The following is a 53,775-nucleotide window of genomic DNA, read 5'->3' on the forward strand; positions in this document are numbered from 1 at the left end:
CTGCGGTCAGCGTCGTCTTGCCGTGGTCAACGTGGCCAATCGTGCCAATGTTGACGTGCGGTTTTGTACGCTCAAACTTTTCCTTTGCCATTCCTCAGGCGCCCTTTTGCGATTTGGGGGACCCTTGGTCCCGTGGTTACATCTGCGCGCGCGAGATATTTGGTTCAAAGCGGAAAATCAAGCACATCCTGAGGGAAATCCTCAAAACTATGCCGGGTTTTGTACCGCCTGTCCGGATTCAATCGGTTGGATCAGGCCGGGGCGCAGGTCGAACCACCCGTTGTCCTTGTGCTCTTCAGCCAGCCATTCCTCGACGCGGTCCGCCACTTTCAGTGCCAAACCGCTCATCTGCTCTTCCTTGGTGCGTTCGTTGCCCGAGCCCTTCAGAGCGCTGCCACCGGTGGTATCTTCGAGGACCTGGAACTGCTTGCCTTTGGCCAGAAACTCTTTCTTGCCGACATCATAGACGTTGACCAGAACGATCGCTGTGCTTTTGGGGTTGTAGATCACCGGAATGCCAGGAGGCGCCAGCATATAGCCTTCGAGGCTGATCCCGATGTCATACTCCTGCGAGCCCTGATAGCGACCAAGGCGGATATCGACGGCCTTCTGGATCGCTTCGGTCCATTCCTGGGGCGTCGCATCCCGAGACACCGGCCCCTGGACGGCCTTGTCGGCAAACGCATAGTTCACACGCAGCTTGAATTCACCCAGATCTTCCGGCTCTTCATAGAGTTGCGTCTGCGTGCAGGCGCCCACCAGGGCAAGTCCGGTAATCAGGGTCAGAATGCGCAGCATTGTCTCGTCTCGATAGGCCTGTTTTTCTTTGATCTAGCGCACCGATGCAGCATGTGCCAAGCCGTATCGGCAGATTTCCACCGTGGTCGGCGCACGATCACGAGAACTTGTAATCGCGCGGGAACCCATAGGGCGGTTTTTTTCCGACGCTTGCGCGCTTTGCCAGCCATTGAGACATATCTGCCTCATGCCGCGTCTTGTCGCCGCCCATTGACCATTTCAAACCGTCCTCCCAGTTGAACGTCGTCAGGTCGGACAGGCCGCCATCCAGCTCCAGTGTGCCCTGGCGCCCGCGCGCCATGTTGTATTTCTGGAGACGCACGCCCTTGCCCCGCGTCATCTCGGGCAGTTCAGAGACCGGGAACACCAGAAACTTGCCGTTCTGTGATACCACAGCGACGTGATCGCCCTCGATCGGCTTGCAGATCACCGCGCGCTCGTCATCCTTGACGTTCAGCACCTGTTTGCCGTTGCGGGTCTGGGCCAGCACCTCGTCCTCGGGCACCATGAACCCGTTGCCCGCATCCGAAGCAACCAGCAGCTTGCGCCCCGGCTTGTGGATCAGGATATCGACGATCTGCGCCTCGTTGGGCAGATCGACCATCAGGCGCAGCGGCTCACCCATTCCCCGGCCACCGGGAAGGTTCGCGGCGCTGACCGTGTAGACCCGCCCGTTCGATGCGAAGACCAGCAGCCGGTCGGTGGTTTCCGCATGGAAGATGAACCGCGGCCCGTCGCCGTCCTTGAACTTCAGCTCGCGGTTCAGGTCGATATGGCCGGTCATGGCGCGGATCCAGCCCATCTGAGAGCAGACGACCGTGATCGGCTCTTTGTCGATCATCGCCTCTAGCGGTACGTCCTCGACCTCGCCTGCTTCGGCAAACCGGGTGCGACGCGCGCCGCCCTCATAATCCTTGCCGAAGGTCTTCTTGGTCTCTTTCAGCTGCTCGGCGATCTTGGCCCATTGCAGACCCTCATCCGCCAGCAGATCCTCGAGTTCTGCGCGCTCTTCCATCAGCGCGTCACGCTCACGGACCAGTTCCATCTCTTCGAGCCGACGCAGGCTGCGCAGGCGCATGTTCAGGATCGCGTCGACCTGAACTTCGGACAATTCGCCCTCGCCCGGCTTGGGCGAGACATAGTCGGCCTCGCTGGTGGCGCGGACATGGTCGATGCCCCAATTCTCGCGCATCAGCGCGGCCTTGGGATCGTCGTCATAGCGGATGATATCAATCACGCGGTCGAGATTCAGGAAGGCAACGATAAAGCCCTCCAACACCTCCAACCGGTGGTCGATCTTGGCCATGCGGTGACGAGAGCGGCGCAGCAGCACCTCTTGCCGGTGATCGAGGAAGGCGCGCAGCACCTCTTTCATCGAGCAGACCTTGGGCGTCACCCCGTCGATCAGCACGTTCATGTTCAGGCTGAACCGCACCTCGAGATCCGAGTTACGATACAGCATGTTCATCAACACCTCGGGGTCCACGTTCTTGGAGCGCGGTTCGAGGATGAGGCGGATGTCGTCGGCGGATTCGTCGCGCACATCGCCCAGGATCGGGATCTTTTTGGTCTGGATCAGCTCGGCGATCTTTTCGATCAGCTTGGATTTCTGAACCTGATACGGGATCTCGGTGACCACGATCTGCCACTGGCCGCGGCCCAGATCCTCGACCTCGTATTTGCAACGCAGCCGGAACGATCCGCGCCCGGTGCGATAGGCCTGCGCGATATTCTCGGCCGGTTCTACGATTACGCCGCCCGTTGGGAAATCGGGCCCCGGCACATAGTTCAGCAGCGTGTCGTCACGCGCGTCGGGCGTCTTGATCAGATGCAGACAGGCGTCGCACAGCTCGGCGATGTTGTGGGGCGGGATGTTCGTCGCCATGCCCACGGCAATGCCTGAGGCGCCATTGGCCAGAAGGTTCGGGAACTGTGCCGGCAAGACGACCGGTTCGGTCAGCGTGCCGTCATAGTTGTCGCGGAAATCGACGGCGTCCTCGTTCAGCCCCTCCAGCAACGCCTCGGCAACGATGGTCATCCGGGCCTCGGTGTAGCGCGAGGCCGCCGGGTTGTCGCCGTCGATATTGCCGAAATTCCCCTGCCCGTCGACCAGCGGGTAGCGGACGTTGAAATCCTGCGCCAGACGCGCCATCGCGTCATAGATCGCGGCGTCCCCGTGCGGGTGATAGTTACCCATCACGTCACCCGAGATCTTGGCCGACTTGCGGAACCCGCCCGAGGAGCTGAGTCGCAGCTCGCGCATAGCGTAGAGGATTCGCCGGTGAACCGGCTTCAGCCCGTCGCGCGCATCCGGCAGCGCGCGGTGCATGATGGTGGAGAGAGCATAGGTTAGATAACGCTCGCCAATTGCCCGGCGCAGCGGTTCGGCCACCTCACCCCCGGCGTCGGGGGCCTCCATGTTGGGGTCGTCAATCGTGTCGTTCATAGATGATGTGATACGACGCCCGGCGCGCGTGGTAAAGCAACCAAGGCATATTTTGCTGGGGACAAGTCGGGGTTTTTGCAACAGGGGGAGCCAACCCGGCGATTTCCCCCGATTTTCGACTCGGGACCCGAACTATGGTAGGATCCCAACAATTGAATGCTGCCTTTTTCTTGTTGTTATGATTACCGGGGGATGCGCCATGACGCGCCTTATGCTTGTTACTTTTGCCATGCTCGGCTGGTTCTTCTACGTCATGAGCGGTGGATCCGAATTCGAACCGCGCGGAACCCGCGCCGAGGCACCACCCGTCGTTGCGGCAGGTGAGAAACCCGAGCCCAGGCCACTGGTCCCCTCCCCGGCAACCGAGCTTGTGACGAAAGTGGCCCTGCGCCCCGCCAAGCCGTCCGAACCTAAGCCGGAACCGATCCCCGCCGCCGATGCCGTCGATACCGAGGCGTTGCTAGCGCAGATCGCGGCCGGTCTGAATTCTGATCTGTCCAGTTTCGACAATACCGGCGGCACCTTTTCGCTGGCGTCGCTGGATGAAAACGCGGCCGTCCAGGTTTTGGACACCGACGCCGAACCGGAAACGGCAGCCGCCCCTGCACCCGCAGAGCCGCCGAAAGACATCCGCATCGTGTCCGGCACCCGCGTGAACATGCGCGACGGCCCCGGCACGATCTATCCGATCATCGGCAAAGCGCGGATGGGTCAGCAGGTCGAAGTTCTGAGCGAGTCCGGAACCGGCTGGCTGCGCCTGCGCGTGTTGCCCGAGCAACAGGTTGGCTGGATTTCCTCCTCGTTGATCCGAAAAAGCACAAATTGACGTGATGCCGTCATTGCCGGAGGCCGATCCTCGCAATAGTTTTTGCCGAGGACGACTTTGGGGCAGACATGCAGAAATCCATCCTCATCACCGGATGCTCATCCGGCATTGGTCTGGACGCGGCACACGGGATGCGTGCACGCGGATGGCGCGTGTTTGCCGCCTGCAGACATCAGCGCGATTGCGACAGGCTGAGGGCTCAGGGCTTTGACAGCCCAAGAATCGACTATACCGATGCCGAAACGATCACTTCGGGATTGGCCAGTGTTCTCGAAGCAACGGGCGGCACATTGGACGCGCTGTTCAACAACGGCGCCCATGGCCTGCCCGGTGCGATCGAAGATGTGCCCACCGACGGGTTGCGCCATATCTTCGAGACCAATGTTTTTGGCTGGCACGAACTGACCCGCCAGGTGATACCCGTCATGCGTGCACAGGGCCATGGCCGCATCGTGCAGAACTCGTCGGTACTGGGTCTGGTCGCCTTTCCCTGGCGCGGTGCTTACGTCGCCACGAAATACGCAATCGAAGGCCTGACCGATACGATGAGGCTGGAGCTGCGCGGCACCGGCATCAAAGTGGTGCTGATTGAACCCGGTCCCATCACCTCTAAACTGCGCGAAAAAGCCATACCGATTTTTGAACGGTTCATAGACTGGGAAAACTCGGCCCTGCGCGACAAGTATGAGGGGTCGCTGCTCAAACGTCTGTACGAAGACTCGGGCCCCGACCGGTTCGAGTTGCCTGCGTCCGCGGTAACCGACAAACTTGCCCGCGCGCTCGAGGCAAAGTCGCCCAAAGCTCGGTACTACGTGACCACACCGACCTATATCGCTGGTTATTTGCGCCGCATTCTACCAACGGGCACGATAGACCGCATCCTTTCGGGTATCTGAGACGAAATTACCCGTTCGCTTTCGCGGGCCGCCCCGCTAGATGGTGCGGAAAGGATACAACAAATGCGGACGGTGAGTTCATGGACCTTCTAATGGGCGTACTTCTTTTGGCCATGGCGGCGGTCGTCGTTGTTCTGGCCATCGGCATATCCAATTTCGGCAAGGGCGGTATGGCGGCTGCCAAGAAAAGCAACAAGATGATGCGGCTGCGCATCCTGTTTCAATTCATTGCCGTGGTACTGATCGTGCTCTACGTCTATCTGCGTGGACAGGGAGTGCAGTAGATGGTCGTTCTGAACAAGATTTATACCCGCACCGGCGACGACGGCAAAACCGCGCTGGGCAATGGCGAACGGGTTGCGAAATACTCGGGCCGCGTGGCGGCCTATGGCACGGTGGACGAGTTGAACGCATTTGTCGGCGTGGCCCGCACCGAGGCCGAGGGCGAGGTCGATGCGGCGCTGGCCCGCATCCAGAACGATCTGTTCGACCTGGGCGCTGACCTGTGCCGCCCCGACATGGAAAAGGATGCCGAGGCCGACTACCCACCCCTGCGGATCGCCCCGGCCCAGATCGATCGTCTGGAATCGGAAATCGACGCGATGAATGCCGACCTCGAACCGTTGCGCAGCTTCATCCTGCCGGGCGGATCAAACCTGGCGGCGCATCTGCATGTCTGCCGCACGGTCTCGCGGCGCGCCGAGCGTCTGGCAGTCGAACTGACCAACATGGAACCGGTGAACGCGGCCGCGGTGAAATACCTCAACCGCCTCAGCGACTGGTTCTTCGTGGCAGCCCGCTGCGCCAACAACGGCGGCCGCGATGACGTCTTGTGGGTTCCGGGCGCGAACCGCTAAAAGCGGCGCAACGTCCAGCGGACGTTGTGGCGACCGGAAGGGCGAAGCCCCGGCCCGAAGGGCGGCCGCACACCGCCGAAACCCGAGCCCCTTGAATGCGATTTCGAACCATCCGGCGCGGCAAAACCGCCCATCGGCCGGGTAACAATATTTCGTTCCTTCACGTCAAAAAGCGTGAAACGCGACGTCCCCACGACATGACGTGACGATTTTGCCCTGTCCCGACGCCCCGCAAGGCGCTATCTAGGCCGACGAGAGCATTGGTGGAGTCGCATTGCGGCTTGCCGTTTTTGTAAGGAGCGTACGCAAAAATGAAGGTACTTGTGCCTGTCAAGCGCGTGATCGACTACAACGTGAAAGTTCGCGTCAAAGCGGACGGCAGCGGTGTTGATCTCGCCAATGTCAAAATGTCGATGAACCCGTTCGACGAGATTGCAGTCGAAGAGGCGATCCGCCTGAAAGAAGCCGGCAAGGCCGACGAGGTCGTGGCCGTTTCGATCGGCGTCAAGCAGGCGCAGGAAACGCTGCGCACCGCGCTGGCAATGGGTGCTGACCGCGCCATCCTGGTCGTCGCGGCGGATGACGTCCACCAGGACATCGAGCCGCTGGCCGTCGCCAAGATCCTGGCCAAGGTGGTCGAGGAAGAACAGCCCGGACTGGTTCTGTGCGGCAAGCAGGCGATCGACAACGACATGAACGCCACCGGCCAGATGCTGTCGGCGCTGCTGGGCTGGAGCCAGGGCACCTTCGCGTCCGAACTGGACATCGAAGGCGACACCGCCAAGGTCACCCGTGAAGTTGACGGCGGTTTGCAGACCATCAGCGTCAAGATGCCGGCCATCATCACCGTCGACCTGCGCCTGAACGAGCCGCGCTATGCGTCGCTGCCCAACATCATGAAGGCCAAGAAAAAGCCGCTGGACGAAAAAACCGCCGCCGATTACGGCGTCGACGTCACTCCGCGGCTCGAAGTCGTCAAGACCGAAGAGCCGCCGGCACGCGCCGCTGGCATCATCGTGGGCTCGGTCGACGAGCTGGTCGGGAAACTCAAAGAAGCGGGGGCTGTGTAATGGCTGTACTTCTGCTTGCCGAAGTCAACAATGGCGAACTGGCGATGGACGCGACCGCCAAGGCGGTCACCGCTGCCAAGCAGCTGGGTGACGTGACCGTTCTGGCCGCGGGCGGCTCGGCCGCCGTTGCCGGCGAAGCCGCCGCCAAGATCGACGGCGTCTCCAAGGTCCTGGTCGCCGAAGACCCGTCGCTGGGCCACCGCCTGGCCGAATCGACCGCCGCGCTGATCGTCAGCCTGGCCGACGGCTATGAGCATATCGTGGCACCCGCCACCACCGACGCCAAGAACGTGATGCCGCGCGTGGCCGCGCTGCTGGACGTGATGGTGATCTCGGACGCGTCGGGCGTGGTGGACGGCTCGACCTTCGAGCGCCCGATCTACGCGGGCAACGCGATCCAGACCGTCAAGTCGAACGACGCCAAGAAGGTCATCACCTTCCGTACGGCCAGCTTTGATGCGGCCGGCGAAGGTGGATCGGCCCCGGTCGAGACCGTATCGGTCGGTGAAAACCCCGGCCTGTCGGAATGGGTCGAGGACAAGGTCGCCGAAAGCGACCGTCCGGAACTGACCTCGGCCGGCGTCGTTGTCTCGGGCGGCCGTGGTGTTGGCTCGGAAGAAGACTTCAAACTGATCGAAGCCCTGGCCGACAAGCTGGGCGCGGCGGTTGGTGCCAGCCGTGCGGCAGTCGACTCGGGCTATGCCCCGAACGACTGGCAGGTGGGTCAGACCGGCAAGGTCGTTGCACCCGATCTGTACATCGCGGTTGGTATTTCGGGTGCGATCCAGCACCTGGCCGGCATGAAGGATTCGAAGATCATCGTCGCGATCAACAAAGACGAAGAAGCTCCGATCTTCCAGGTCGCGGACTACGGCCTGGTCGCGGACCTGTTCCAGGCCGTGCCGGAACTGACCGAAAAGCTGGGCTGATACGTCCAGACTTCGAAACGATCAAGGCCCGCCAATCGGCGGGCCTTTTTCATTCGAGGTCTCGGATCGCAGGCAGCAAACGTTCTGCAATAGCCCGGTGCGTGGCCGGTCCGATCATATATTCCGCCATCGGTTGCTGCATCGTGCCGAACAGCATGTCTTCAAGATCATCCGAAGCACCTGAAGGGCGCACCGTCATCTTCACGGTTGGCACCCCTCCATCCGACACCCCATCAATCATGGCCTGAGTAATTGGCACCGGATCAGATACCCCCCGCGCATCCAGCCCGACTGCCGGGCTGTGATCCCAGTCCAGCCACAGCAGCAGAACCCGGCTGGTGACGTTGTCCAACAGGGTGCGAAGCGCCTCTGCCCAAGCCCGCCGCAACTCGGCGGCCACCACTTCGAACCGTGCGTCCGAAAATGCCGACAACCTGGACATAAGGTGCCGCACAAAGTGCACTTCGGCAAAATCAACTTTGGGGTACAAGGTGGAAAGGTCCGAGGTCGCCTCGAGCACTCGATCATTGCGTCGGGGATGAACACGGTAGAACCGGTTGGACTGATTCAGCGCCGAGGGCAGTTGCAGAACGCAAACCTCGGCGCCATTCATCAGGCTCAGAATTTCCGGATCCCGCGCCAATCCCTCGGCACCCGTGAACAGACTGCCCAGATTCAGACACTGCATTTCCAGCCGCTGCTCCAACGCTGCGGGAAACGGAGAATCGACGAACCGACCGAATGTCTCGGTGCCGCCGACGCAGGCCACATATGGTACCTGCAACGCACGCTTTGGCCCGCGAAACCACAGTTTTGACGCCCCGTACCGGCAGACGGATTCCTCGACACCGGTCGCGCCCGACTCATGATAACTCATGTCAGCCACCCATTTTCTTCACCCAATTGCCATTCTGCGGCCTTAGGTGTTTAGAAAACTCTAATGTGCGCATTTGAAGCGAATTGGACCGGTCCCAACCCCTTGCCGCCCAACCCGGACTGCCGATAATGTCCCCCTGAACCTTGATGCGGAAGGCAGTTCAATATGGACGTGAAATCAGTCGGAGTAATCGGCGCGGGCCAGATGGGCAACGGAATCGCCCATGTGATGGCGTTGGCAGGGTATGACGTTCTGCTGAACGACATCAGCCAGGATGCGCTGGATGCTGCCATTGAAACGATCAAGGGCAACCTGGCTCGTCAGGTGTCACGCGGCAAGATCGGTGACGACGAGATGCAGACCGCATTGCAGCGGATCAAGACCACGCTGAACCTTCCCGAGATCGGCCAGACGGACCTCGTGATCGAAGCCGCGACCGAACGTGAGGCCATCAAGCAGGCGATTTTCGAGGATCTGCAGCCGCATTTGCAGGCCCACACGATCCTGACGTCGAACACTTCGTCCATTTCGATCACACGGCTTGCCAGCCGGACGGATCGGCCGGAGCGTTTCATGGGGTTCCACTTCATGAACCCGGTTCCTGTCATGCAATTGGTCGAGTTGATTCGCGGTATCGCCACCGACGAAGAGACCTTTGCCACCTGCAAGGCGGTGGTGGATCGGTTGGGCAAAACCGCCGCCAGCGCCGAGGATTTTCCGGCCTTCATCGTGAACCGTATCCTGATGCCGATGATCAACGAGGCCGTCTATACCCTGTATGAAGGTGTCGGCAGCGTTCAGTCGATCGACCAGTCGATGAAGCTGGGCGCCAATCACCCCATGGGTCCGCTGGAACTGGCCGATTTCATCGGGCTGGACACCTGTCTGGCCATCATGAACGTCCTCCATGATGGGTTGGCGGATACAAAGTACCGCCCCTGCCCGTTGCTGACGAAATACGTCGAGGCCGGCTGGCTGGGCCGCAAGACCGATCGCGGGTTTTATGACTACCGTGGCGAGGTTCCGGTCCCGACGCGCTAAACCGTCAAGGGACCGCCCCGCTCGCTTGCGATGTTTTCGCGCAAATGAACGGTGGATCAGGCTTCTGGTGACTGCCCCAAGCCCAGCGTGTGTTTTCTGAGCCAGGTCATGAATCCGCGCGGGTCGCGTTCGAGCAATTTCATGTCCTCGTCCGAAATCGGCTCTCCGATCACGGGGCCGACCGGTTTGTTGCAGGACCGGACGATCTCATGCAGCAGAAGTCCCTGACGCAAAATTGCCGATAGTTTGTTGGCAATCTGGTACCAGCGCGAATTGCTGCCAGGGAAGTAGATGGGCAGAACCTTGGCACCGGATCGCCGGATCATCTTGGCGGTGAACACGTTCCATTCGCGTTCCTGAGCCGGGCCGAACCACGTGTCCGAAGACATCACCACACCGGATGGGAACAGCGCGACGACACCACCGTTCTTGAGGTGCTCCATCGCCTTGCCCCGCATCTCAAGCATCTTGCTCTGGGCTTCGGGGTCATGTGGAAACGGGACCGGGATCATGAACGAGGTCGCGGCCTCGTCCAGCCCGGTCAGAACCGAGCGGGTCAGAATGCGATAGTCCTGGCGCACTCGTCCGATCAACTCGGCCAGGATCATGCCGTCCACCATCCCATGCGGGTGATTGGCCACTACCACAACGGGCCCCTCTTTCGGAATGCGCGCAATCTGGTGTTCGGGCGTGGTCAGGTCGATTCCCATGATACCAAGGGCACCACCCCAGAATTTCTGGCCGCGATACTTTTCATTCTGCTTTTCGAACTTGTTGACCATGCGCAGAATGGTCAGCTTGCCTGTGCACCATTCGATCGCCTTGATGGCCGTCGAGGTCCAGGCGTCGTCAAACGAATTTGCGTAGGTCAGCGTGCGGCGGTCGTAGATTTCGCCCGCTTCCGCGGTCTCGGCCACCACCGTGTTGGTCTTGGTATCGTGCGTGGTTTCCGCCAATTCCTGGTCTTCCCGTTCTTGTTTTGTGGCAGTGCCCTGCGTCAGAAACCTTCGCCGAACTTGTCGTTCACCAATGCTTCCAGCGCATCTGCCAGCGCCTCAGCATCCGGCCCGGACGTTTCGACGTCAATAGTCGTTCCACGCGAAGCCGCCAACATCAAAAGGCCCATAATGCTGTCACCCGACGCGGACATGCCGTCTTTGGACACTTCGGCGCGGGCGTCAAACCCTTCGACTACCTCGACCAATTTGGCTGAAGCGCGCGCGTGCAAGCCCTTTTCGTTGATGATTTTCAAGCTTTTGGTGGCCATATTCAATCGATCCGATGTCAGTCCAATGTCACATTTTGCGCATTGATGTACTTTCGTCCAGCCTCCATAGCCCTACGGACGGCGTCCCCGACCGGAAGTTGGCGGCTTTTGGCCAGTTTGATCAGCATCGGAAGGTTGGCGCCGTAAAGAATTCTACGGTCCTGCGGCGCACAGGCGCGCAGGCTGAGATTCGAGGGGCTGCCCCCGAACAGATCGGTCACGACAACAACACCGTCGCCGACATCCACAGCATCCGCGGCCCGACAGATTTCGGCCTGCTTTTCTTCGCGATCATGATCAGCGTCGATCGACACTGCCACAAGGCCGGGTTGCTTGCCCACGACGTGTTGCATGGCCGCCAGGTATTCCTGGGCCAATCCGCCATGCGCCACGATTACAATTCCGATCAATCCGGCCTCACATTCAACGATCGACGTTCCATCTCGCGGTGTCTAATTGCCACCGGCTGCCCCTGCTCTGCAAGGGCTTTTGCGACCGCTTCGGCCATCGCGACCGAGCGGTGCTGACCCCCGGTACAGCCGAAGGCGACCGACAGGTGCGTTTTGCCCTCGGCCTTGAAGGCGGGCAGCAGAGACAGCAACAGCTCCACCACTCGTTCAAAAAAGGCGGCATAGTTCGTGTCAGCCTGAACATAGGACGCAACGTCCGGATTTCGACCATCAGCCTCGCGCAGCTCCGGACGCCAATAGGGGTTGGCCAGAAATCGGCAGTCGAACACCATGTCGAGGCCCAGCGGCAGCCCCCGTTTGTAGGAGAAGGACTCGATAGAAACGGCCAGATGCCGGCCTCCTTCGGGGGCGAACCAGCGTTCGACCTCGGATCGCAGCTGGTGCACGTTGAGCACGCTGGTGTCGATCAGGGTGTCGGCGATCTCGCGGATCGGCTCCAACAATTCCTTTTCCTGGCGGATGCCGGTTTCGGGGCTGGCATCGGTTGCAACCGGATGACGGCGCCGGGTTTCCGAAAACCGGCGCAACAGCACGTCGTCGCTGCAATCCAGATAGAGCGTGGACAGGTCCACCTGGCTCATCCGGCCCAGTTTGGCGACCAATTCGATAAAGCCGATGGTCGAGAAATCACGATTGCGGGCATCGACTCCCAGCGCCATCGGCCGGGATGGATCCGCGCCCTCCATCAGGCGCAGCAACAGGCCCATCGGCAAGTTGTCGATGGCCTCATAGCCCAGATCCTCGAGCACATGAATCGCCGTCGACCGGCCCGCGCCCGACGGACCTGTCACCAGAACGATGCGCGTTTGTGCTGTCACGTGCTTGGCCATTGCGGATCGACGCGCCCCATTTTCATCAGTTGAACAAGTGCTGATGCCAAGTTGGGGACGCCGGCGGCATGAAGCAAGGGAACAGGATGTCCCAGCACAAGAACCTGTCGCGGTTCCGGCAGTCGTTGGGACTCCACCTGATCCAGATCCACGATCCAATCCAACGGAACGGGACCGCAGGCCGTGGCGCGCAGCAGCCCAACGCCGCGGGCTTCGACCAATCCACGGATCTGAGGAACCGCATCCGCCAGCACCCGGTCGCCCGACAGGGTCAAATTCACACGATCATCGGCGACGAGGTCCGCTCCGAAGCCCATCATCTGCAATGCAAGTGCCGATTTTCCGACCCCGGACGGCCCCGAAATCAGGGCGCCGCGGCCAGCAACGGCAACGCATGTGGCGTGCACGCAGACCGGATCATCGCTGGGCTTTTCCGGAAGGCGCAAAGCCCACATCGCTTAAAGGGGAAGACCCACGACAAACCGCGCACCTTGCGGGTCCGACGTGATGTCCGCCTCGGTCGGGCGGATGTTCTCGGCCCAGATGACGCCGCCGTGGGCCTCGACAATCTGTTTCGAGATCGCAAGTCCAAGACCCGAGTTGTTGCCGAAATGCTCGGCCGGGCGCTGCGAGTAGAAGCGCTTGAAAACCTTGGTCAGGGCCTGGTCCGGAATACCGGGGCCGGTGTCTTCGACAACAACGAGAACCCGATTTTCGCGTTGGCGCACCCAAACGCGGATCGCGTCGCTTTCCTCGCAGAAGGAAATGGCATTTGTAATCAGGTTCACGAAAACCTGCGCCAGACGGGCCTCGAGCCCGTTTATGACGATGGGCTTGGACGGCAAATCCGTGATGTAGTCGATCCCCTTCGACCGGGCATCTTCGCCCAGATACTGACTGATATTGCCGATCAGCTTCAGTAGATCGAAGGGCTGTTCCTGCTCTTTGACCAGTTCAGCGTCCAGGCGGGACGCATTCGAGATGTCGCTGACAAGGCGGTCCAATCGGCGGACATCGTGCTCAATAACGCCCAACAATTTCTCGCGCTGATCGTCACGCTTGACCATTCGCAGCGTACCGACGGCCGATTGCAGGCTGGCCAAGGGGTTCTTGATTTCATGCGCGACGTCAGCCGCGAACTGTTCGTTGGCGTCTATCCGGTTGTAGAGCGCCGTCACCATTCCCCGCAGCGCACGGCTAAGCCGACCAATCTCGTCCGGGCGGGCGCTCAGGTCGGGGATGCGGATACGGCCGGGATTGACCCCAGTGCCGCGGTCCTTGCCCATTTCCGCCGCAGCGGCCAGATCCGCCAGCGGGTTCGCGATGGTCGAGGCCAGCACAAGGCTGAGACCCACCGAGACCAGCAGGGCAACGACAAACATCTGTAGAATGCGCTCCTGCTCTTTTCGAGCCAGTGCATCGATTTCTCCGGCGGGGCCAGCCATTGCGACAGCCCCCACAGGGGCGCCATCCAGAACGATTGGCGACGCCGCCACAATCACGGTGTCTCCGGCCGCATCAGACACGGCGTGAACCTGCATGTGGCCGTCCAGCGCGTTTGGTATGATGTCCTGAACCCGCTGTGCCAGCGTCGGCGCCTCGGTTTCAGATCCGGTGGTGAAAACCGAATACAGACCATTCCAGACGGCGGTCAGGGCATCAGAGATCAATGTGCTGCCGGTCGGAACATCCGCCTCGGCCTGAATCAGGCCCGGCAATTCCGACACGGTCGAGGAACCCCGTGTCCAGCCGATCAACGTGCCGGTGCTGTCATAGACGAAGACTTCGCCGCCTTCGGGGATGCTCAGCCCGGCAAGTGTCGCCTTGACGTTCAGGTCAGAAGCGTCCCGCGATCCGGCAACCTGGCGCAGCTGGGCCTCGAAGACGTTGCTGACCAGTTGCGCATCGCCGATCAGGTTCCGCGCCGTTTGCTGGACCCTCTCTTTTCGGGTGTCATCCAGATAAAGCAGCCCTGCGACCAGGATCACCAAAGCAATCAGGTTGAACGTGATGATCTTGCGCGCCAGCGGCGAGTTGCGCAGCGTGAACAGAGTACGCCGCGATCGCCGCGCGCGCAGCTCGGCCGACTCGGGGTCTTGCGGGATGACCCAATCATCGCCCAGAACGACGTCACCGTCGCGCAACTCGCTGGATTGCTCGGTGTCACGCACGAAACAAATTCACCTTTGCAGAAAGCCGGCCCGGCTTATTCCTCGTTGTAACGGTACCCGATACCGTACAGCGTTTCGATAGCCGAAAACTCGGGATCAGCCGCACGCATCTTCTTGCGCAGACGCTTGATGTGGCTGTCGATGGTCCGGTCGTCGACATAGACCTGATCGTCATATGCGACATCCATCAGCTGATCGCGGCTTTTGACGAAGCCGGGGCGTTGCGCCAAGGCCTGCAGCAGCAGGAATTCCGTGACCGTCAGCGAAACATCGGTCCCCTTCCAGCTGACCGCGTGACGCAGGGGGTCCATGCGCAGATCGCCGCGCTCCATCACCTTTGCGTCCCCGGTGGTTGCAGCCGACGCATCCCCGTCGGTCGCTTCCTGACGGCGCAGCAGTGCACGGATGCGCTCGACCAGAAGGCGTTGAGAGAATGGCTTTTTCACGTAGTCATCCGCGCCCATCCGCAGGCCCAGAACCTCGTCGATCTCATCGTCTTTGGACGTGAGGAAAATCACCGGCATCTGGGTTTTCTGCCGCAGCCGCTGCAGCAAATCCATGCCGTCCATGCGGGGCATCTTGATGTCCAGAACCGCCATATCCGGCAGTTTCTTGTTGAACGCGTCAAGGGCTGCCTGCCCGTCATTGTAGGTTTCGACCTCGAACCCTTCGGCCTCGAGCGTCATGGATACGGACGTCAGAATGTTCCGATCGTCATCCACCAGTGCAATCTTAGACATAGGGCTGCCCCTTTACCTGCTCACTCACGATATATTTTTGCTTTTTGTAGGGCATTCTTGGCTTTTTTAAGGCCGCGAATCAATCCGGATGTACGAATCGCGCCACATTGTTCACGATCCTGCGACAAAAAGGTCGTCCTGCGCTTCCGAAAGTGCCCGGGTTTTCCGACCGGAAAAACTTGGTTGCGCTAAACCCGGCCTTGGTTGCGCTAACTGTGCCAAACCGTCCTGTTCATGCCCTAAACGGCCGTGATATGAGGCCCTTATCCGCCGGACTAACCGGCACTACGCCTCATGAGCGCAGACGGCCCCAACCGCCGCAGCGCCGCCACAGGAGAAGACACGAATGACATTTGGACGGGTAAACCCGCAGTTCCGCCTCGAAGATCAAGGCATCGAGGGGCTGGGCAATGTCTATTACAACTTGATGGAGCCGGCGCTGATTCAGAAGGCGCTCAAGCGGAATGAAGGCACGCTGGGCAATGGCGGAGCGTTTCTGGTGTCCACCGGCAAGTTCACGGGCCGGTCCCCCAAGGACAAGCACGTCGTCCGGACCGAAAGCGTGGCGGACAGCATCTGGTGGGAAAACAACGCGGAAATGAGCCCCGATGGCTTTGACGCGCTGTACGCCGACATGCTGGCCCATATGAAAGGCAAGGACTACTTCGTTCAGGATCTGGTTGGCGGCGCGGATCCTGCCTATGCGATCAATGTGCGCATGGTTACGGAACTGGCCTGGCACAACCTGTTCATCCGGCACCTGCTGCGTCGCCCGGACCGCGAGGACCTGGACGAATTCATCGCAGATTACACCATTATCAATTGCCCCAGTTTCCAGGCGGACCCGAAAAAGCACGATTGCCGCAGCGAAACTGTGATCGCGCTGAACTTTGACCGCAAACTGATTCTCATCGGTGGCACCGAATACGCGGGCGAGAACAAGAAGTCCGTGTTTACGCTTCTGAACTACCTGCTGCCGGAAAAAGGCGTGATGCCGATGCATTGCTCGGCCAACCATGCGGTGGGCAACCCCGTCGACACCGCCGTGTTCTTCGGCCTGTCCGGCACCGGCAAGACCACGCTTTCGGCTGATCCGGCACGTGTTCTGATCGGCGACGACGAGCACGGCTGGTCGGATCGCGGGACCTTCAACTTCGAAGGCGGATGCTATGCCAAGACCATCAATCTGAGCGCCGAAGCGGAACCCGAGATCTACGCGACCACGTCGAAATTCGGCACGGTGATCGAGAACATGGTCTTCGATCCCGAAACCCTGAAACTGGATTTCAACGATGACAGCCTGACCGCGAACATGCGGTGCGCCTACCCGCTGGAATACATTTCGAACGCCTCCAAGACGGCGCTGGGCGGGCACCCGAAAAACATCATCATGCTGACCTGTGATGCCTTCGGCGTCCTGCCGCCGATCGCACGGCTGACCCCGGCGCAGGCGATGTACCACTTCCTGTCGGGTTTCACCTCGAAGGTGGCCGGAACCGAACGCGGCGTGACTGAGCCGCAGCCCACCTTCTCGACCTGCTTTGGCGCCCCGTTCATGCCGCGCCGCCCCGAGGAATACGGCAAGCTGCTGCGCGACAAGATCGCCCAGCACGGCGCAACCTGCTGGCTGGTCAATACCGGCTGGACCGGCGGCGCATACGGTGTGGGCAGCCGGATGCCGATCAAGGCCACGCGTGCCCTGCTGACTGCGGCTCTGGACGGCTCGTTGGCCGATGCCGAGTATCGCAAGGACGCCAATTTCGGCTTCGACGTTCCGGTGACGGTCCCCGGCGTGCCCGAAGTTCTGTTGGATCCGCGCCGTACCTGGGACGATCAGGCCGCTTTCGACAAACAGGCGGAAAAGCTGGTGCACATGTTTGCCGAGAACTTTGAACAGTATTTGCCGTTCATCGACGAAGACATCAAAGCCGTCGCAATCGGCTGAACCGACATGCAGGGGCGCGGTTGCGTGCCCCTGCGCGCACAATAACGGGTCCTTGCAGTTATTTGTTCTTCCTGCAGTTGTAATGTGACATTGGCATGAACAAATTCGTTGCCCGCCTAAAAATCATGCAGTAAATCCAGGACCCATTACAAGGAAATAGCCCGGCGCAAAATGCACCGGGCCGAGACTGAAAAAACCTTTGGGCAGCTCGCGCGCGGACACTCACACTCGCAAGATGAGCAGCCTAATCAAGGCGGTAGTGTATTATCAAGGGGATGAGTGTCAACATGAGATATGCCGTGTGATAGGCGACTATCATGGGTCATTTGACCAAGCGGATATCAACTGGTGGCACTGGTAAAATCAGGAATGGAAATGACCGAGATCTCGAAACTGGCGGAACTGCGCAAGTTGATGCAGAGCATGGAACGCACGTTGGGGCTCGAAGAGCTTTCTCCGGTAGAGCGTGACATTTATTACGCGGCCGAAGAATTGTCGAAAGACTCGCGCGAAGTCCGGACCTATGGCCTGATCGAGCACACACTGGTGCAAAGCGTTTCGCGCCCGACCTTTTTCCGCGCCCTCAAGTCGCTGGTACAGAAGGGCTACTTGTCCCAAAGCGGAAACGCCAACCGGGGACGGTATGTCGTCAACGCCCCGCGTTGACCGCTGAGCAATCCTGAAAGAAGCATGACGTGATGCGATCGTGGGCCTCTGACACGTTTTACGCTTCTTTGGCCTATATCGGCGCATCGTTTCTGACATTTTGGGTTTTGATGCCCATGCAGAACGTGTTCTTTCCAGAGTACCCCAGCCGCGCCAGCCTGTTGTTTCTTCCGCACGGCGTGCGGGTCCTTGCGGCGTGGCTCTTGGGGTGGCGTGCGATACTGGCCATGCTGCCCGGTGTCTTTCTGGTTTTCGCGACACTCGGTGGCTCGGACGTTTTTCTGACAAGCCGCCTGTTGGCCATCTTGATTGCGGTCACGACGGCGCCGGCCGTATTCTATTTGTTGAAATGGCTGGGGTGGGATCTGTTTCCCGCCGCTGATCGCGCGCCCTGCTGGGCCTGCATCATGGGGGTCGGGGTCATCACGTCAATCCTGGTGTCCGGCCTGACCAACCTGGCTTTTGGCAGCGCGACGGCCGAGTATTTTGCCTTTTTGATCGGCGATCTGTCGGGACTGCTGTTCCTGATGTTCGGACTGTTTTTTGCCTTCCGCTACTTTGAGCGTAAAGGTTGAGCGTTCAACCGAACACCCCCCTGCGCAGCAAGTTCGCACCTGCGATCATCAGAACCAACAAAGTCGCCTTGCGGAACGTGGCCTGATCAATCCGATCATGCATCCGCAATCCCAGCCACATGCCGGCCAAAGCCGGAAGGGTCAGCGCGGCCGAGAACGGAACGGTTTCAGCCCGCAACACGCCTGATCCAATATGCGCCACGACCAGAGCCAAGGCTCCCAAGCCATAGATGACGCCCTGAATGCGCAATTGTTCGGATTTGGGGGTATTCAGCGCAGTCAGATAGGCAACGGTCGGAGGTCCCCAAACGCCTGATATGCCGCCAATGAACCCGGTAACCGCACCGACTGCGGCCTCGATCTTCGGCGATTGTTCAGACAGGCTCAGTTTCACGCCCAGCAGTTGGATCGTGGCAAAGAACGTGACGGGAATTCCGATCATCAGAAGGAAAGCCTGCGATGGAACCAAGCTGATCAGCTGAGCGCTCCCCAACAGAAAAACCAGCCCGACGGAAAGAAAGACCCGGAACTGCCGGATCGAAGACATCGCTGCCGCGCGTCCTTCTCTCAAGGCCTGGATCCCGTTCGTCACAACCGTTGGCAGGATCAGCCCGGCCAGCGCAAGCTGGGGCGGCAGCATCATGCTGAGCCCCGAAATCAGGACCATCGGCATTGCGAAACCGACCATGCCTTTCACCGCTCCGGCCAGAAAGGCGACCGCGAACGCAAGGTAGAGTTCGGGCAGGGACATCAAAGAAAACAGATCCATTGACCCTACATAACACCGCAGATTTTCTCTGCACCGCAAAATTCGTTACGTAATTTTTGGACCTTTTCGACGCATTCTGTGAATTTTTGTTGCGCTGCAGTTGCAGCATGATATGACCAGATAACCCAGCAAAGGACGTGATTCATGGCCCATGACGGACAAGATATGACGAACATGACTTCTCAGCCGGTTCTGCCTGATCTTCTGACCCTGACGGGGGCCGCGCTGCCCGCGGTTCAGTCCGTCTTTGACCGTGCGCGCGATGCGGTGCGCGAGATGGTCACGGCCGAGGGTCGCGTCTCCGGCGCTTTGGTCGAGGCGAACCAGACCGCCGCGCATGGGCTGGCCTGGCTGGCCACCTACAACCAGTCGCTCCAACAGATGCAGAAATGGGCCGAGGCGCTGGACGCCCAGGGCAAGTTCGGCGAGATGGAACAGTTGCTGCACCAGATCGCCTTTGGCGAATATCTGCACCAGGTCGCCGGCGGCATCCCGATGAACCAGGGCGAGGTCGTGCGCCTGCAGGATCTGGGGCTGGGCTGGGACGCGCTGTCGGGCTTCCAATGCGCCGAAGTGCAAACTCTGATGGCACAGGCCAACAGCCAGGCCGCGCGCAGCCGTTTGGTTCAGCTGATGCAAGACCAATCCGGGGCCACCATGTTCGGCGCCTCGGGGCTGGATGAAGAGCTTGAGATGATCCGCGAGCAGTTCCGCCGCTATGCGCTGGATCGGGTCGAGCCAAACGCCCATGAATGGCACCTCAAGGACGAGCTGATCCCGATGGAAATCATCGAGGAACTGGCCGAGATGGGCGTCTTTGGCCTGACCATCCCCGAGGAATATGGCGGGTTCGGCCTGTCCAAGGCGTCGATGTGCGTCGTCTCCGAAGAACTGTCGCGCGGGTATATCGGCGTCGGCAGTCTTGGCACCCGGTCCGAGATCGCGGCCGAGTTGATCATCGCGGGCGGCACCGACGACCAAAAGGCCCAATGGCTGCCCAAGATCGCCAGCGCCGAGATCCTGCCCACCGCCGTGTTCACCGAGCCCAATACCGGGTCGGACCTTGGCAGCCTGCGCACCCGCGCGGTCAAGGACGAAAACGGTGACTACAAAGTCACCGGCAACAAGACCTGGATCACCCATGCCGCGCGCACCCATGTGATGACGTTGCTGGCGCGTACCGATCCCGAAACCACCGACCATCGCGGCTTGTCGATGTTCCTGGCCGAAAAGACGTCCGGCACCGACGACAACCCCTTCCCGACCCCCGGCATGACCGGCGGCGAGATCGAGGTGCTGGGCTATCGCGGCATGAAGGAATACGAGCTGGCCTTCGACGGCTTCCACGTCAAGGGCGAGAACCTGCTGGGCGGCGAGGAAGGTAAGGGCTTCAAGCAGCTCATGGAAACCTTCGAATCCGCGCGTATCCAGACCGCCGCCCGCGCCATCGGCGTGGCCCAAAGCGCGCTGGACATCGCCATGCAATACGCGCAGGAGCGCAAGCAATTCGGCAAGGCCCTGATCAACTTCCCGCGCGTGTCCGGCAAGATGGCGATGATGGCGGTTGAGATCATGATCGCGCGCCAACTGACCTATTTCAGCGCCTGGGAAAAGGACAACGGCCACCGCTGCGACCTCGAGGCCGGGATGGCCAAGCTGCTGGGCGCGCGCGTCGCCTGGGCCGCAGCCGACAACGGGTTGCAGATTCACGGCGGCAACGGTTTCGCGCTGGAATACAAGATCAGCCGCGTTCTTTGTGATGCCCGCATCCTGAACATCTTTGAAGGTGCCGCCGAGATTCAGGCGCAAGTCATCGCGCGGCGTCTGCTGGCCTGAGCGCCCGCCCGTCGCGGTTTCCCCAACTTGACCCGGCCCAGCGCCGGGTCTTTTCTTTTCTGGCAAGCCAAAAGCGCCGAGTGACCAGATCTGCCCTGTTCATTTCACCCAACCGGACCCACCGGACACATTGGCCGGGAAAATTCCCCCTTGGGTCCCGGCACAGGTTTCGGCTAAGTAGCGGTCGAACCGCATCATGCTGCGCCGCGGCTACGCAGATGCCGAACCGATCTTTGCGGAGTGACCATGGTGCGCCTACTGATCCTTGTTCTTGGCCTCCTGTTTGCAGGATGTAGCACGCCCTCCGGCTCGACCTCGGGCGATGTTGCCGGTCTGACCCGCGCCATTCAGAACCTCAGCCCCGATGTCGATCCGCAGGAAGCCGCCCGCGCGGCGCAGATCGCCCATGACTATGCGCTGCAGCTGAGGGCCGAATACCGGGTCACCGATCCGGCGATCATCCACAACGCCAAGGTCATCAACGGTTTTCGCGAGCGCGGGCTGTGCAATGACTGGGCCGAGGACATGCTCAAGCGGCTGCGGCAACAGAACTTCCGCACGCTGGACCTGCACTGGATCACTTCGCCGCCGACCCCGTTCCGGATCATCCACCACTCGGCCGCGATCAGCGCCAAGGGCGAGGGGCCTTATGACGCGATCGTTCTGGACGGCTGGCGCAACGGGGGTGACCTGTTCTGGGCCCCGGTGCGCGAGGACACACGCTACAACTGGCGCCCCCGGATGGAGGTGCGCGCCGAACTGCTGGCGCAATGACGCCAAGTCGGGATAGAAAGCCCTCATGCTGCGCCTGAGCCTGATCCTGCCCGCCCTTGCCCTGCTGCAATGTGACCGCGACGAAAGCGTCGCCGCCTATGGCGCAGCCGACCGCACCTGGGTGCTGCAGGAGGTGAACGGCCAGCCCTATGACGCCAGCGCCCTGCTGCGCTTTCCCGAAGACGGCAAGATTGCCGGAAACGCGCCCTGCAACAGCTACTCGGGCACATTGAACGCGCCCTATCCGTGGTTCGAAATCACCGACCTCACCGCCACACGCGCCGCCTGCGCCGGGCTTGAGGCCGAAGGATTCTATTTCGCCGCGCTGCTGGCGATGACGCAGTCCGAGGTGTCGGGCGACGTGTTGATCCTGCGCAACGAGGACGGGCACGAGATGGTGTTCAAAGCCGCCGAGTGAATTGATCGACAAAGCGGGCGCGGGCTTCGGGCAGCGGCGTGTGACCCAGCGATGGCGCCACGCGATGCGCCAGAAAATAGCCGGTCGTGCGCAGCCCGGCGGCGATCTCGTCATCCGGGGCAGCCCCCTGCCCGCGCAGCACCGGCGGCAGAGGCAACAGCCGGTCGGCCCAATCCCCGGCGCCTTCGGCGCTGACCGCCCGGCCGGTCTTGGGCGAGACATAGGCCAGCCCCTCGGTCGTGCCGGTCACGGCGCATCGGGTCAGGTCCAGCCCAAAACCCAGTTCTTCAAGCAGGGCCAGTTCCCAGCGCAGGTAAGCCAGCGGCCAGATCTCGTCCTGGCCCAGCAGATCCATCAGCTGTTCCGTCTGTAGATAGATGCCGGGGTGCGGTTCGCGTTCGGGCAAGCAGAAGGACAGCAGCGCCACGACCGCGTTCAGCCCCGACAAGGCCAGCCGCCCCGAAAACGCCGCCGCCGCGCGCGAGCGCAACGGCTCGACCTGGAAGGTGCCGATATGTTCCTGCAGCCGCGCCCGCCACAGCACGTCCAACTGCGCGCCGGGTTGCAGGATGGGCGCGATCTTGCGGCTGGCACCCCCGCGCACCACGCCCGCATGTCGGCCATGGGTTTCGGTGAAAACCTCGATGATGGCCGCGGTTTCGCCGTGGCGGCGGGCGGTCAGAAGAATGCCATGGTCGCGCCAGTCCATGCGGGGCCCTTGGGTTGCCTTGAGATCGCGTCGGACCGCGACGGTACGGCGCGGCGCGGAAAGAAGCAAATTCAATCGGAAGACGCCGGCTGACGTGCCGGAATTGTGGACTTGGACCCGGGGCGATATTACCCAGAACGGGCAGCCACGAGACCAAACATGACCGACGCAACCTTTCCCAGCATTTCTCCAGCCTTCCGTCGCGCGGACATGACGGTGCATGCAGTGGGCCTGGCGTTGATATTGATAGCGGGCGGCTTGCTGGTGGCTAAGGCGGCAACCCATCTGCAAGCCGCGTTGGTGGCCGCCGTCGTGGTTTACGTCTTGTGTGCGCTGGCGTCGAACCTGGCGTCCTGGGCCTATCACTTTCTGCCGCTGCACGAGCGGCGCACACTGCTGCGGCGCATCGACCACGCGGCGATCTATCCCAGCATTACGGGCACCTTCACACCGTTCTTCGTACTGGCTGGCACGACCTGGACCCTGGGCCTGCTGGTGGTGTGCTGGGCGCTGACGGCGGTGGCGGTTTGGAACAAGATCACCAACGAGACAGTGAAATCGCGCTGGTCGACGGCATCCTACCTGGGGTTGGGCGCGCTGGGGCTGCTGGCCCTGCCCGATCTGCGGGGCGTACCGGTGGCGACGCTGTGGTGCATCCTGGCCGGGTCGGGTTGCTATGTGATCGGAACCGCGTTCTACGCCCGCAAGACGCTGCCCTACCGCTATGCGATCTGGCACATCTGGGTGAACCTGGGCGGGATCGCCATGTTCGCGGGCGTCTGGCTGGCGCTGTCGCCTTTGTGGTAAGGCAGGCCTAGTCCAGCCCTTCCTCGTTCAAGAGATGCCGGCCTTGCCGGTCTTCGACCTCGATCACCCAGAGGTCGGGGTCAAAGCTGCGCTGACGGGCAATGGCCTCGTCCACCTCGGCCTCGGGACCTTTGGCGAGTTCGATCCATTTGCGTGCGCCGCTGAGCAGGTCGAAGCTGCGCTGAAAGGCGGTGGCACTGCCGTCGAGCGTGTTGAGCTTGACCAGAACCGCGCCGGCAGTGTCGTCGCCATGGGCTACGACAAAGGCGGGGATCTCGTGCAGGCGCAGCCGGGCCAGATAGGCGTGGACCCAGAACTCGGCCGTCAGGCGGGTCATGCGTTGCCGTCTTTGAAGTCCAGCCCCATTTCCGAGTAGCGCTCGGCCTCTTCCAGCCAGTTGGGCCGGACCTTCACCTGCAGGAACAGGTGGACCTTGCGATCAAGGAATTCCTCCAACTCGGCCCGGGCGGCCTGGCTGACGGCCTTGATCGTCTCGCCGCGCTTGCCCAGCACGATGCCCTTGTGACCGTCGCGCATGACATAGATGATCTGGTCAATCTTGGCCGAACCATCCTTGCGCTCCTCCCAGTTCTCGGTCTCGACCGTCAGCTGATAGGGCAGCTCCTGGTGCAGGCGCAGGGTCAGCTTTTCGCGCGTGATCTCGGCCGCGATCATGCGCAGCGGCAGATCGGCGATCTGGTCTTCGGGATAAAGCCAGGGGCCTTCGGGCAGATGCTGTGCCAGCCAGGCACGCAAGTCCTCGACGCCGTGGCCCTTTTCGGCCGAGATCATGAAGGTTTCAGCAAAGGGGAAGCGGTCATTCAGGTCGCGGGTCAGTGACAGCAGCGCGGGGGCTTCGACCCGGTCGATCTTGTTGATCGCCAGCGCCACCTTGCGGCCCTGCGCGATCTCGGACAGGCCATCCAGGATGCGCTCGACACCTTCGGTGATACCGCGATGCGCTTCGACCATCAGCACGATGATGTCGGCATCGGCCGCGCCGCCCCAGGCCGCCGCGACCATCGCGCGGTCAAGCCGGCGGCGAGGTTTGAACAGGCCGGGCGTGTCGACGAAGACCAGTTGCGCATCACCCTCCATGGCGACGCCGCGGATACGGGCACGCGTTGTCTGCACCTTGTGCGTCACGATCGAGACCTTGGCCCCGACCATGCGGTTCAGAAGGGTGGATTTGCCTGCGTTGGGCTCTCCGATCAGGGCGATGAATCCGGCGCGTGTCGTCATTGTGTGGTGATCCTGTTTTCAAGTGCGCATCCCTATCGCAGAAAGGCACAGCGGGCCAGAGGCATTTGTCGCATTGCCGGGCCGGTACAGGAATGGCAGGACAGGCGCACAGGCCAAGCCGATCCCAGCCAGGCCGCGACCCGCATCTTGAGGATCAGGCATGAAACGACGGGAGTTTCTTTTATCGGGCGGCGCCGCAATGGGGGCCGCGGGCTTGGGTGGACTTGCATTCGCGTCCAATAGCTCCGATCAGGAGATGGTGGTTCAAAGCGCCAGCTACCTGTTTCGGGACCAGCCTACGCACGGAATGGTAAGCCTGAGCCCCGACGCTCCTCCGCCCGTCCTTTTTGGACGTCAGGGTGAAGCGATGAGACTGACGGTCAAAAATACTCTGTCCGAATATACTTCGATGCACTGGCACGGGATGCGCATCCGCAATGATATGGATGGCGTGCCTTATCTGACCCAGATGCCGCTGGGACAGAACGAAAGCTTCACCTACGAGTTCACACCCCCAGACGCCGGAACCTACTGGTATCACCCGCATTGCATGACGATGGAGCAGATGGCGCACGGTCTGACCGGAGTGATGGTCATCGCCGAGCCTGAAGACGTCGGGTTCGACAGCGAGCAAGTGATCAACCTGCGGGACTTTCGCCTGGACGAGACGGGGGCATTTCTGCCAGCCTACACCCAGCGGGGCGCGGCCAGAGCCGGAACTTTCGGCAATGTGCAGACCGCGAACTGGCACCAGCATCCAGTCTATGACCACTCCGCCGGCAGCCTCGTGCGACTGCGACTGCTCAATTCGGACACGACCCGGATCTACAAATTGCACCTGACGGGCGGAAACGCGCAGATCATCGCGTGGGACGGACACCCGGTCACCGCCGAACTGCCGATGCCGAGTGTAGATGATCCCTTGCAGGTGGGCCCCGGTCAGCGTGTGGATTTTGCCGTTGCGATGCCGGACGGCGAAGGGGCACAGGTCGATCTTGTGGCCAAACTGCCCGGTCAGCCCTTGAGGACGATGGCCAGCCTGCGCTCGGTCGGACAATCCGCGCACCGGGACCTGAGAGAACTGAAGCCTTTGCCGAAGAACCCGGTCGCCCTGCCCGATCTCGGCAACGCGCAGGTGCACGAATTCGTCTTCGGATGGACGCCAGAAGGTGGACTGCCGGACAATGGGTTCTGCGGGTCTCTTGGATACAATTTCTGGTCCATCAACCGGGTTCCCTGGTCCGGAGATGCTTCCTCGGATGTCGGGCCATTGGCGACGCTGGAACTGGGCAAAAGCTACGTCTTGAGGCTGCGCAATGAATCTCCGAACCTGCATCCGATCCATCTGCACGGGCTGGTCTTTGTGCCGTTGCGATCAAACCTGCGAGAGTTGCCGCCGCTGGTGACGGACACCATGCTGTTGTTGAAGGACGAGGTCGTTGAAATCGGGCTGGTCGCAGACAATCCGGGCGACTGGGCCTTGCACTGCCATGTGATCGAACACCAGAAGACCGGGCTGACCGGGTTCTTGCGAGTCGTTTGAGCCGCAAGGTCTAGCCGTTGCAGACGCCGTTCGTGACAGGTGGACAGCCCTCGCGGACATTCCCGGACAGATGAAGAGCAGGCAACGCCGCGCTCGAAGTGATCAGCTTGTCACACGATCCAGCAGAGCCTGCGCAGCCGCCTGCTCAGCCTGACGTTTGGAGCCGGCCGTTGCCTGGGCCTCGGATCCGTCCTGCAGTCGGGCCGCGATGGTGAAAACGGGGGCGTGATCCGGACCGCTTCGTGAAATCTCGACATAGGCGGGCGGTTTCTGCCCGCGCGCCTGCGCCCATTCCTGAAGCGATGTCTTGGCATCGCGCGCATCCGCTTCGACCGTGTGAATCCGGTCACCCCACAGCGACAGGATCACTTTCTGCGCCGCCTCAAAACCGGCATCGCGATAGACCGCGGCGATAACTGCCTCCATGGCGTCGCCCAAAAGCGCCTGCTTGCGGCGCCCGCCCGACAGCATCTCTGACCGGCCCAGCTTCAGAACCGCCCCGATGTCGATCTGGCGGGCAACGTCGGCACAGGTTTCCTTGCGCACCAGCGCGTTGAAACGGGGGGCCAGTTGGCCTTCGGTGGCCTTCTGATCCGCCTCGAGCAAAGCGGTGGCCATCACAAGCCCCAGCACACGGTCGCCCAGAAACTCGAGCCGCTGGTTGTCCGGACGCGTCGAAGACGAGACCGACCCGTGGGTCAGTGCCCGGACCAGTAGTTCAGGGTTGGAGAACCTGTGTCCAAGGCGTTTTTCAAACGCCTTCATGTCGGTCGACAGCTTCAATTGACCGCCTTGAAGAACCGGTCACCGCGCCAGGTCCAGAAAAACAGCATCGAACGCCCGGCGGACGAGAACATGATGCGGTCGGCTCGACCGATCAGGTTTTCATAAGGAACGTAGCCGACGCCGCCTGCGACCTGCGGCACGCGGCTGTCACTGGAATTGTCACGGTTGTCGCCCATGAAGAAGTAGTGCCCTTCCGGCACGGTGTAGACACCCGTGTTGTCAGTGCTCTGATTGCCGATATTCAGGATTTCATGCGACACGCCGCCCGGCAGAGTTTCGATCATCCGGGTCTTTTCACAGGTGCCGCCCACGCCGACCGGGCCATTTTCACAGCGGGGCCGAAGACGTTGAGGCCCTTGCGGCTCGGCGATTTCGGTAAAAGTGCCATCCGGGGTCTGCTTGGCTTCGGTACCGTTGATGTAGACCACGCCATCCTTGATCTGGATCTTGTCTCCGGGCAGGCCGATCAGTCGCTTGATGTAGTCGCGCCCCGAAACCGGATGGCGGAACACGATGACGTCGCCACGCTCGGGCTCGCCGCCCAGCAGGCGGGTATTGTCGCCCCCCATCCAGCCGCAGATGTCTTCGGCATCGACATCGAGGCCGACGCTGGGGATGATCAGACTGGGGCAGGACGCGTAGGAATAGCCATAGGCCATCTTGTTGACGAACAGGAAATCACCGATCAGCAGCGTGGGTTTCATCGACCCCGACGGAATCCAGAACGGCTGAAAGAACAGAGTGCGGAAAACGCCCGCGATCAGCAGGGCATAGACGATGGTCTTGATCGTCTCCCAGATGGCGTTTCCGGATTTGGCTTGCTCGGCCATACTGCTCTCCAGTCCTTGCTCGGCTCGGGGGGTTACATGCGGCGCGGTCGCGGGGGTGTCAAGGCCGCTGCGTCGGGATCACCAAGCGGGCGCGCTTCAATCACCACGAAGGCCTGCGCCCATGGATGATCGTCGGTCAAGGTGACGTGGATGATCGCCTCGTGCCCTTCGGGCGTCATTTCCTTCAGCCGTTCCGCGGCCCAGCCGGTCACATGCATGACGGGCTGACCGGTGCGCAGATTGGTAACTGCCATGTCCTTCCAGGCGATGCCCATACGCAGCCCCGTGCCCAGCGCCTTGGAGCACGCCTCTTTTGCGGCCCAGCGCTTGGCGTAGGTTCCGGCCGTATCCCGCCGGCGCTCGGCTTTGCGCTGCTCGGTCTCGGTGAAGACACGGTTGCGGAACCGGTCACCGAACCGATCGAGCGTGCCCTGAATGCGCTCGATATTCGCAAGATCCGTACCGATGCCGAGTATCATCAGTTCAACTCTTTCTTTGCTCTTTCAAGAGCCTTGAACGCAGACCGGGCGCCCACCCACAGGAATAGCCGCGAAATGAGAAACGCCACGACAAAGGGGATCGTGAAACCGATCACCAAAAAGTTCACCGGGATACCGGCCAATCCCTCGGACATGCCCGGAACGACAAGAAAGAACAGCCCAGCCATGACCAGATTAGCCAACATGCCGACGATGCCCATCCATAGTGCGGCGCTCCACATGTCGCCGCTGCCCGGCATGGTCTGGTGCGTCTGAACCTGTCGGTGTCCTTCGAAAGTCGCAGCGGCCAAAAAGGGGATGAACGGCAGGAAACTGCTGGACAAGTCAATTCCGAACACCGCCGAAACGCCAAACAAAACGGCCGGGACCGCGATCGAGGTGATCACGAAGACGACAAGAAACCTGGGAATGTTCAAGCGCATCGGAAGATCCAGAAGAAAGAGGCTTCAAGGCAGTGGCTCATTGGCGCGCCTCATCCATCAGGCGGCGCATTTCCTGAATGGCTGGGGTGAGGCCCCGGAAGATGGACTCGCCGATCAGGAAATGACCAATGTTCAACTCGCGCACTTCGGGAAAGGCGGCAACGGGTTGGACCGTGTCATAGGACAGGCCATGGCCGGCATGCACTTCGAGGCCCAGCGAATGGGCAAAGGAGGACATCTTGCGCAGCGCCTCCAGTTCGCGTTCCGCGTCGTCCACCCGACCCTCGGCATGGGCGTCGCAATAGGCGCCAGTGTGCAGCTCGATCACTTCGGCGCCGATGCGGTGGGCGGCCTCGATCTGCTTGGGGTCTGCGGCGATGAAGATCGACACCCGGCAACCGACGTCACGAAGCGGCGCGATGAAATGCGCCAGACGGTTTTCGTCGCGCGCGACTTCCAGGCCACCTTCGGTGGTACGTTCCTCGCGCTTCTCGGGGACGATGCAGACGGCGTGCGGCTTGTGGCGCAGGGCGATCTTCTGCATCTCATCCGTAGCCGCCATTTCAAAGTTCAGCGGAACCGACAGAACCTCCATCAGCCCGTCGATATCGGCATCCGAGATATGCCGCCGGTCTTCGCGCAGGTGCGCGGTGATGCCGTCGGCCCCGGCCTCTTCGGCAAGCTTTGCGGCGCGAAGCGGGTCGGGATAGGCGCCGCCACGGGCGTTGCGCACGGTGGCAACATGGTCGATATTCACGCCCAGGCGCAGAGGGGTGTCAGACATCCTTCGAATCCTTTTTGTTCGCGTCGCCCGAGCCTATCGGGTTTGGTCGGGGAACGGCAGAGCTTGCTTCGGCCAAGCGTTTGATTTCTTCGAACTTCGCCTTGATCTTTGCGCGGCGGCGCATCTGATAGGTTCGGATCACCGGCAGGCTGATATAGGTGCAGATCACGCCGGCCACGATGCCGGGAATGATGCCGCCAATCATGTAGGGAAAGAACACTTCGTCATAAAATTGCGACAGCCCGTGCCAGTCAGCGACCCGATCGGAGAACATCGCGAGGAAGTTATCCTTGAGGTCCCCCATCGCGCTGGCAAATTTGCCCATCAGCCCCTTGGTGTCGCCCTCTTCGTATTCGGTGCCCAGCAGGAAATGCCCAGTTTGCAGGCAGACCACGCCGATCGGAACGTAGGTCAGCGGGTTGCCGAAAAACGTGCCGCTCAACGCGGCAAGGATGTTGCCGTTCAGCATCCGGGCCAAGACCGCGGCAACCAGAAAATGAAGGCCGTAGAATGGGGTGAAGGACGCGAACACCCCGGCCCCTACCCCACGGGCAATGCGTTCGGGCGAGTCCGGAAGACGACGGACGCGGTGTTTGACATAGTGGAAGGCGCGGGTCCAACCGCCGCGAGGATAGACCAACTCGGACAGGACCTGGAGTACCGAGCGGCGATCACGGCGCTTGAAAACCACTCCTGATCACCCCTTCTCAGCCAGCTGCGACCGCAGCGCTTGTCATGTCCCGATACCGTTCGACCGCAGCCACGTCACTTTCCGCCTCGAGCATCAGCATCAGCGAATGCAGCTGTTCAAGATCCCGCACCTCGATACTGATAAGCAGACGATAGAAATCTGGCTTCCGGTCCACGAATTCCAGGTTCGAGATATTGGCCTTTTTCTCGCCGATCAATGTGCAAATACGTCCCAGCACGCCGGCGTCGTTGCCGATGGTCAGCTCCAACGTGGCGCCATAAGCGGCCGGGTGCGTGCCGGTATGCCAGTGAAGGTTCACCCACCGTTGCGGCTGATCCTCGAATTCGGCAAGGCGATCGCAATCGATGGAATGCACCACCACGCCCTTGCCCCGAGACGTGATGCCCACGATGCGTTCGCCCGGCAAAGGCTGGCAGCACGGCGCGCGTTCAAACCCCTGCCCCGGCTCAAGCCCGATCACGGCGCGACGCAAGGGGATTGCTTCGCCCTCGTCGCGGGTCAGGTCGGGATAGACCGCGGCCACTACATCATGGGCGGTCAGTTCGGCACTGCCGACGCGGGCCAGCAACTCATCGCTGTTCTTGATGCGCAGGTGTTTGGCGGCGGTTTCCAATGCCTTGTCGGTCGCCTTGCGGCCAATATGTTCGAACCCCGCGCGGACCAGTTCGCGTCCCAGTTTGATGAACCGTTCACGGTCAACCTCGCGCAGGGCGCGGCGGATGGCGGTGCGGGCCTTGCCGGTCACTGCAATCTCAAGCCAGGTCACCTGCGGGGTCTGGCCGTCGGCGGTGATGATGTCGACCGATTGGCCATTCTTGAGCCGCGTCCACAGCGGCACACGGATACCGTCCACCTTGGCTCCGACACAGGCATGGCCGATACGCGTATGGATCGCGTAGGCGAAATCGATCGGGGTCGCCCCGCGCGGCAGTTTCACCACGTCGCCCTTGGGGGTGAAGCAGAAGACCTGGTCCGAATACATCTCGAGCTTCACCGCCTCGAGGAAATCTTCGTGGTCTTCCTCGGTATCGAACTGCTCGGTCAGGTTGGCGATCCACTTGGCCGGATCGACCGCAAAGGGGTTTTCCGTCCGCACACCGTCACGATAGGACCAGTGCGCGGCCACACCTGTCTCGGCGACATCATGCATCTGACGGGTACGGATCTGCACCTCGACCCGCTTGCCGTCACGGCCCGAGACCGTCGTATGGATCGAGCGGTAACCGTTCGATTTCGGCTGGCTGATATAGTCCTTGAACCGCCCCGGCACCGCGCGCCAGCGCTGGTGTATGGCCCCAAGGGTGCGATAGCAGTCTTCTTCGGTCTGGGTAATGATGCGGAAGCCATAGATGTCGGACAGGCGCGAAAAGCCCTGATCCTTTTCCTGCATCTTGCGCCAGATCGAGTAGGGTTTCTTGGCGCGACCAAAGACTTCGGCCTCGATCCCCGCTTTCTCAAGCTCGTGCCGCATGTCGCCGGTGATCCGGTGAATCACGTCGCCGGTTTCGCGCTGCAGCGTGATGAAGCGGCGGATGATCGACTGGCGGCCTTCGGGATTGAGGACGCGGAACGCGAGGTCCTCAAGCTCTTCGCGCATCCACTGCATGCCCATCCGGCCGGCCAGCGGCGCGTAGATGTCCATCGTTTCGCGCGCTTTCTGCACCTGCTTTTCAGGGCGCATTGCCTTGATCGTGCGCATATTGTGCAGGCGGTCGGCCAGCTTGACCAGGATCACCCGCAGGTCCTTGGACATGGCCATGAACAGTTTGCGGAAGTTCTCGGCCTGCTTGGTTTCGCGACTGGAAAGCTGCAGGTTGGTCAGCTTGGTGACGCCGTCGACCAGCATCGCCACCTCGTCACCGAACAGTTCGGCGATCTTGGAATAGCTTGCCTTGGTGTCCTCGATCGTGTCGTGCAGCAGCGCGGTGATGATCGTAGCATCGTCCAGGCGCTGCTCGGTCAGAATGGCGGCAACTGCGACGGGATGCGAAAAATAGGGCTCGCCCGAGTGCCGGAACTGCCCTTCATGCATCTGCATTCCGAACTCATAGGCCCGGGCGATGCGATCGGCATTTGTCTTGGGGTTGTAGTTGCGGACCAGCGCAATCAGGTCTTCAACAGAAATCATCCGGTCCGCACCTTCGCTTGCAGGGCTTACCCCTGCCCCTGGGCCTCCATCAGGGCACGCAGGAGTTTCTCTTCGGACATGTCGTCATCTGCCGGCTTGTCCGACTCTGCACCCATCAACAGCGCCATCTGATCTTCTTCGGGCTCGTCGACCTCGATCTGTGTCTGGTTGGCCTCGATCAGACGTTCACGCAGCTCGTCCGCCGTCTGGGTTTCTTCGGCAATCTCGCGCAGAGCCACGACGGGGTTCTTGTCGTTGTCGCGGTCAACGGTGATCGATCCGCCAGTGGAAATCTCGCGCGCACGATGGGCGGCAAGCATCACCAGTTCGAACCGGTTCGGTACCTTGTCTACGCAGTCTTCGACCGTCACGCGGGCCATGAGGCGCTCTCCACAAATGAATCCGTGTCAGGAAGGGGTTTATCTAAGCGCGATTCTCTGCCTTGACAAGCGGGAAATGCCCAGCATTGGCGGCTCAGAGGGGGGTTACGGCGGCAACCTCGTCCGCAGGCAGCTGTCCGATCATTTCCCGGACGGTCAAATCCAGCACCGGATGGCGCCAATCGGGCGCGACGTCAGCCATTGGAACCAGCACGAATGCCCGGTCCTGCAGGCGCGGGTGCGGCACTATCAGTTGTTCGGGCGCGGATCGCACCTGCTGGTCCATTGGCAAATCCAACCAGCGGCGGTATCCGTCCAGGTCCGGCAGAACGCGGTCGTCCCAGCAGACAAGATCAAGATCAAGTGTGCGCATACCCCAACGCTGAACCCTGGCGCGGCCGAACTCGGCCTCGACCTCGTGCAGCAGGTCCAGAACACCGCGCGGATCCAGTTCCGTCTCGATCACAGCGGCTGCGTTCACGTAGTCCGGGCCGGCGCCCGCAGGGAAGCAGGGGGTCGAAAACAGCCGGCTTTTGGCCCGAATCACCAGCCCCTTGGCCTCCATGACCTCGAGAGCCTGCGCGAGTGTCACCTTGGGCCCGTTTCCTCTCAAGGTGAGATTTGCCCCCAACGCCACGACCACTTTTGACATGGATTTGACCACTTTTATCCCCGTATTCCGTTCAGAGAATACTTGCGATACAGGTCAAATAGCCTATTTTAAAGGCATCAATGCGCGAATTTATTTTTTTCACTCACAGACACCTCCGCGCGTTGAGCGATACCGGAAGGACAAATTAATGTTTTACAAGGACGAACGGCTTGCGCTGTTCATCGACGGCTCGAATCTGTACGCCGCCGCAAAAGCACTGGGGTTTGACATCGATTACAAGTTGCTTCGCCAGGAATTCATGCGTCGAGGCAAGCTTCTCAGAGCCTTCTACTACACAGCGCTGCTAGAAAACGACGAATACTCACCGATCCGTCCGCTTGTCGATTGGTTGCACTACAACGGCTTCACCATGGTGACCAAGCCGGCCAAGGAATACACTGACAGCATGGGGCGCCGTAAGGTCAAGGGGAACATGGACATCGAACTGACTGTCGATGCCATGGAGCTTGCGCCGCGCGTGGATCATATCGTGCTGTTTTCGGGTGATGGGGATTTCCGCCCGCTGATTGCCAGCCTGCAACGTCAGGGCGTGCGCGTTTCGGTCGTCTCGACCATCCGCAGCCAGCCGCCGATGATTTCGGACGAGCTGCGTCGTCAGGCCGACAATTTCATCGAGCTTGACGACCTGCGCGACGTGATCGGACGCCCTCCGCGGGACGTGTCCGATGAACCGCGTACGGTAGCCGTCGCAGGAAAATAAGAACTCCGCCATCCACCACTCACACATGTGGAGCAATCGCGCGGTCAGGACTTTTTGTCCTGGCCGCGCTTCTTTAATCAAGAACCCGTGCTCAAACGGGTATTGGCTAACAGGACTTCATGTCAGCATGGTGACAAGGCTGTCCTGACTGGACCAACAGGTGGAAAAGCCTTACCTGTCCCTTTCAAGGAGACAGACGCATGACCAAGCCCCCCCTGACCCTGTATCTGGCCGCCCCGCGCGGGTTCTGCGCTGGCGTGGACCGCGCGATCAAGATCGTGGAAATGGCCCTGCAGAAATGGGGCGCCCCGGTCTATGTCCGGCATGAGATCGTGCACAACAAGTTCGTCGTGGACGGGCTGCGCGCCAAGGGTGCCGTCTTTGTAGAAGAACTGGACGAATGCCCCGACGACCGGCCAGTGATCTTTTCCGCCCATGGCGTGCCCAAGTCGGTGCCCGCAGCCGCAGCCGCGCGCGAGATGATCTATGTCGACGCCACCTGCCCGCTGGTGTCCAAGGTCCATATCGAGGCCCAGCGCCACGCCGAGGCCGGGTTGCAGATGATCATGATCGGGCACAAGGGCCACCCTGAAACCGTCGGGACCATGGGCCAGCTGCCCGAGGGCGAAGTTCTGCTGGTGGAGACGGTTGACGATGTGGCCGGGGTGCAGGTCCGCGACCCCGAAAAACTGGCCTTTGTCACCCAGACCACCTTGTCGGTGGACGATACGCGCGACATCGTGGCCGCGCTGCAGGACCGGTTCCCGGCCATCGTCGGCCCACACAAGGAAGACATCTGCTATGCCACCACCAACCGCCAGGAGGCGGTGAAGACCGTCGCACCCAAGTCGGATGCGCTGCTGGTGGTGGGTGCGCCCAACTCCTCGAATTCGCGCCGCCTGGTCGAGGTGGCGTCCAAGGCGGGCTGCACCTATGCCCAGCTGGTGCAGCGCGCCACCGACATCGACTGGCGCGCGCTCGAGGGGATTTCCAGCATCGCCCTCACCGCCGGGGCTTCGGCGCCCGAGGTCCTGGTGAACGAGGTGATCGACGCCTTCCGCGAACGCTATGACGTGACCGTCGAAACCGTCGAAACCGCCACCGAGAATGTCGAGTTCAAGGTGCCCCGCATTCTGCGCGTGCCCGCATGAGCGGCATCCCCCGCGCACCATTGGTTCTGGGCCTGGCCGGTCTGATCCCGTTTGTCTGGGGCGCGCTGACCTACCTGAGCGGAGACCTGAACGACTGGGGCAGCCGCGCGCTGGGTCCCCGGTTCGTGGGGCCCTATGTGCAGCTGTTTTATGGCGCGGTAATCCTCAGCTTCATGTCCGGCGTTCTGTGGGGTTTTGCCACCAAGACCGGGGGCAGTCGGGCGGCGCTGTGTTATGGGCTGTCGGTCCTGCCGGCGCTGTGGGCGTTCTTCACCACCGGCGGCGGGCCGGTCGACGCGGGTACCAACCTGATGATCGGCTTTGCCGGGCTGCTGGTGCTGGACGCGCTGTTCTGGTCTTGGGGCCTGACCCCGCGCTGGTGGATGAAACTGCGGCTGCTGCTGAGCGCCGTCGTACTGGCCTGCCTGGCCGTTGGAGTATTCCTGTGAGCGACAAACGAACAATCGACGCCTACACAACCCGTGTGGACGACTATCTGAAAGTGCCGCTGCCGCCCGAACAGATCGAGGCGCGCGCAGCATTCGCGCAGGCGGTCGGCGACGGGCTGGTGCTGGATCTGGGGTCGGGTCCGGGTTCGGACAGCGGTTTCTTTCTGCGCCAGGGGCTGCGGGTTCGGGCGCTGGACGCCACACCGGCCTTTGTCGAACACGCCCGCGCAAATGGCGTGGACGCGCATCTGGGCACGTTCGACGACGTGACCGAAACGGCCGAATACGATGGGGTCTATGCCAGCTTTTCCCTGCTGCACGCCCCGCGCGCCGATTTCCCGCGACACCTGGCCGCCATCCACCGGGCCCTGAAGCCGGGCGGCGTGTTCTTTCTGGGCCTCAAACTGGGCACAGGAGAGCATCGCGACGAACTGGACCGCTATTACACCTATTTCACGCGCCCCGAGATCGAGACTGCAATGATCGAGGCCGGGTTCGTCATTGACCGTGTCACCACCGGTATGGGAAAGGGGCTGGCCGGTTCTTATGACGGTTTCATTCTGGTGCTGGCCCATGCCTGATCTGTTTGCCTATACCGATGGTGCCTGTTCCGGCAATCCCGGCCCGGGGGGCTGGGGCGTGCTGCTGCGGGCGATGGATGGAGAAACCGTCCTGAAAGAGCGCGAGTTGAATGGCGGCGAGGCCGAGACCACCAACAACCGGATGGAGCTTCTGGCCGCGATCAGCGCGCTCGAAACATTGGAGCGGCCCTCGAAGATCACAATCGTGACCGACAGCGCCTATGTGAAAAACGGGGTGACGGGCTGGATCCACGGGTGGAAGCGCAACGGCTGGAAGACCGCAAGCAAGAAGCCCGTCAAGAACGTGGACCTGTGGCAGCGGTTGGACCAAGCCCAACAGCGCCATGACGTGACCTGGGAATGGGTCAAGGGCCATGCCGGCCACCCCGAAAACGAACGCGCAGATGAGCTGGCCCGCGCAGGCATGGCCCCGTTCAAGCCGAAAAAGGCCCGCACATGAGCGGTCTGGCCCTGCTGGACTATGCCTCGGTTCTGGTCTTTGCGCTGACCGGGGCGCTGGTGGCCAGCCGGGCGCAGCTGGACCTTGTGGGATTTGCCTTCATCGCCTGTCTGACGGCGGTGGGCGGTGGTACGGTGCGTGATCTGCTGCTGGATCGGCACCCCGTATTCTGGGTGGGCCAACCTGACTATATCCTGATCGCGGTGGCGGCGGCGGTGGTCGTGTTTTTCACCGCGCATCTGGTCGAAAGCCGCTACAACTGGTTGGTCTGGCTGGACAGTTTCGCGCTGTCGATCGCCGCGGCCGCGGGAACTGGCGCGGCGCTGGCGCTGGGTCAGTCGGGCGTGATCGTGGTGTTGATGGGTGTGACCACCGGTTGCCTGGGCGGGCTGATGCGCGACGTGGTCTGCAACGAGGTGCCGCTGGTGCTGAAACAGGGCGAGCTCTATGTCTCATGCGCCTTCACCGGGGCGCTTGTGGCCGTGTTGGCCACCCGTCTGGGGCTGGAGACGCTGCTGGCGCTGGGCCTGTGCGCACTCTCCTGCTGGGCATTGCGGGCCGGATCGCTGCTGTTCGGCTGGCAGTTGCCGGTCTACAAGGCACGCCCGCCGCGGAGCTAGAGGCCGCGCCAGACCTCTTCCTCGGTCAGGTTCAGAGATGTGAAATCTTCGGCCCGCAACGATCTGTCAGCCTCCCACTCCATGAAGAACTCATCCAATTGCGGCGGAGCGGTCATCGTGTCCGAAAGCATCGAATGCACTTGTCCCCGATGGTGAATCTGGTGCTGCAGCAAGTGCAGGATCGTGCGGTCGTACCGCTCGACTTGCACCAATTCCCCACGTGGAATCCTGACGCGTGCAGTTTCATCCAAAACCTTCTCATCGCGGCAAACATCCACGAAACGTCGGTCGATGGCGCGTTGGTGCGCCGAAAGCTCGGGCAAGTCGGGATAGGGAGTTTCCGGGTCGAAGGCGTCCAATCCCATTGGCCGGCCTTCCAGAGCGGTGACGTAGAAAAGATCAACCGTATAAATGTGATTGAGAGTCTCGATGATGGACGGGAAGAAACCAGTACGGTGCTTCGCCAGTTCTTCGGGGGGCAATTGCGCGCAAGCCTCCAGAATTCGGTGGTTGGCCCATGCGTTGTTATAAGCTTGTGGGAAAAAATAGTTTTTCATTGCCGATGCCTAGTTGATTGCCAAAGCACTGTCTAGCGTGGCCTGCGGCCTGCCGCATCAACGCCGGAAATAGGTCTTCCAGATCCAGATCAGCAGCAGCGCGCCCAGCACCGCGCCGACGAATCCGGGCATCCAGCCCATGACCGTCAGCAAGGCGCGCATGATCAGCCCGCCCACCACGGCCCCGGCGATACCGATCAGCAGGGTGGTGGGGATGTCCGCCTCGATCCGCATCAGGCGGGTGGCCAGAAATCCGGCCGCGGCGCCGATGACGATCAAGGCAAGGACGGGCATCTCATTTCCTCCAGTGCGTGGGCACGATGATCAAGGCCCCCACCGACGAGATCACCGCATCCAGCCCAGGCGGTCCAAAGCTGATGCCGAACATGATGCGGATGAAATAGAACAGGAACGCCCCACCCACGCAGATAATGATGGATTGCAGATAACCGTTGTGGGTAAAGCCCGTCACCTCGGACAGATAGCCGACGATGCCGGCAATCACGACGGTGCCCATCATCACCATGAACATCAGAACGTCTCCGAGTCGAGGCGGGTCCCGGCCGGGATCGGCCAGCCCCGCAGGAAGGTTTCCCTATCCTGCGCCGCCTTGCCCGCCCGTTGCAAGCGCAGCAGTTCGACCGCGCCGGTGCCGCAGGCCACGCGCAGCGCGTCGTCCAGCACCTCGCCCGGCACACCCTGCCCGTCCGACAGGCGCGAGGCGAGCAGCTTGACGCGCTCGCCCTCGATCTGAGTCCAGGCACCGGGAAAGGGCGACAGGCCGCGGATCTGGCGATCGACCTCGACGGCGGGGCGCGACCAGTCCACGCGGGCCTCGGCCTTGTCGATCTTGGCGGCATAGGTCACGCCGACCTCGGGCTGCGGCTCGGGGGTCAGCTCAGGCAGGCGGTCCAGAGCCTGCACGATCAGATCGGCGCCCATCGCCGACAGACGGTCATGCAGCTGGGCGGTGGTTTCCTCGGCTCCGATCGGGGTGGCCTGACGCAGCAGGACGGGGCCGGTGTCCAGACCGGCCTCCATCTGCATGATACAGATCCCGGTCTCGGCATCGCCCGCCATGACCGCCCGGTGGATCGGCGCGGCCCCGCGCCAGCGCGGCAGCAAGCTGGCGTGGATGTTTAGGCAGCCATGCCGGGGCGCGTCCAGAATCGGCTGAGGCAGGATCAGCCCATAGGCCACGACCACGGCCACATCGGCCTTCAGCGCAGCAAAGGCAGCCCGTTCCTCGGGCGATTTCAGCGAGGTGGGATGGCGCACCGGCAGGCCCAGCGCCTCGGCACGGGCATGCACCGGCGTGGGCCGGTCTTTCTTGCCGCGACCGGCCGGGCGCGGGGGCTGGCAATAGACGGCGGCGATCTCGTGCCCGGCCTGCACCAGCGCATCCAGCACCGGCACCGAAAACTCGGGCGTTCCCATAAAGATGACGCGCATGCCGCCCTACCCCGCCTTTTTCGCCTTGCGCAGCAGCATGTCGCGTTTGACCTTGCTGAGACGGTCAAAATACATCCTGCCGTTCAGATGGTCGATCTGGTGCTGCACGCTGGTGGCTTCGATGCCGACGAAATCGCGTCGGTCAATCTCGCCTTTTTCATTGAGAAACCGGACCGTCACCGCACGCGGACGTTTGATCTTGGCCGACACGCCCGGCAGGTTCGGGCTGGCCTCGTCATGCTCGCGCAGTTCGATCGAGCTGTGCAGGATTTCGGGGTTGGCCAGGCGCACCGCGCGGCCACGCTCGGCCGAGCCGTCCACGACCGCCAGCCGCAGCATCACGCCGATCTGGGGCGCCGCCAGGCCGACACCGGGCATCGCCTCCATCGTGTCGATCATGTCGTCCCAGATGGCGCGGATCTCGTCGGTAATTTCAGTCACTGGTTCGGCCTTGGTGCGCAGGCGCTTGTCGGGCCACGGCAGGCAGGGACGGACGGTCATGCGCGGGCCAGCTCACGCTTGAGCTTGACCATCTTGCGCGTGATCATCTGCCGTTTCAGCGGCTTGAGATAGTCGATGAACAGCTTGCCGTTCAGGTGGTCGATCTCGTGCTGCACGCAGGTGGCCCAGAGCCCGTCGAAGGTTTCGCGCTGCGCCTTGCCGTTCTTGTCCATCCAGGCAACCTCGACCTCGGCCGGGCGGGTGACCTCGGCGAACTGATCGGGGATCGACAGGCAGCCTTCCTCGTAGACGCTGGTTTCGTCCGAGGCCGAGATGATCTCGGGGTTGAACATCACCAGCGGGCGGGGGGTGGCGCCTTCCTCTTTGACGCAATCCAGAACGATCAGCCGTTCCAGCACGCCGATCTGGGGCGCGGCCAGCCCGATGCCCGGCGCATCATACATGGTTTCCAGCATGTCGTCGGCCAGCGCGCGCAGCTCGTCCGACAGGTCGTCCACGGGCGCACAGACCTTTTTCAGGCGGGGATCGGGATGGATCAGGATGTTGCGTTTCATGGGGCTGATTTAGGTCATCGCGCGCGTGGCCGCAACGCCCCCCTTGCGCCGGGCGAATTTCCCGATAGCTTTCGGGCCAACGAATGGAGCAGACATGACTTTCAACGACCTGATCGACCGCCGGGGCACCTTCAGCTCGAAATGGGACAAGATGGAGAAACTCTATGGCGTCTCGCCCGAGGACGGGCTCGCCATGTGGACCGCCGATTCCGACTATGCCACCGCGCCCTGCGTGATCAAGGCGGTGCGCCGCGCGGCGGATCACGGGGTGTTCGGCTATTCCTGGCAGCACCCGGCCTATCTGCAGGCGGTGCAGTGGTGGATGCAGAACCGTCACGACTGGGCGATCGACACCGATTGGATCCTGACCTCGCAAGGTCTGGGCAACGCCATCGCGCTGAGCCTCGATGTGTGGACCGAGCCGGGGGACGGGGTTGTGATCTTCGCGCCGGTCTACCACGAGTTTGCGCACAAAGTGAACAAGACCGGCCGCCGGGTGGTAGAATGCCCGCTGGTGCGGGCCGGCGATACCTATGAGATCGACCTGGACGACGCTCAGTCGCGGCTGGACGGGTCGGAACGGATGTTGATCTGGTGTTCGCCGCAAAACCCGTCGGGGCGGGTCTGGACATCGGACGAGCTGCGTGCGGTGGCGACCTTTGCCGAACGCAACGGGCTGATCCTGATCTCGGACGAGATCCATCACGATCTGGTCTATCCGGGGCACAAATTCGTGCCAATGGACGTGGCCGCGCCGGATGCACGGCCCTGGACGGTGACGCTGACAGCGGCGTCCAAAACCTTCAATATCGCAGGTCAGCGCACCGGCAACATGATCATTCCCGAGGACACGCTGAGGGCGCAGATGCGCCACCGGCTGAACACGTTGGACTATGACCCCGGCGCACTTGGCGTGGCGATGATCACCGCGGCCTACACGCCCGAAGGTGCGCAATGGGTGGATGCCCAGATCGACCACCTGAGGGGCAACCGCGCGATATTCGATGCAGCGATCTCCGAAATCCCCGGTCTGTGGTCGATGCCCTTGCAGGCAACCTACCTGGCCTGGGTCGATTTCTCGGGCACCGGCATGGATCACGCCGAATTCGTGCGCCGTCTGCGCGATGATGCGCGGATCGCAACGTCATCCGGCCCAGGTTTTGGAACGGGAGGCGAGACCTTCGAACGGTTCAATCTGGCCACTCAGCGGGCGCGGGTCGAGGACGCGTGCGCCCGTTTGAAACTAGCTTTTTCTGACCTTCAATAAGGCCGCGCGGACGGTCTGCCCTAGTCGTTTTTGCCGAGAAGGGCGATTGGGGCATCCGGCGCGCGATAGAAATCCAGTGGCGCCTTGTCCGCCGCGACGGTGCTGCGCTTGAACTCGTATCGCATCTGGCCGCCGTCTTCCTCGTCAGCGACGATCAGGCATTGATACAGGTGGTTGGCGCCATCAAAAATATCGACCAGTCCACGCAGACGCGGTGTTGTCTCGGCCTCTACGGCGAAACCATCCTTCCACAATTTGAGGATTCTATAGGTATTGTCGCCCATTTCCACCCGCAGGCGGCTGGCCTTCTTGAGCGATGCGATTCGGGCCGCATCCAATTCGGCGCTAATTTCCTTGGAAACATAAGTACTCATCAAAATTCCCCCCAAGCTATGCTATCTATTGTGGGGGTATCTTCGTAAAAATCCAGTGACGTCCGACCGTTGACGCGGACCTGTGGGCGATTTGTTGCACAGACATCCCGCGCGGCACTGTGCGACTGCGCAGAGATGCTGCGCGCCGTCGGCGATGTGAACTGCTGCGCTGTCGCACTAAGGTTTAATCGGACACGGAAACGGAGGATCCAAGATGGGCCTGTTGGTCGACGGCACCTGGCACGACACCTGGTACGACACGAAATCCACCGGCGGAGCGTTCAAACGTTCGGCGGCCCAGTTTCGAAACTGGATAACGACCGATGGCAGTGCGGGTCCCTCGGGCAAGGATGGTTTCAAGGCTGAAGCCGGTCGATACCACCTGTATGTCAGCTTGGCCTGCCCATGGGCGCATCGGACGTTGATCTTCCGCCAGCTCAAGGAACTTCAGGACCTGATCACCGTATCGGTTGTCCATCCGGACATGCTGGACCGCGGATGGACTTTCCAGACCGACGATCACGGCGCCACCGGCGATGCTTTGTATGGGCTGGACTATGCCTATCAGGTCTACACACTCGCCGACCCGAACTACTCGGGCCGGGTGACGGTGCCGATCCTGTGGGACAAGGTGCAAGAGACCATCGTGTCGAATGAAAGCTCGGAAATCATCCGCATGTTCAATTCGGCCTTCGACCAAATCACTGGCAACACCGACGACTACTGGCCCGCCGAGATGCGCGACGCGATCGAAGAGGTCAATGCGAGGGTCTACTCAAACGTGAACAACGGCGTCTACAAATCCGGCTTTGCCACCTCGCAGGAGGCCTATGACGCGGCCGTGCACCCCCTGTTCGACACGCTGGATTGGCTGGAAGATCGGCTGTCCACGCACCGATACCTGATGGGGGATCGCCTGACCGAGGCCGACTGGCGCCTATTCACGACCCTGATCCGGTTCGACCCGGTCTATCACCTGCATTTCAAGTGCAACCGCAGGCGGCTGATCGACTATCCCAACCTGTGGGCCTACACGCGCGAACTGTATCAATGGCCGGGCGTGGCGGGCACGGTAAACATGCACCATATCGTGCGGCACTATCACTACAGTCACGACAGCATCAATCCGCACCGGATCATCCCGATCAACCCCACCCTGGACTATTGGGAGCCGCACGGACGCGATCAACGCCCCGCGGCGTAGTGTTCGACCATCGCCGCCAGATCCTCGGGCGGCGTTCCGCTCTGGACATAGGCGCAGGCGTTGGGGCTGTGCGCAAAGATCGATCCGTCGGAAAAGAACGTTGTGTTGGTGACGAAGATCACCCGGGCATCCGGGCGGCGATAGCTGGCGAAATCCGCGACCGCCAACGCGCTGCCTGAATCCAGAACCAGGTCCAAGATTATGATGTCGAAGGGCGTGCCGTAAAGTGCAAGGATCGCTGCCTCCTGGCTTTCGACCAGAGAAACCTCAGCCCCCTGCCGTTCCAGGTGCCGCTGCCAGACCCGACCCAGGTCGGGGTTACTCTCAACAATCAGAACTTTCATTTGCAACAACCTCGGCACTTGATAAGGTGAGTGGTGCCGACCCCCATAAGCTGTGATCACGTTATTTCGTTAACAAAGGGTTAACGGTCGCCCCAGCGCTCTTCAAGGAACCGGATTTGCTTGTAAAAACGGCGTAAATCCGCTTGAAGCGGGGTAATTTCGGCGTTTTGGACGATTCCGGCATGACTGACCGCACTGACGACTTGAACCCGCGCGGCAAGCGTGACCACGGCGGAGGTTTGGACGACGCCATTGCCCGTCATGGCGGCGCGCGAACGGAATGGATCGACCTGTCGACCGGTATCAACCCACACCCCTATCCTGTGGCGGACCTTACGTCTGAGGATTGGACCGCCCTGCCGGATCACGGGGCATTTGCCCGGCTGAGCAATTCGGCCCGTCGCTTCTGGGGTGTGCCGGAGAGCGCGGCAATTCTACCCGCACCGGGGGCCTCGGCCCTGATCGCGCGGATCCCGGCGCTGGCCCCCGTTGGTGCGGTCCAGATCACCACGCCCACCTACAACGAACATGCCGCTGCCTTTGCCGCGCAGGGCTGGACGGTGCAGCCCGGCGGCCCGACGCAGGCGCGGGTGATCGTGCATCCCAACAACCCCGACGGCCGAATCTGGCAGGCTAAGGACGCCGATGCGCCGCTGACCGTGATCGACGAAAGCTTTTGCGACGTGACGCCCGATGCCTCGCTGATCAGCCTGTCCGAGCGCCCCGGCGTGATCGTCCTGAAAAGCTTTGGCAAGTTCTGGGGTCTTGCGGGCCTGCGGCTGGGCTTTGCCATCGGGCATCCCGACCTGATCGCGAGGCTGAACGATCTGACCGGTCCATGGGCGGTGTCCGGCCCGGCCCTGCGCATCGGCGCGCAGGCCCTGAATGACACGACCTGGGCTGAAACCACGCGCGCGCGACTGGCCCGTGATACGGAACGGCTGGATACGCTGATGACCGGCAAGGGCGCGCATTTGGTCGGCGGCACCACGCTGTTCCGCCTGTACGAAGTGGACGATGCCGCCGCCTGGCAGGACCGGCTGGCACAGGCCCATATCTGGAGCCGCATCTTCCCCTATTCCGATCGGTTCCTGCGGCTGGGCCTGCCGCCCGAGCATGGCTGGTCACGACTCGAGGCTGCGCTGTGAGCACCGCCCTTACGCTGGCCCTGGCGATGCTGCTGGACGCCGCATTGGGCGAGCCCGACTGGCTGTGGTCGCGCCTGCGGCACCCGGCGGTTCTGATGGGCAACGCCATCGCCTGGCTGGACCGCCGCCTGAATCACGGCAAGCATCGGCGGGCCAAGGGCGTGCTCGTCGCCCTTCTACTGGTCTTGGGCGGCTGGGTGGTCGGTGCGGCGCTGGCGTGGCTTGGCTGGGTGGTCGAGGTCGTGGTCTGCGCGATCCTGTTGGCACAGAATTCTCTGGTGGCGCATGTCCGCGCCGTGGGCGTCGCGCTGCGGCAATCCCTGCCCGAGGGGCGCGCGGCGGTGGCAATGATCGTGTCGCGCGACACCTCGCAGATGACCGAGGCACAGGTGGCGCGCTCGGCCATCGAGAGCGCCGCCGAGAACCTCAGCGACGGGGTGATCGCCCCGGCCTTCTGGTTCCTGCTGGGCGGCTTGCCGGGGCTGCTGGTCTACAAGGCGGTGAACACCGCCGACAGCATGATCGGCTACCGCAACGACACGTACCGAGACTTCGGCTGGGCCGCCGCCCGGCTGGACGATCTGCTGAACCTGGTCCCGGCCCGGCTGACTTGCCTGATGATCGTGGCCCTGTCGGGACAGAGGCGCCAATGGCGGGCCATCGTGGCGGACGCGCAGCACCACATTTCGCCCAATGCCGGCTGGCCCGAAGCCGCCATGGCCCGCGCGCTGGACGTGGCACTGGCCGGGCCCCGCAGCTATGACGGGCAGTTGCGCGATCTGGCCTGGGTCAATGGTGAAGCCCGGCGCACGATCGGCGCAACGGAGGTTTTCCGCGCATGCGGAATGCTTTGGCAGGTTTGGGGGCTTGCGTTGGCGGGGCTGACGGTGTGGGTTGGTCTGAACACGGTTTTCTGAGGATGGTTTTCGTCATGCGCTTTGTCTCGGGCCTTGTGGCCGCTTGCCTGTTCGCTGCCCCGGCCCTTGCCCAATGCGGCGGCGGCTTCAACGCCTTCGTTCGCGGACTGAAGGCCGAAGCGGCACAGCAGGGGTTCGATACGGCCACGGTCGATGCGTTCTTCAACGGTGCGCAACAGGACCCCAAGGTGCTGAAGGCCGACCGCGCGCAGGGCGTATTCCAGAAACCGTTCATCGAATTCTCGCGCCGCCTGATCTCGCAGGATCGGATCAGGCGCGGCCAGGCGATGGCACAGAAATACGACGCCGTGTTCGACCGGATCGAGGCCGAATACGGCGTGTCGCGCGGGGTCCTGTTGGCCTTCTGGGCGTTCGAGACGGATTACGGCGCGTTCCAGGGCGATTTCAACACCCGCAATGCGCTGGTGACGCTGGCCCATGATTGCCGCCGCCCCGAACTGTTCCGGCCGCAGATCTTCGCCGCGATCGAGCTGTTCCGGAACGGAGACTTCGACCCGAACCGCACCACCGGCGCCTGGGCGGGCGAGATCGGCATGGTGCAGATGCTGCCCCGTGACATTCTGGAAAACGGCGTGGACGGTGATGGCGACGGGCACGTGCGGTTGAAAACGTCGGCCCCCGACGCACTGATGTCGGGTGGCAAGATGCTGTCTCATCTGGGCTGGCAGCCGGGTCAGCCCTGGCTGCAGGAGGTCACCGTGCCCGCGCAGATGGACTGGTCGCTGAGCGGGCCGGGCAAACCGCGCCCGGTGTCAGACTGGCAGGCGATGGGCGTGCAGGCGCGCAGCGGGACATTGGCCAACCTGCCGGCTTCGCTGATCCTGCCGCAGGGGCGCAAGGGGCCAGCCTTTCTGGCCTATCCGAATTTCGATGTCTATTTCGAGTGGAACCAAAGCTTTGTCTATGTCCTGACCGCTGCCTATTTCGGAACGCGTCTCGAAGGCGCACAAGTCTATTCTGCGGGCAACCCCGATCCAGGCCTGACCGGTGCCCAGATGAAACAGCTGCAGGCGAAACTGCAGGCGCGCGGCCACGACGTGGGCAAGATCGACGGCATCTTGGGGGCCGGAACGCGCGCTGCAGTACAGGCTGAACAGGCCCGGCTGGGACTGCCTGCGGACGCATGGCCGACGGTTGACTTGCTGAACCGACTCTAGCCGCTCAATCCGTTGGGTCGTGGAACACCAGCGTGAATCCCTCCTCAGGCGTCGGTTCGGCGTAATGCCTGGAAAACCGGCGGAACTGTTCTTCGGTCGCGGCAAAGGCGTGGTCGCCCGCTGCGTTTCGTGCTTGCAGTCGGGCCAGACAAACGGCGTCGGGCGTGGTCAGCACGTGCATCTGATGCGCTGTATCGGTCTGATCCAGAATTTCGCGCATCGAGGCGCGGGTTTCGACCGTGTTGGCCGGGAAATCCAGAACAACCGACATGCCCGCCTCAAGCAGAGTCGTGACATGCGGACCCATCGCCGCCCGCAGACGCGTGGAACAGCGCAGATAGTCGGCACCTGTCACCATCTGATCGGCAAAAAGCGGCTTCAGCCAGGCGTCCTCGGAAATCAGAACTGTGCCGGGCTGCCTCGCGAGCTGGGCGGCAAGCGTCGATTTTCCCGCGGCGATCTTGCCGCAAAGCATGTGCAGGGTCGGAGCGGGTCGGGTCATCGGTCGATTCCTGGTTGGGCACGGCGGGTGAAGGAGAGGCCCCGATCACTCGGGTCGCACCGGGTAACGTTCACCTTTTTCGGTGATCAGGATCAACCGGCCATTGTTGCGCACGTACAGATCGCAGCGGTCGAACCCGTTGCGGTACTGCACACAGATGCTGCCATCAGCGGCGATTCTGTAGGTTCCGAAGGCCGTTCCGCCGCCATTGACCGCCGAATAGGTATAGGAATAAGACCCACCGGCCGAGTATTTCGACTGCCCGTCGTCATAGAAGGTCAGCGTACGCCCGGCCAACGCATCCAGTTCGGTTTGGTTCAGGGGGATGTCGCCTGGGCGGGTGGCCCATTCGGCAGCCCAGAGCGGCGAGGCGGCGCAGGCCGCGGCGATCAGCAACAGGTGTTTCATGCAGCCAGCCTAGCCCGGCCCGGCCCGATCGCGGAATAACGTTGCGGTGAACGGTCAGGCGACCATCTGCTCGGCCTTTTTCAAATCGACCGAGACCAGCTGGCTGACGCCCTGTTCCTGCATCGTCACGCCGAACAGACGGTCCATCCGGGCCATGGTCACCGCGTGGTGGGTGATGATCAGGAACCGCGTGTCGGTCTGACGGCACATCTCGTCCAGCAGATCGCAGAACCGGGTCACGTTGGCATCGTCCAGCGGAGCGTCGACCTCGTCCAGCACGCAGATCGGCGCCGGGTTGGCCAGGAACACGCCAAAGATCAGCGCGGTGGCGGTCAGGGTCTGTTCCCCGCCCGACAACAGGCTGAGGGTCGACAGCTTTTTGCCCGGCGGCTGGCACATGATCTCGAGCCCCGCATCCAGCGGGTCGTCGCTCTCGACCATCACCAGGTTGGCCTCGCCGCCGCCGAACAGATGCTTGAACAGCATGGCGAAGTTCGCGTTGACCTGTTCGAAGGCGGTCAGCAGACGCTCGCGGCCCTCGCGGTTGAGGCTGGCGATGCCGCTGCGCAGCGCCTTGATCGCCTCTTCCAGATCGGATTTCTCGCTGTTGAGCGTGTCGAACTCCTCCTGAACCTCCTTGGCGTCCTCCTCGGCGCGCAGGTTCACCGCACCCATCGCGTCGCGCTGGCGCTTGTGGCGGTTCACCTCAGCTTCCAGAGCATCGGCGGCGGGCATGTCATCGGGGTTCACGTCCAGCTGGTTCAACAACTGGTTCGGGGTCAGTTGCTGATCCTCGGCGATGCGCTCGGCGGCGGCGGCGACACTTTCCTTGGCCGCCTCGAACCGCGCCTCGGCCGCGGCGCGGGCTTCGCGCGCCTCCGAGGCCTTGCGCTCGGCCTCGCGCTCGGCCAGCACGGCCTCGCGTTGCAGCGTTTCGGCCTGGGCCAGCTTGTCGGCGGCCTCGGCGCGGCGGGCCTCGGCGGCCTCGATCATCTCGTTCAGCTCTTCGCGCGCCTCGGCGATCTCGGCGGGCGCGGCCATCGCCTCGGTCAGTTCTTCCTCGGAACTGGCTTTGCGCTCGGCCAATTCGGCGATGCGCTTCTCGGCGGTTTCCAGACGGTGTTTCCAGCCGCTCAGGTCCTTAGCCACCTCCTGTGCGCGGCGGGTGCGGGCCTCGCCCTCGCGGCGCAACTCGTCATGGGTCGAGCGGTGCGTCAGCATGGTGATCCGCGCGGCCTCGACCGTCTGCTTGATGTCCTCGACCCGGGCACGGGCGGTGTCCAGATCGCCCAGCTCGGCCAGCGCGGCCTCGGCCTCGCGCAGCTGGGCGCGGGCCGCCATCGCATCCTGCTTGTGGCGGTCGACCGCAAGCGTCAGGTTCTCCAGCTTGCCCTGCGCCAGGTTGCGGTCGGCCTCGGCCCGGCTGAGCGCGCGGGCGGCTTCGGCCATGCGCTGATCGGCGGCGCGGCGGGCCTCGCGAGCGCGGCGGTCGGCCTCGGTAACTTCGGCCAGTTGCCGCGACAGGGCCTCGTGCGCGGCGCGGGCGCCGTCAGCCTGCGCTTCGACCTGCGCCAGCTGTTGTTTCAGCGCCTCAAGCTTGTTGAGCTGCTCGAGCCGCAGCGCCGCGGCGCTGGGGGCATCCTCTGCCCAGGCGCGGAACCCGTCCCAGCGCCACAGATCGCCCGAGCGCGACACCAACCGCTGGCCGGGTTTCAACAAGGGTTGCAGCCGCGCGCCCTGATCGGTGTCAATCAGGCCGATCTGCGCGATGCGACGGCCAAGGCGGTCCGGCCCCGAGACGTGCAGCGCCAGCGGCTCGGCCCCGTCCGGCAACGGCTGATCGGCGTCATAGCCCGGCACCTGTACCCAGCCCGACGGGCCATCGCCCTCGACCAGCGGGGCGCGGAGGTCATCCGCCAGCGCGGCCCCCAGCGCCTTTTCAAAGCCCGGCTCGACCCGCAGCAGGTCTAGCACCTGCCCGCCCTCGGCGGTGTCGCGCTCGACCAGCTTGGCCAGCGCGGTGGTCTCGGCCCGGATCGCGCCCAACTCGCCCTCGGCCTCGGAGCGTTGAGCGCGGGCCTCGGCCTCGCGCGCCTGCGTTTCACCGCGCAGCTCGTCGGCGGCGGCCAGCGATTCTTCGGCGGCTTCGGCGGCCTCGCGCGCCTCTTCCTCGGCGGCTTGCGCGGCCTCGAACGCTTCGTCGGCGCGGGTCAGTGCGGCGCGGGCCTCGGCGACGGCCGCGCGTGCTTTTTCCTCTTCGGCCTCGGACCGTGCCAGTGTCTTGCGGCTGTCCTCGACCAGGCGCTGCGCCGATTGGTGACGCGCGACCAGACGAGCGGTGTCCTCGGTCTCCTGCGCCAGCAGATCCTCACGCTCCTGCAGAACCGCGGCGGCCTCTCGGGCAATTTCGGCGGCTTCGGCCAGCTTGTCGTCATGGCCCCCGGCGGCCTTGGCCAGTTCGCGGGCCTCCCATTCCAGCCGTTCGATCATCTCGCCGGCGTCGCGGTTCAAACCGGTCTCACGCTCGATGTCGCGGCCCAGCTGCTGGATGCGGGCGGTCAGGGTTTCGATGGTCTGGCGCGCGCGGGTTTCCTGATCGGACAGCTGATCGCGCTGCACCTGCTGGCGCTGCAGGACGGCGGCGGCGATGGCCTCCTCCTCGCGCAGCGGCGGCAGGGTTTCTTCGATCTCGGCGCGTTTCGCGCTGGCGGCGCGTGCCTCGGCCTCGGCGCGGGCGGCTTCGGTGGTGCGGTCGCGCAGACGCTCTTCGGCCTGCTGGCGGGCCATGTCGGCCTCTTTCCAGCGGCGATACAGCAACATACCCTCGGCCTGGCGCAATTGCTCGCCGATTTCGCGATACCGCGCGGCCTGACGGGCTTGGCGCGCCAGCTGCGCCAACTGTGTGCCCAACTGCTCCAGCACGTCATCGACGCGGGTCAGGTTGGCTTCGGTGCCCTTGAGCTTCAGTTCGGCCTCGTGCCGCCGCTGGTACAGGCCCGAGATACCGGCGGCCTCTTCCAGAATGCGGCGGCGGGCGCGGGGTTTGGCGTTGATCAGCTCGGCGATCCGGTTCTGCCCCACCAGAGCGGGTGAATGCGCGCCGGTCGAGGCATCGGCGAACAGCATCTGCACGTCGCGGGCGCGCACGTCCTTGCCGTTGGCCTTGTAGGCGCTGCCCACGTCGCGGGTGATGCGGCGCACGATCTCGATCTGATCGCTGTCATTGAACCCGGCCGGGGCCAGACGTTCCGAGTTGTCCATGGTCAGGACCACCTCGGCGAAGTTGCGCGCCGGACGGGTGGCGGCACCGGCAAAGATCACGTCCTCCATCGCACCGCCGCGCATCGATTTGGGGCGGTTCTCGCCCATCACCCAACGCAGCGCCTCGAGCAGGTTGGACTTGCCGCAGCCGTTGGGCCCCACCACACCGGTCAACCCGTCCGCGATGATCAGATCGGTCGGATCGACGAAGCTTTTGAAGCCGGTGAGTTTGAGTTTGGTAAAGCGCAAAGGCCGATTTCCATGATTCCCGTTCCCTGAAAGTCTGGACAAGGGAATGCCCGCGAGTCAACGAAGTTGCGCAGGATATGGGATATTGGGCCGAGTTATCCACAATATCTTGCTGATTTGGGCGGAATTGCGCAGAGTCAATAAGGCGAACACTCGAACACCTGATACCCGGTGTCCGACCCGCTGTCATAGGTTCCGAAGTCAATGCATTCATAGTTGGTCGGCGTGACCGCAGCCAGCAACAGCCGGTCCGACGCCCTGCGGTCGCAGGCGAGGATGCCCACGGTCACCGCCGCATCGCCCAACACGTCGGCGACCGGACAGCCCGAGACCTGCGCCATGGCCAATGCGGCCCGATCCCGGATCGGCCCCAGCCGCGGGGTATATTGGCTGTTGACGCGGACCGCCTCGGCCAGGTCACCGCGCAGGCGCACGTCGAACACGCTGCCGTTCACGGCCACGCGGGTCGCTGGCACGTCGCGGAAATGGGGCGTGCCGGCCGAGCAACCGGCCAGCAACAGCAAGGCGAGGAACCGGATCATGCCGCAGCTTTGCGGCAAAATGGTTAACGAAAGCTTTCCCGCGCTCAGCCGCGCAGGAGCGTGCCCAGCCGTTCAATGCCCTCGGCAATCGTGGCCTCGTCCGAGTTGGAGAAACTCAGCCGGATCGTGTTGGCGCCGCTGCCATCGGGGTGAAAGGCCTGGCCGGGCACAAAGGCGACCTTGACCGTCTCAAGCGCGCGGGCCAGCAGCTGCGCGCCATCCGAGCCGGGCGGCAGGGTCAGCCAGATGAACATGCCACCCTCGGGCCGGGTCCATTGCACGCCTTCGGGCATGTGCCGATCCAGCGCCGCCAGCATCGCGTCGCGGCGCGCACCGTAGGTTGCGCGCACTTTCAGGATGTGGCTGTCGAAACAGGTTTGGGCCACTTGGTGCACGGCCATCTGGTTGATGGTGGCCGAATGCAGGTCAGCGGCCTGTTTCATCAGCACAAGCTGCGCGATGACGGGCCGCGCCGCCACGACCCAACCCACCCGCAATCCGGGCGACAGGGTCTTGGAAAAACTGCCGCAATAGATCGTCCGGCAGGCTTGCAGATCGCCCTTCCGCGCCAGTTCCAGCGCAAGGATCGGCGGGATCGCCTGCCCGTCATAGCGCAGGGCCTGATAGGCGCCGTCCTCGATCAGGGCGCAGTCCAACTCCTCGGCCAGATCCAGAAGGGCCTCGCGCCCCTGCCGATCGACGGTCTCACCGGTCGGGTTTGCAAAATCGGGAGACAGATAGCCGTATTTGACGGTCCCCGGCCCCGCCGCGGCCCGGTATTGCGCCGCGCCCGCATTGCCGCCTTCGCGCAACCGGTCAAAGCGTGGTTCATAGGCGTTGAAGGCCGCCAAGGCGCCCAGGTAGGTCGGCCACCCGACCAGCGCCGTGTCGCCGGGCGACAGAAACAGTTTGCCCAGATAGTCGAGCGCCTGCTGCGAGCCCGAGGTGATCAGTACGTCGTCGGGGCCGCAGTCGATGCCGATCTTGCGCATGTGGCCGGCGATGCATTCCCGCAACGGCATGTACCCTTCGGACACGGAATACTGCAGCGCCTGCGCGCCGCCGCCAGCACCAAGTGCCTGTTGGAATGCCTGAGAAAACGCCTCGGTCGGAAAAAGCGCCGGGTCGGGGATACCGCCGGCAAAGGAAATGATGCCGGGTTGATCCAGCAGCTTCAGCAGCTCTCGGATTTCAGACGCCTTCATTCGCGCGGCGCGCGTTGCAAATAGCTGGTGCATGTGCCGAGCCTCCTCCGCTGGGTCGGACCGACGCTATGACCTCTGCGTTTAAAGTCAATAATACTGACCTAGTGTTTCAGCCAATGTGATCGCGGCCCGTTCTTGCACGGGCCGGGCATATGTGGTCATATGATTTGACCAATTTTCAGCGATGATCCGATGCCCTTTCAGAAAGTCCAGACCGAGAAACTGTCCCTGGCCGTCGTCAAACAGATCGAACTGCTGATCCTGCGCGGGATCCTGCGCCCCGGTGAGCGCCTGCCGTCCGAGCGCGAGCTGGCCGACCGGCTGGGTGTGTCGCGCCCGTCGCTGCGCGAGGCGATCTCGCAACTGCAGGAGCAGGGCCTGCTGACCGCCAAGGCCGGGTCAGGCATCTATGTGGCCGAGGTTCTGGGCTCGGCCTTTTCGCCGGCGCTGATCCGTCTGTTCAGCAGCCATGA

At 62.4% G+C, this 53,775-nt stretch carries 64 protein-coding genes (1 of these 64 only partly in view); 27 read left to right on the top strand and 37 right to left on the bottom strand.

The annotated features are described in order from the left end of the window. The 3 genes from ACR0EF_RS16835 to ACR0EF_RS16845 all read right to left on the bottom strand — a co-directional run. Positions 1-91: GTP-binding protein (locus ACR0EF_RS16835; protein ID WP_215675807.1), on the bottom strand; the 91-nt coding region annotated here is incomplete at its 3' end. 116 nt (positions 92-207) lie between these two features. Beyond that, the gene (locus ACR0EF_RS16840) at positions 208-798 is read right to left on the bottom strand and encodes a hypothetical protein (RefSeq protein ID WP_170361569.1); all 591 of its coding nucleotides are present in this window, start codon (positions 796-798) and stop codon (positions 208-210) included. Between the two features lie 97 nt (positions 799-895). Next, positions 896-3,244 carry a DNA topoisomerase IV subunit A gene (locus tag ACR0EF_RS16845; RefSeq protein ID WP_170367984.1) on the bottom strand — a complete coding sequence of 783 codons (2,349 nt, stop codon included), beginning with the start codon at positions 3,242-3,244 and terminating at the stop codon, positions 896-898. Positions 3,245-3,443: 199 nt separating this feature from the next. Here ACR0EF_RS16845 and ACR0EF_RS16850 point away from each other — a divergent pair, with 199 nt between their 5' ends. The 6 genes from ACR0EF_RS16850 (at position 3,444) to ACR0EF_RS16875 (ending at position 7,822) form a co-directional block, all read left to right on the top strand. Next, positions 3,444-4,070 (top strand): SH3 domain-containing protein, encoded by a 627-nt coding sequence (locus ACR0EF_RS16850; RefSeq protein WP_244952481.1) that lies wholly within the window; start codon positions 3,444-3,446, stop codon positions 4,068-4,070. A gap of 68 nt (positions 4,071-4,138) precedes the next feature. Next, on the top strand, positions 4,139-4,966 hold the full coding sequence (locus tag ACR0EF_RS16855) for an SDR family NAD(P)-dependent oxidoreductase (RefSeq protein ID WP_170343446.1): 828 nt from the start codon (positions 4,139-4,141) through the stop codon (positions 4,964-4,966). Between the two features lie 80 nt (positions 4,967-5,046). Beyond that, positions 5,047-5,250, top strand: a complete 204-nt coding sequence (locus ACR0EF_RS16860; RefSeq protein ID WP_093965306.1) for a twin transmembrane helix small protein — start codon at positions 5,047-5,049, stop codon at positions 5,248-5,250. Further along, positions 5,251-5,823 carry a cob(I)yrinic acid a,c-diamide adenosyltransferase gene (locus ACR0EF_RS16865; protein WP_170373274.1) on the top strand — a complete coding sequence of 191 codons (573 nt, stop codon included), beginning with the start codon at positions 5,251-5,253 and terminating at the stop codon, positions 5,821-5,823. A gap of 311 nt (positions 5,824-6,134) precedes the next feature. Further along, entirely contained in the window at positions 6,135-6,893 is a 759-nt protein-coding gene (locus ACR0EF_RS16870) for an electron transfer flavoprotein subunit beta/FixA family protein (RefSeq protein ID WP_170342626.1), read from the top strand. Next, the gene (locus ACR0EF_RS16875) at positions 6,893-7,822 is read left to right on the top strand and encodes an electron transfer flavoprotein subunit alpha/FixB family protein (RefSeq protein ID WP_170343444.1); all 930 of its coding nucleotides are present in this window, start codon (positions 6,893-6,895) and stop codon (positions 7,820-7,822) included. The genes ACR0EF_RS16870 and ACR0EF_RS16875 overlap by 1 nt, the downstream gene beginning before the upstream one ends. Before the next feature lie 49 nt (positions 7,823-7,871). Here ACR0EF_RS16875 and ACR0EF_RS16880 read toward each other — a convergent pair whose 3' ends face one another. Next, positions 7,872-8,699, bottom strand: a complete 828-nt coding sequence (locus tag ACR0EF_RS16880; protein WP_174825254.1) for a DUF6473 family protein — start codon at positions 8,697-8,699, stop codon at positions 7,872-7,874. 165 nt (positions 8,700-8,864) lie between these two features. Here ACR0EF_RS16880 and ACR0EF_RS16885 point away from each other — a divergent pair, with 165 nt between their 5' ends. Continuing rightward, entirely contained in the window at positions 8,865-9,740 is an 876-nt protein-coding gene (locus ACR0EF_RS16885; protein ID WP_170373275.1) for a 3-hydroxybutyryl-CoA dehydrogenase, read from the top strand. Positions 9,741-9,796: 56 nt separating this feature from the next. Here the strand turns inward: ACR0EF_RS16885 and ACR0EF_RS16890 are convergent, their stop codons facing one another. The 7 genes from ACR0EF_RS16890 to ACR0EF_RS16920 are packed head-to-tail and all read right to left on the bottom strand — an operon-like array spanning position 9,797 to position 15,218. Further along, on the bottom strand, positions 9,797-10,696 hold the full coding sequence (locus ACR0EF_RS16890; protein ID WP_170367980.1) for a lysophospholipid acyltransferase family protein: 900 nt from the start codon (positions 10,694-10,696) through the stop codon (positions 9,797-9,799). A gap of 41 nt (positions 10,697-10,737) precedes the next feature. Then, positions 10,738-11,007: an HPr family phosphocarrier protein gene (locus ACR0EF_RS16895; protein ID WP_170343440.1), complete on the bottom strand. Its 270-nt coding sequence runs from the start codon at positions 11,005-11,007 to the stop codon at positions 10,738-10,740. A 17-nt stretch (positions 11,008-11,024) separates the two neighbouring features. Continuing rightward, on the bottom strand, positions 11,025-11,417 hold the full coding sequence (locus tag ACR0EF_RS16900; RefSeq protein WP_093965293.1) for a PTS sugar transporter subunit IIA: 393 nt from the start codon (positions 11,415-11,417) through the stop codon (positions 11,025-11,027). Beyond that, positions 11,414-12,307 (bottom strand): RNase adapter RapZ, encoded by an 894-nt coding sequence (gene rapZ, locus ACR0EF_RS16905; protein WP_170373276.1) that lies wholly within the window; start codon positions 12,305-12,307, stop codon positions 11,414-11,416. The genes ACR0EF_RS16900 and rapZ overlap by 4 nt, the downstream gene beginning before the upstream one ends. Next, positions 12,292-12,762, bottom strand: coding sequence for an HPr kinase/phosphorylase (locus ACR0EF_RS16910; protein WP_170372753.1), 471 nt, complete (start codon positions 12,760-12,762; stop codon positions 12,292-12,294). The genes rapZ and ACR0EF_RS16910 overlap by 16 nt, the downstream gene beginning before the upstream one ends. A gap of 3 nt (positions 12,763-12,765) precedes the next feature. Continuing rightward, positions 12,766-14,478 carry a sensor histidine kinase gene (locus ACR0EF_RS16915; RefSeq protein ID WP_170361560.1) on the bottom strand — a complete coding sequence of 571 codons (1,713 nt, stop codon included), beginning with the start codon at positions 14,476-14,478 and terminating at the stop codon, positions 12,766-12,768. Positions 14,479-14,513: 35 nt separating this feature from the next. Beyond that, entirely contained in the window at positions 14,514-15,218 is a 705-nt protein-coding gene (locus ACR0EF_RS16920; RefSeq protein ID WP_170342637.1) for a response regulator transcription factor, read from the bottom strand. A gap of 346 nt (positions 15,219-15,564) precedes the next feature. On the opposite strand from ACR0EF_RS16920, the gene ACR0EF_RS16925 reads away from it, so the two are divergent. The 3 genes from ACR0EF_RS16925 to ACR0EF_RS16935 all read left to right on the top strand — a co-directional run bounded on the left by ACR0EF_RS16925 (position 15,565) and on the right by ACR0EF_RS16935 (position 18,404). Further along, positions 15,565-17,163: a phosphoenolpyruvate carboxykinase gene (locus ACR0EF_RS16925; protein WP_170372751.1), complete on the top strand. Its 1,599-nt coding sequence runs from the start codon at positions 15,565-15,567 to the stop codon at positions 17,161-17,163. Positions 17,164-17,511: 348 nt separating this feature from the next. Continuing rightward, entirely contained in the window at positions 17,512-17,829 is a 318-nt protein-coding gene (locus ACR0EF_RS16930; protein WP_367646428.1) for a hypothetical protein, read from the top strand. 32 nt (positions 17,830-17,861) lie between these two features. Continuing rightward, positions 17,862-18,404, top strand: coding sequence for a hypothetical protein (locus ACR0EF_RS16935; RefSeq protein WP_254430024.1), 543 nt, complete (start codon positions 17,862-17,864; stop codon positions 18,402-18,404). A gap of 4 nt (positions 18,405-18,408) precedes the next feature. Here ACR0EF_RS16935 and ACR0EF_RS16940 read toward each other — a convergent pair whose 3' ends face one another. Continuing rightward, positions 18,409-19,173, bottom strand: a complete 765-nt coding sequence (locus ACR0EF_RS16940; RefSeq protein WP_170372749.1) for a sulfite exporter TauE/SafE family protein — start codon at positions 19,171-19,173, stop codon at positions 18,409-18,411. 144 nt (positions 19,174-19,317) lie between these two features. On the opposite strand from ACR0EF_RS16940, the gene ACR0EF_RS16945 reads away from it, so the two are divergent. From ACR0EF_RS16945 to ACR0EF_RS16955, 3 genes are all read left to right on the top strand, one after another. Next, complete coding sequence (locus ACR0EF_RS16945; RefSeq protein ID WP_170373277.1) at positions 19,318-21,009, top strand: acyl-CoA dehydrogenase family protein; 1,692 nt, start codon at positions 19,318-19,320, stop codon at positions 21,007-21,009. Between the two features lie 246 nt (positions 21,010-21,255). Continuing rightward, the gene (locus ACR0EF_RS16950) at positions 21,256-21,783 is read left to right on the top strand and encodes a hypothetical protein (protein ID WP_170373278.1); all 528 of its coding nucleotides are present in this window, start codon (positions 21,256-21,258) and stop codon (positions 21,781-21,783) included. A 25-nt stretch (positions 21,784-21,808) separates the two neighbouring features. After that, positions 21,809-22,201, top strand: coding sequence for an META domain-containing protein (locus tag ACR0EF_RS16955; protein WP_170343431.1), 393 nt, complete (start codon positions 21,809-21,811; stop codon positions 22,199-22,201). Here ACR0EF_RS16955 and recO read toward each other — a convergent pair. Further along, complete coding sequence (gene recO, locus ACR0EF_RS16960) at positions 22,185-22,910, bottom strand: DNA repair protein RecO (protein WP_170373279.1); 726 nt, start codon at positions 22,908-22,910, stop codon at positions 22,185-22,187. The two genes, ACR0EF_RS16955 and recO, sit on opposite strands and share 17 nt — an antisense overlap. Positions 22,911-23,069: 159 nt before the next feature. Here recO and trhA point away from each other — a divergent pair, with 159 nt between their 5' ends. Next, positions 23,070-23,717, top strand: a complete 648-nt coding sequence (trhA, locus tag ACR0EF_RS16965; protein ID WP_170343429.1) for a PAQR family membrane homeostasis protein TrhA — start codon at positions 23,070-23,072, stop codon at positions 23,715-23,717. A 7-nt stretch (positions 23,718-23,724) separates the two neighbouring features. Here trhA and ACR0EF_RS16970 read toward each other — a convergent pair whose 3' ends face one another. After that, positions 23,725-24,054, bottom strand: coding sequence for a DUF1491 family protein (locus ACR0EF_RS16970; protein ID WP_170343428.1), 330 nt, complete (start codon positions 24,052-24,054; stop codon positions 23,725-23,727). Further along, positions 24,051-24,959, bottom strand: a complete 909-nt coding sequence (era, locus tag ACR0EF_RS16975; protein WP_170343427.1) for a GTPase Era — start codon at positions 24,957-24,959, stop codon at positions 24,051-24,053. Before era ends, ACR0EF_RS16970 begins: the two co-directional genes overlap by 4 nt. 199 nt (positions 24,960-25,158) lie before the next feature. Here era and ACR0EF_RS16980 point away from each other — a divergent pair, with 199 nt between their 5' ends. Beyond that, positions 25,159-26,502 (top strand): multicopper oxidase family protein, encoded by a 1,344-nt coding sequence (locus ACR0EF_RS16980; RefSeq protein WP_254438888.1) that lies wholly within the window; start codon positions 25,159-25,161, stop codon positions 26,500-26,502. 102 nt (positions 26,503-26,604) lie between these two features. Here the strand turns inward: ACR0EF_RS16980 and rnc are convergent, their stop codons facing one another. The 9 genes from rnc to folK all read right to left on the bottom strand — a co-directional run bounded on the left by rnc (position 26,605) and on the right by folK (position 33,708). Next, positions 26,605-27,285: a ribonuclease III gene (rnc, locus tag ACR0EF_RS16985; protein ID WP_170373281.1), complete on the bottom strand. Its 681-nt coding sequence runs from the start codon at positions 27,283-27,285 to the stop codon at positions 26,605-26,607. Further along, entirely contained in the window at positions 27,282-28,118 is an 837-nt protein-coding gene (lepB, locus tag ACR0EF_RS16990) for a signal peptidase I (RefSeq protein ID WP_170342658.1), read from the bottom strand. Before lepB ends, rnc begins: the two co-directional genes overlap by 4 nt. A gap of 32 nt (positions 28,119-28,150) precedes the next feature. Continuing rightward, positions 28,151-28,597 (bottom strand): holo-ACP synthase, encoded by a 447-nt coding sequence (acpS, locus tag ACR0EF_RS16995; protein ID WP_093965271.1) that lies wholly within the window; start codon positions 28,595-28,597, stop codon positions 28,151-28,153. Further along, complete coding sequence (locus ACR0EF_RS17000) at positions 28,597-29,040, bottom strand: ABZJ_00895 family protein (RefSeq protein WP_170373282.1); 444 nt, start codon at positions 29,038-29,040, stop codon at positions 28,597-28,599. The genes acpS and ACR0EF_RS17000 overlap by 1 nt, the downstream gene beginning before the upstream one ends. A 37-nt stretch (positions 29,041-29,077) precedes the next feature. Then, a complete protein-coding gene (locus tag ACR0EF_RS17005; RefSeq protein ID WP_170373283.1) occupies positions 29,078-29,824 on the bottom strand; it encodes a pyridoxine 5'-phosphate synthase in 747 nt (248 codons plus the stop codon). Then, the gene (locus ACR0EF_RS17010; protein WP_170367952.1) at positions 29,817-30,515 is read right to left on the bottom strand and encodes a DUF2062 domain-containing protein; all 699 of its coding nucleotides are present in this window, start codon (positions 30,513-30,515) and stop codon (positions 29,817-29,819) included. Before ACR0EF_RS17010 ends, ACR0EF_RS17005 begins: the two co-directional genes overlap by 8 nt. A 16-nt stretch (positions 30,516-30,531) precedes the next feature. Then, on the bottom strand, positions 30,532-32,664 hold the full coding sequence (locus ACR0EF_RS17015) for a RelA/SpoT family protein (protein ID WP_170373284.1): 2,133 nt from the start codon (positions 32,662-32,664) through the stop codon (positions 30,532-30,534). A gap of 26 nt (positions 32,665-32,690) precedes the next feature. Beyond that, complete coding sequence (gene rpoZ / locus ACR0EF_RS17020) at positions 32,691-33,044, bottom strand: DNA-directed RNA polymerase subunit omega (RefSeq protein ID WP_170343419.1); 354 nt, start codon at positions 33,042-33,044, stop codon at positions 32,691-32,693. A 94-nt stretch (positions 33,045-33,138) separates the two neighbouring features. After that, positions 33,139-33,708 (bottom strand): 2-amino-4-hydroxy-6-hydroxymethyldihydropteridine diphosphokinase, encoded by a 570-nt coding sequence (folK, locus tag ACR0EF_RS17025; RefSeq protein ID WP_409233607.1) that lies wholly within the window; start codon positions 33,706-33,708, stop codon positions 33,139-33,141. A 136-nt stretch (positions 33,709-33,844) separates the two neighbouring features. On the opposite strand from folK, the gene ACR0EF_RS17030 reads away from it, so the two are divergent. The 6 genes from ACR0EF_RS17030 (at position 33,845) to ACR0EF_RS17055 (ending at position 37,678) form a co-directional block, all read left to right on the top strand. Beyond that, positions 33,845-34,417 (top strand): LabA-like NYN domain-containing protein, encoded by a 573-nt coding sequence (locus tag ACR0EF_RS17030; RefSeq protein ID WP_093965260.1) that lies wholly within the window; start codon positions 33,845-33,847, stop codon positions 34,415-34,417. Between the two features lie 200 nt (positions 34,418-34,617). Next, positions 34,618-35,568 (top strand): 4-hydroxy-3-methylbut-2-enyl diphosphate reductase, encoded by a 951-nt coding sequence (gene ispH / locus ACR0EF_RS17035; protein ID WP_170372721.1) that lies wholly within the window; start codon positions 34,618-34,620, stop codon positions 35,566-35,568. After that, positions 35,565-36,017, top strand: a complete 453-nt coding sequence (locus ACR0EF_RS17040) for a DUF3429 domain-containing protein (protein WP_170373285.1) — start codon at positions 35,565-35,567, stop codon at positions 36,015-36,017. Before ispH ends, ACR0EF_RS17040 begins: the two co-directional genes overlap by 4 nt. Further along, positions 36,014-36,598, top strand: a complete 585-nt coding sequence (locus ACR0EF_RS17045) for a class I SAM-dependent methyltransferase (RefSeq protein WP_170373286.1) — start codon at positions 36,014-36,016, stop codon at positions 36,596-36,598. The genes ACR0EF_RS17040 and ACR0EF_RS17045 overlap by 4 nt, the downstream gene beginning before the upstream one ends. Further along, positions 36,591-37,058: a ribonuclease HI gene (gene rnhA, locus ACR0EF_RS17050; RefSeq protein ID WP_170373287.1), complete on the top strand. Its 468-nt coding sequence runs from the start codon at positions 36,591-36,593 to the stop codon at positions 37,056-37,058. The genes ACR0EF_RS17045 and rnhA overlap by 8 nt, the downstream gene beginning before the upstream one ends. Then, complete coding sequence (locus tag ACR0EF_RS17055) at positions 37,055-37,678, top strand: trimeric intracellular cation channel family protein (RefSeq protein WP_170343413.1); 624 nt, start codon at positions 37,055-37,057, stop codon at positions 37,676-37,678. Before rnhA ends, ACR0EF_RS17055 begins: the two co-directional genes overlap by 4 nt. On the opposite strand, the gene ACR0EF_RS17060 is transcribed toward ACR0EF_RS17055, so the two are convergent. The 6 genes from ACR0EF_RS17060 to def (ACR0EF_RS17085) are packed head-to-tail and all read right to left on the bottom strand — an operon-like array spanning position 37,675 to position 40,703. Further along, positions 37,675-38,235 carry a DinB family protein gene (locus ACR0EF_RS17060; RefSeq protein WP_170373288.1) on the bottom strand — a complete coding sequence of 187 codons (561 nt, stop codon included), beginning with the start codon at positions 38,233-38,235 and terminating at the stop codon, positions 37,675-37,677. The genes ACR0EF_RS17055 and ACR0EF_RS17060 overlap by 4 nt on opposite strands. Before the next feature lie 57 nt (positions 38,236-38,292). Further along, positions 38,293-38,529: a GlsB/YeaQ/YmgE family stress response membrane protein gene (locus ACR0EF_RS17065; protein ID WP_149776373.1), complete on the bottom strand. Its 237-nt coding sequence runs from the start codon at positions 38,527-38,529 to the stop codon at positions 38,293-38,295. Between the two features lies 1 nt (position 38,530). Then, a complete protein-coding gene (locus ACR0EF_RS17070) occupies positions 38,531-38,767 on the bottom strand; it encodes a hypothetical protein (protein WP_005981317.1) in 237 nt (78 codons plus the stop codon). Beyond that, a complete protein-coding gene (gene fmt / locus ACR0EF_RS17075; protein ID WP_170373289.1) occupies positions 38,767-39,687 on the bottom strand; it encodes a methionyl-tRNA formyltransferase in 921 nt (306 codons plus the stop codon). The genes ACR0EF_RS17070 and fmt overlap by 1 nt, the downstream gene beginning before the upstream one ends. Before the next feature lie 6 nt (positions 39,688-39,693). Then, a complete protein-coding gene (def, locus tag ACR0EF_RS17080; protein ID WP_005981313.1) occupies positions 39,694-40,188 on the bottom strand; it encodes a peptide deformylase in 495 nt (164 codons plus the stop codon). Further along, complete coding sequence (def, locus tag ACR0EF_RS17085; protein WP_170361514.1) at positions 40,185-40,703, bottom strand: peptide deformylase; 519 nt, start codon at positions 40,701-40,703, stop codon at positions 40,185-40,187. Before def (ACR0EF_RS17085) ends, def (ACR0EF_RS17080) begins: the two co-directional genes overlap by 4 nt. 94 nt (positions 40,704-40,797) lie before the next feature. On the opposite strand from def (ACR0EF_RS17085), the gene ACR0EF_RS17090 reads away from it, so the two are divergent. Then, a complete protein-coding gene (locus tag ACR0EF_RS17090) occupies positions 40,798-41,970 on the top strand; it encodes a MalY/PatB family protein (protein WP_170373290.1) in 1,173 nt (390 codons plus the stop codon). Between the two features lie 20 nt (positions 41,971-41,990). Here ACR0EF_RS17090 and ACR0EF_RS17095 read toward each other — a convergent pair whose 3' ends face one another. Beyond that, positions 41,991-42,344, bottom strand: a complete 354-nt coding sequence (locus ACR0EF_RS17095; protein ID WP_170373291.1) for a hypothetical protein — start codon at positions 42,342-42,344, stop codon at positions 41,991-41,993. A gap of 214 nt (positions 42,345-42,558) precedes the next feature. Here ACR0EF_RS17095 and ACR0EF_RS17100 point away from each other — a divergent pair, with 214 nt between their 5' ends. Next, positions 42,559-43,548, top strand: a complete 990-nt coding sequence (locus tag ACR0EF_RS17100) for a glutathione S-transferase family protein (RefSeq protein WP_170373292.1) — start codon at positions 42,559-42,561, stop codon at positions 43,546-43,548. On the opposite strand, the gene ACR0EF_RS17105 is transcribed toward ACR0EF_RS17100, so the two are convergent. Next, the gene (locus ACR0EF_RS17105; protein ID WP_170342693.1) at positions 43,530-43,892 is read right to left on the bottom strand and encodes a response regulator transcription factor; all 363 of its coding nucleotides are present in this window, start codon (positions 43,890-43,892) and stop codon (positions 43,530-43,532) included. The genes ACR0EF_RS17100 and ACR0EF_RS17105 overlap by 19 nt on opposite strands. A gap of 182 nt (positions 43,893-44,074) precedes the next feature. Between ACR0EF_RS17105 and cobD the strand changes: the two genes are divergently transcribed. From cobD to ACR0EF_RS17120, 3 genes are read left to right on the top strand one after another with little or no spacing between them, the layout of a single operon-like run. After that, entirely contained in the window at positions 44,075-45,040 is a 966-nt protein-coding gene (gene cobD / locus ACR0EF_RS17110; protein ID WP_170373293.1) for a threonine-phosphate decarboxylase CobD, read from the top strand. Further along, complete coding sequence (gene cbiB / locus ACR0EF_RS17115; RefSeq protein ID WP_170372706.1) at positions 45,037-45,957, top strand: adenosylcobinamide-phosphate synthase CbiB; 921 nt, start codon at positions 45,037-45,039, stop codon at positions 45,955-45,957. The genes cobD and cbiB overlap by 4 nt, the downstream gene beginning before the upstream one ends. Positions 45,958-45,971: 14 nt before the next feature. Further along, a complete protein-coding gene (locus ACR0EF_RS17120) occupies positions 45,972-47,135 on the top strand; it encodes a lytic murein transglycosylase (protein ID WP_170372704.1) in 1,164 nt (387 codons plus the stop codon). A 4-nt stretch (positions 47,136-47,139) separates the two neighbouring features. Here ACR0EF_RS17120 and ACR0EF_RS17125 read toward each other — a convergent pair whose 3' ends face one another. From ACR0EF_RS17125 to ACR0EF_RS17145, 5 genes are all read right to left on the bottom strand, one after another. Continuing rightward, positions 47,140-47,637, bottom strand: a complete 498-nt coding sequence (locus ACR0EF_RS17125; protein WP_170372702.1) for a P-loop nucleotide/nucleoside kinase family protein — start codon at positions 47,635-47,637, stop codon at positions 47,140-47,142. A 45-nt stretch (positions 47,638-47,682) separates the two neighbouring features. Then, positions 47,683-48,045 carry a hypothetical protein gene (locus ACR0EF_RS17130; protein ID WP_170372700.1) on the bottom strand — a complete coding sequence of 121 codons (363 nt, stop codon included), beginning with the start codon at positions 48,043-48,045 and terminating at the stop codon, positions 47,683-47,685. Between the two features lie 54 nt (positions 48,046-48,099). Beyond that, on the bottom strand, positions 48,100-51,555 hold the full coding sequence (locus ACR0EF_RS17135) for a chromosome segregation SMC family protein (protein ID WP_170373294.1): 3,456 nt from the start codon (positions 51,553-51,555) through the stop codon (positions 48,100-48,102). Positions 51,556-51,692: 137 nt separating this feature from the next. Further along, positions 51,693-52,097: a hypothetical protein gene (locus tag ACR0EF_RS17140; protein WP_170373295.1), complete on the bottom strand. Its 405-nt coding sequence runs from the start codon at positions 52,095-52,097 to the stop codon at positions 51,693-51,695. Positions 52,098-52,141: 44 nt separating this feature from the next. Next, positions 52,142-53,335 (bottom strand): aminotransferase-like domain-containing protein, encoded by a 1,194-nt coding sequence (locus ACR0EF_RS17145; protein WP_170370066.1) that lies wholly within the window; start codon positions 53,333-53,335, stop codon positions 52,142-52,144. A 159-nt stretch (positions 53,336-53,494) separates the two neighbouring features. Between ACR0EF_RS17145 and ACR0EF_RS17150 the strand changes: the two genes are divergently transcribed. Further along, positions 53,495-53,775: the 5' portion of an FCD domain-containing protein gene (locus ACR0EF_RS17150; RefSeq protein ID WP_170343398.1), read on the top strand. Its footprint extends 496 nt past the window's final position; the window shows 281 of its 777 coding nt (coding positions 1-281); it begins with the start codon at positions 53,495-53,497; the stop codon falls past the right edge of the window.

This window comes from Ruegeria sp. CG8, from assembly GCF_056537165.1.

Excerpts from the sequence above, each read along its gene's own strand:
- ACR0EF_RS16840 (WP_170361569.1), bottom strand. The coding sequence starts at position 798 with ATGCTGCGCATTCTGACCCTGATTACCGGACTTGCCCTGGTGGGCGCC.
- ACR0EF_RS16845 (WP_170367984.1), bottom strand. The coding sequence starts at position 3,244 with ATGAACGACACGATTGACGACCCCAACATGGAGGCCCCCGACGCCGGG.
- ACR0EF_RS16850 (WP_244952481.1), top strand. The coding sequence starts at position 3,444 with ATGACGCGCCTTATGCTTGTTACTTTTGCCATGCTCGGCTGGTTCTTC.
- ACR0EF_RS16855 (WP_170343446.1), top strand. The coding sequence starts at position 4,139 with ATGCAGAAATCCATCCTCATCACCGGATGCTCATCCGGCATTGGTCTG.
- ACR0EF_RS16860 (WP_093965306.1), top strand. The coding sequence starts at position 5,047 with ATGGACCTTCTAATGGGCGTACTTCTTTTGGCCATGGCGGCGGTCGTC.
- ACR0EF_RS16865 (WP_170373274.1), top strand. The coding sequence starts at position 5,251 with ATGGTCGTTCTGAACAAGATTTATACCCGCACCGGCGACGACGGCAAA.
- ACR0EF_RS16870 (WP_170342626.1), top strand. The coding sequence starts at position 6,135 with ATGAAGGTACTTGTGCCTGTCAAGCGCGTGATCGACTACAACGTGAAA.
- ACR0EF_RS16875 (WP_170343444.1), top strand. The coding sequence starts at position 6,893 with ATGGCTGTACTTCTGCTTGCCGAAGTCAACAATGGCGAACTGGCGATG.
- ACR0EF_RS16880 (WP_174825254.1), bottom strand. The coding sequence starts at position 8,699 with ATGAGTTATCATGAGTCGGGCGCGACCGGTGTCGAGGAATCCGTCTGC.
- ACR0EF_RS16885 (WP_170373275.1), top strand. The coding sequence starts at position 8,865 with ATGGACGTGAAATCAGTCGGAGTAATCGGCGCGGGCCAGATGGGCAAC.
- ACR0EF_RS16895 (WP_170343440.1), bottom strand. The coding sequence starts at position 11,007 with ATGGCCACCAAAAGCTTGAAAATCATCAACGAAAAGGGCTTGCACGCG.
- rapZ (WP_170373276.1), bottom strand. The coding sequence starts at position 12,307 with ATGGCCAAGCACGTGACAGCACAAACGCGCATCGTTCTGGTGACAGGT.
- ACR0EF_RS16910 (WP_170372753.1), bottom strand. The coding sequence starts at position 12,762 with ATGTGGGCTTTGCGCCTTCCGGAAAAGCCCAGCGATGATCCGGTCTGC.
- ACR0EF_RS16920 (WP_170342637.1), bottom strand. The coding sequence starts at position 15,218 with ATGTCTAAGATTGCACTGGTGGATGACGATCGGAACATTCTGACGTCC.
- ACR0EF_RS16925 (WP_170372751.1), top strand. The coding sequence starts at position 15,565 with ATGACATTTGGACGGGTAAACCCGCAGTTCCGCCTCGAAGATCAAGGC.
- ACR0EF_RS16935 (WP_254430024.1), top strand. The coding sequence starts at position 17,862 with ATGCGATCGTGGGCCTCTGACACGTTTTACGCTTCTTTGGCCTATATC.
- ACR0EF_RS16940 (WP_170372749.1), bottom strand. The coding sequence starts at position 19,173 with ATGGATCTGTTTTCTTTGATGTCCCTGCCCGAACTCTACCTTGCGTTC.
- ACR0EF_RS16945 (WP_170373277.1), top strand. The coding sequence starts at position 19,318 with ATGGCCCATGACGGACAAGATATGACGAACATGACTTCTCAGCCGGTT.
- ACR0EF_RS16950 (WP_170373278.1), top strand. The coding sequence starts at position 21,256 with ATGGTGCGCCTACTGATCCTTGTTCTTGGCCTCCTGTTTGCAGGATGT.
- ACR0EF_RS16955 (WP_170343431.1), top strand. The coding sequence starts at position 21,809 with ATGCTGCGCCTGAGCCTGATCCTGCCCGCCCTTGCCCTGCTGCAATGT.
- recO (WP_170373279.1), bottom strand. The coding sequence starts at position 22,910 with ATGGACTGGCGCGACCATGGCATTCTTCTGACCGCCCGCCGCCACGGC.
- trhA (WP_170343429.1), top strand. The coding sequence starts at position 23,070 with ATGACCGACGCAACCTTTCCCAGCATTTCTCCAGCCTTCCGTCGCGCG.
- ACR0EF_RS16970 (WP_170343428.1), bottom strand. The coding sequence starts at position 24,054 with ATGACCCGCCTGACGGCCGAGTTCTGGGTCCACGCCTATCTGGCCCGG.
- era (WP_170343427.1), bottom strand. The coding sequence starts at position 24,959 with ATGACGACACGCGCCGGATTCATCGCCCTGATCGGAGAGCCCAACGCA.
- ACR0EF_RS16980 (WP_254438888.1), top strand. The coding sequence starts at position 25,159 with ATGGGGGCCGCGGGCTTGGGTGGACTTGCATTCGCGTCCAATAGCTCC.
- lepB (WP_170342658.1), bottom strand. The coding sequence starts at position 28,118 with ATGGCCGAGCAAGCCAAATCCGGAAACGCCATCTGGGAGACGATCAAG.
- acpS (WP_093965271.1), bottom strand. The coding sequence starts at position 28,597 with ATGATACTCGGCATCGGTACGGATCTTGCGAATATCGAGCGCATTCAG.
- ACR0EF_RS17000 (WP_170373282.1), bottom strand. The coding sequence starts at position 29,040 with ATGCGCTTGAACATTCCCAGGTTTCTTGTCGTCTTCGTGATCACCTCG.
- ACR0EF_RS17005 (WP_170373283.1), bottom strand. The coding sequence starts at position 29,824 with ATGTCTGACACCCCTCTGCGCCTGGGCGTGAATATCGACCATGTTGCC.
- ACR0EF_RS17015 (WP_170373284.1), bottom strand. The coding sequence starts at position 32,664 with ATGATTTCTGTTGAAGACCTGATTGCGCTGGTCCGCAACTACAACCCC.
- rpoZ (WP_170343419.1), bottom strand. The coding sequence starts at position 33,044 with ATGGCCCGCGTGACGGTCGAAGACTGCGTAGACAAGGTACCGAACCGG.
- ACR0EF_RS17030 (WP_093965260.1), top strand. The coding sequence starts at position 33,845 with ATGTTTTACAAGGACGAACGGCTTGCGCTGTTCATCGACGGCTCGAAT.
- ispH (WP_170372721.1), top strand. The coding sequence starts at position 34,618 with ATGACCAAGCCCCCCCTGACCCTGTATCTGGCCGCCCCGCGCGGGTTC.
- ACR0EF_RS17040 (WP_170373285.1), top strand. The coding sequence starts at position 35,565 with ATGAGCGGCATCCCCCGCGCACCATTGGTTCTGGGCCTGGCCGGTCTG.
- rnhA (WP_170373287.1), top strand. The coding sequence starts at position 36,591 with ATGCCTGATCTGTTTGCCTATACCGATGGTGCCTGTTCCGGCAATCCC.
- ACR0EF_RS17055 (WP_170343413.1), top strand. The coding sequence starts at position 37,055 with ATGAGCGGTCTGGCCCTGCTGGACTATGCCTCGGTTCTGGTCTTTGCG.
- ACR0EF_RS17060 (WP_170373288.1), bottom strand. The coding sequence starts at position 38,235 with ATGAAAAACTATTTTTTCCCACAAGCTTATAACAACGCATGGGCCAAC.
- ACR0EF_RS17065 (WP_149776373.1), bottom strand. The coding sequence starts at position 38,529 with ATGCCCGTCCTTGCCTTGATCGTCATCGGCGCCGCGGCCGGATTTCTG.
- ACR0EF_RS17070 (WP_005981317.1), bottom strand. The coding sequence starts at position 38,767 with ATGTTCATGGTGATGATGGGCACCGTCGTGATTGCCGGCATCGTCGGC.
- fmt (WP_170373289.1), bottom strand. The coding sequence starts at position 39,687 with ATGCGCGTCATCTTTATGGGAACGCCCGAGTTTTCGGTGCCGGTGCTG.
- def (WP_005981313.1), bottom strand. The coding sequence starts at position 40,188 with ATGACCGTCCGTCCCTGCCTGCCGTGGCCCGACAAGCGCCTGCGCACC.
- def (WP_170361514.1), bottom strand. The coding sequence starts at position 40,703 with ATGAAACGCAACATCCTGATCCATCCCGATCCCCGCCTGAAAAAGGTC.
- ACR0EF_RS17090 (WP_170373290.1), top strand. The coding sequence starts at position 40,798 with ATGACTTTCAACGACCTGATCGACCGCCGGGGCACCTTCAGCTCGAAA.
- ACR0EF_RS17095 (WP_170373291.1), bottom strand. The coding sequence starts at position 42,344 with ATGAGTACTTATGTTTCCAAGGAAATTAGCGCCGAATTGGATGCGGCC.
- ACR0EF_RS17100 (WP_170373292.1), top strand. The coding sequence starts at position 42,559 with ATGGGCCTGTTGGTCGACGGCACCTGGCACGACACCTGGTACGACACG.
- ACR0EF_RS17105 (WP_170342693.1), bottom strand. The coding sequence starts at position 43,892 with ATGAAAGTTCTGATTGTTGAGAGTAACCCCGACCTGGGTCGGGTCTGG.
- cobD (WP_170373293.1), top strand. The coding sequence starts at position 44,075 with ATGACTGACCGCACTGACGACTTGAACCCGCGCGGCAAGCGTGACCAC.
- ACR0EF_RS17120 (WP_170372704.1), top strand. The coding sequence starts at position 45,972 with ATGCGCTTTGTCTCGGGCCTTGTGGCCGCTTGCCTGTTCGCTGCCCCG.
- ACR0EF_RS17125 (WP_170372702.1), bottom strand. The coding sequence starts at position 47,637 with ATGACCCGACCCGCTCCGACCCTGCACATGCTTTGCGGCAAGATCGCC.
- ACR0EF_RS17130 (WP_170372700.1), bottom strand. The coding sequence starts at position 48,045 with ATGAAACACCTGTTGCTGATCGCCGCGGCCTGCGCCGCCTCGCCGCTC.
- ACR0EF_RS17140 (WP_170373295.1), bottom strand. The coding sequence starts at position 52,097 with ATGATCCGGTTCCTCGCCTTGCTGTTGCTGGCCGGTTGCTCGGCCGGC.
- ACR0EF_RS17145 (WP_170370066.1), bottom strand. The coding sequence starts at position 53,335 with ATGCACCAGCTATTTGCAACGCGCGCCGCGCGAATGAAGGCGTCTGAA.